The sequence below is a fragment of the Streptomyces orinoci genome, from assembly GCF_003121295.1.
Lineage (GTDB): Bacteria > Actinomycetota > Actinomycetes > Streptomycetales > Streptomycetaceae > Streptomyces > Streptomyces orinoci.
This window is the reverse complement of record NZ_PHNC01000013.1, coordinates 112,306-169,976: the sequence shown is the minus strand read 5'-3', so window position 1 is coordinate 169,976 and position 57,671 is coordinate 112,306. Positions and strand designations below refer to the sequence as shown.

At 72.7% G+C, this 57,671-nt stretch carries 45 protein-coding genes (2 of these 45 only partly in view); 11 read left to right on the top strand and 34 right to left on the bottom strand.

Annotation, left to right across the window (positions count from 1 at the left end):
- Both CV755_RS36675 and CV755_RS11225 read left to right on the top strand, forming a co-directional pair.
- Positions 1–1,145, top strand: the 3' portion of a protein-coding gene (locus CV755_RS36675; RefSeq protein ID WP_277751799.1) for a M48 family metalloprotease. The gene continues 571 nt to the left of window position 1, outside the view; only the last 1,145 of its 1,716 coding nucleotides appear in the window; its start codon lies beyond the left edge, outside the window; the stop codon is at positions 1,143–1,145.
- The gene (locus CV755_RS11225) at positions 1,142–2,203 is read left to right on the top strand and encodes a DUF4034 domain-containing protein (protein WP_109280043.1); all 1,062 of its coding nucleotides are present in this window, start codon (positions 1,142–1,144) and stop codon (positions 2,201–2,203) included. The genes CV755_RS36675 and CV755_RS11225 overlap by 4 nt, the downstream gene beginning before the upstream one ends.
- 68 nt (positions 2,204–2,271) lie before the next feature.
- Here the strand turns inward: CV755_RS11225 and CV755_RS11220 are convergent, their stop codons facing one another.
- From CV755_RS11220 to CV755_RS11195, 6 genes are all read right to left on the bottom strand, one after another.
- The gene (locus CV755_RS11220; RefSeq protein WP_109280042.1) at positions 2,272–2,739 is read right to left on the bottom strand and encodes a hypothetical protein; all 468 of its coding nucleotides are present in this window, start codon (positions 2,737–2,739) and stop codon (positions 2,272–2,274) included.
- Positions 2,740–2,860: 121 nt separating this feature from the next.
- Positions 2,861–3,988, bottom strand: coding sequence for a baeRF2 domain-containing protein (locus tag CV755_RS11215; protein WP_109280041.1), 1,128 nt, complete (start codon positions 3,986–3,988; stop codon positions 2,861–2,863).
- Between the two features lie 141 nt (positions 3,989–4,129).
- Entirely contained in the window at positions 4,130–5,107 is a 978-nt protein-coding gene (locus tag CV755_RS11210) for an iron-containing redox enzyme family protein (RefSeq protein ID WP_109280040.1), read from the bottom strand.
- 59 nt (positions 5,108–5,166) lie between these two features.
- Positions 5,167–5,370 carry a CDGSH iron-sulfur domain-containing protein gene (locus tag CV755_RS11205; RefSeq protein WP_109280039.1) on the bottom strand — a complete coding sequence of 68 codons (204 nt, stop codon included), beginning with the start codon at positions 5,368–5,370 and terminating at the stop codon, positions 5,167–5,169.
- Positions 5,351–5,992, bottom strand: a complete 642-nt coding sequence (locus tag CV755_RS11200; protein WP_422070535.1) for a HemK2/MTQ2 family protein methyltransferase — start codon at positions 5,990–5,992, stop codon at positions 5,351–5,353. Before CV755_RS11200 ends, CV755_RS11205 begins: the two co-directional genes overlap by 20 nt.
- Before the next feature lie 5 nt (positions 5,993–5,997).
- On the bottom strand, positions 5,998–6,963 hold the full coding sequence (locus CV755_RS11195) for an LLM class F420-dependent oxidoreductase (RefSeq protein ID WP_109280037.1): 966 nt from the start codon (positions 6,961–6,963) through the stop codon (positions 5,998–6,000).
- A 141-nt stretch (positions 6,964–7,104) separates the two neighbouring features.
- On the opposite strand from CV755_RS11195, the gene CV755_RS11190 reads away from it, so the two are divergent.
- Positions 7,105–7,296 carry a CsbD family protein gene (locus CV755_RS11190; protein WP_109280036.1) on the top strand — a complete coding sequence of 64 codons (192 nt, stop codon included), beginning with the start codon at positions 7,105–7,107 and terminating at the stop codon, positions 7,294–7,296.
- A gap of 120 nt (positions 7,297–7,416) precedes the next feature.
- Here the strand turns inward: CV755_RS11190 and CV755_RS11185 are convergent, their stop codons facing one another.
- The 3 genes from CV755_RS11185 to CV755_RS11175 form a co-directional block, all read right to left on the bottom strand.
- Positions 7,417–8,607, bottom strand: coding sequence for a zinc-dependent alcohol dehydrogenase (locus CV755_RS11185; RefSeq protein WP_109280035.1), 1,191 nt, complete (start codon positions 8,605–8,607; stop codon positions 7,417–7,419).
- A gap of 173 nt (positions 8,608–8,780) precedes the next feature.
- Positions 8,781–10,244: an aminotransferase class I/II-fold pyridoxal phosphate-dependent enzyme gene (locus tag CV755_RS11180; protein WP_109280034.1), complete on the bottom strand. Its 1,464-nt coding sequence runs from the start codon at positions 10,242–10,244 to the stop codon at positions 8,781–8,783.
- A gap of 176 nt (positions 10,245–10,420) precedes the next feature.
- Entirely contained in the window at positions 10,421–11,317 is an 897-nt protein-coding gene (locus tag CV755_RS11175; RefSeq protein ID WP_109280033.1) for a glycoside hydrolase family 19 protein, read from the bottom strand.
- A 365-nt stretch (positions 11,318–11,682) separates the two neighbouring features.
- On the opposite strand from CV755_RS11175, the gene CV755_RS11170 reads away from it, so the two are divergent.
- Entirely contained in the window at positions 11,683–12,105 is a 423-nt protein-coding gene (locus CV755_RS11170; protein ID WP_109280032.1) for a cysteine/serine endopeptidase inhibitor, read from the top strand.
- Positions 12,106–12,193: 88 nt separating this feature from the next.
- Here the strand turns inward: CV755_RS11170 and CV755_RS11165 are convergent, their stop codons facing one another.
- Positions 12,194–13,750 (bottom strand): FAD-dependent oxidoreductase, encoded by a 1,557-nt coding sequence (locus CV755_RS11165; protein WP_109280031.1) that lies wholly within the window; start codon positions 13,748–13,750, stop codon positions 12,194–12,196.
- A gap of 136 nt (positions 13,751–13,886) precedes the next feature.
- Here CV755_RS11165 and CV755_RS11160 point away from each other — a divergent pair, with 136 nt between their 5' ends.
- Both CV755_RS11160 and CV755_RS11155 read left to right on the top strand, forming a co-directional pair.
- On the top strand, positions 13,887–14,567 hold the full coding sequence (locus CV755_RS11160; protein ID WP_241561127.1) for an HAD family hydrolase: 681 nt from the start codon (positions 13,887–13,889) through the stop codon (positions 14,565–14,567).
- 50 nt (positions 14,568–14,617) lie between these two features.
- On the top strand, positions 14,618–16,378 hold the full coding sequence (locus tag CV755_RS11155) for a glycoside hydrolase family 15 protein (RefSeq protein WP_109280029.1): 1,761 nt from the start codon (positions 14,618–14,620) through the stop codon (positions 16,376–16,378).
- A 1-nt stretch (position 16,379) separates the two neighbouring features.
- Here the strand turns inward: CV755_RS11155 and CV755_RS11150 are convergent, their stop codons facing one another.
- From CV755_RS11150 to CV755_RS11120, 7 genes are all read right to left on the bottom strand, one after another.
- Entirely contained in the window at positions 16,380–18,851 is a 2,472-nt protein-coding gene (locus CV755_RS11150) for a glycoside hydrolase family 15 protein (RefSeq protein WP_109280028.1), read from the bottom strand.
- 111 nt (positions 18,852–18,962) lie between these two features.
- The gene (locus CV755_RS11145; RefSeq protein ID WP_109280027.1) at positions 18,963–21,095 is read right to left on the bottom strand and encodes a glycoside hydrolase; all 2,133 of its coding nucleotides are present in this window, start codon (positions 21,093–21,095) and stop codon (positions 18,963–18,965) included.
- 126 nt (positions 21,096–21,221) lie between these two features.
- Positions 21,222–21,764, bottom strand: a complete 543-nt coding sequence (locus CV755_RS11140; protein ID WP_109280026.1) for a flagellar hook-length control protein — start codon at positions 21,762–21,764, stop codon at positions 21,222–21,224.
- An 84-nt stretch (positions 21,765–21,848) separates the two neighbouring features.
- Positions 21,849–23,162, bottom strand: coding sequence for a HAMP domain-containing sensor histidine kinase (locus CV755_RS11135; RefSeq protein WP_193553393.1), 1,314 nt, complete (start codon positions 23,160–23,162; stop codon positions 21,849–21,851).
- Between the two features lie 71 nt (positions 23,163–23,233).
- On the bottom strand, positions 23,234–23,941 hold the full coding sequence (locus CV755_RS11130) for a response regulator transcription factor (RefSeq protein WP_109280025.1): 708 nt from the start codon (positions 23,939–23,941) through the stop codon (positions 23,234–23,236).
- Positions 23,942–24,038: 97 nt separating this feature from the next.
- Complete coding sequence (locus tag CV755_RS11125) at positions 24,039–24,380, bottom strand: hypothetical protein (protein ID WP_109280024.1); 342 nt, start codon at positions 24,378–24,380, stop codon at positions 24,039–24,041.
- 76 nt (positions 24,381–24,456) lie between these two features.
- Positions 24,457–25,491 carry a zinc-binding dehydrogenase gene (locus CV755_RS11120; protein WP_109280023.1) on the bottom strand — a complete coding sequence of 345 codons (1,035 nt, stop codon included), beginning with the start codon at positions 25,489–25,491 and terminating at the stop codon, positions 24,457–24,459.
- A gap of 242 nt (positions 25,492–25,733) precedes the next feature.
- Here CV755_RS11120 and CV755_RS11115 point away from each other — a divergent pair, with 242 nt between their 5' ends.
- Positions 25,734–26,813 carry a PP2C family protein-serine/threonine phosphatase gene (locus CV755_RS11115; RefSeq protein ID WP_109280022.1) on the top strand — a complete coding sequence of 360 codons (1,080 nt, stop codon included), beginning with the start codon at positions 25,734–25,736 and terminating at the stop codon, positions 26,811–26,813.
- A 23-nt stretch (positions 26,814–26,836) separates the two neighbouring features.
- On the opposite strand, the gene CV755_RS11110 is transcribed toward CV755_RS11115, so the two are convergent.
- Positions 26,837–27,787: a GDSL-type esterase/lipase family protein gene (locus tag CV755_RS11110; RefSeq protein ID WP_241561126.1), complete on the bottom strand. Its 951-nt coding sequence runs from the start codon at positions 27,785–27,787 to the stop codon at positions 26,837–26,839.
- A 65-nt stretch (positions 27,788–27,852) separates the two neighbouring features.
- Complete coding sequence (locus CV755_RS11105) at positions 27,853–29,415, bottom strand: MFS transporter (RefSeq protein WP_109280021.1); 1,563 nt, start codon at positions 29,413–29,415, stop codon at positions 27,853–27,855.
- A gap of 236 nt (positions 29,416–29,651) precedes the next feature.
- Here CV755_RS11105 and CV755_RS11100 point away from each other — a divergent pair, with 236 nt between their 5' ends.
- A complete protein-coding gene (locus CV755_RS11100) occupies positions 29,652–29,954 on the top strand; it encodes a hypothetical protein (protein WP_109280020.1) in 303 nt (100 codons plus the stop codon).
- A gap of 15 nt (positions 29,955–29,969) precedes the next feature.
- Here the strand turns inward: CV755_RS11100 and CV755_RS11095 are convergent, their stop codons facing one another.
- From CV755_RS11095 to CV755_RS11065, 7 genes are all read right to left on the bottom strand, one after another.
- Positions 29,970–31,214 (bottom strand): macrolide family glycosyltransferase, encoded by a 1,245-nt coding sequence (locus tag CV755_RS11095; protein ID WP_422070533.1) that lies wholly within the window; start codon positions 31,212–31,214, stop codon positions 29,970–29,972.
- A gap of 163 nt (positions 31,215–31,377) precedes the next feature.
- Entirely contained in the window at positions 31,378–33,873 is a 2,496-nt protein-coding gene (locus tag CV755_RS11090; protein WP_109280018.1) for an acyl-CoA reductase, read from the bottom strand.
- 4 nt (positions 33,874–33,877) lie between these two features.
- The gene (locus tag CV755_RS11085; RefSeq protein WP_109280017.1) at positions 33,878–35,017 is read right to left on the bottom strand and encodes a LuxE/PaaK family acyltransferase; all 1,140 of its coding nucleotides are present in this window, start codon (positions 35,015–35,017) and stop codon (positions 33,878–33,880) included.
- Positions 35,014–36,153, bottom strand: a complete 1,140-nt coding sequence (locus CV755_RS11080; RefSeq protein ID WP_109280016.1) for a GNAT family N-acetyltransferase — start codon at positions 36,151–36,153, stop codon at positions 35,014–35,016. The genes CV755_RS11085 and CV755_RS11080 overlap by 4 nt, the downstream gene beginning before the upstream one ends.
- Positions 36,150–37,424 carry an MFS transporter gene (locus CV755_RS11075; RefSeq protein WP_206608414.1) on the bottom strand — a complete coding sequence of 425 codons (1,275 nt, stop codon included), beginning with the start codon at positions 37,422–37,424 and terminating at the stop codon, positions 36,150–36,152. Before CV755_RS11075 ends, CV755_RS11080 begins: the two co-directional genes overlap by 4 nt.
- Complete coding sequence (locus tag CV755_RS11070; RefSeq protein ID WP_109280015.1) at positions 37,421–38,692, bottom strand: phenylacetate--CoA ligase family protein; 1,272 nt, start codon at positions 38,690–38,692, stop codon at positions 37,421–37,423. The genes CV755_RS11075 and CV755_RS11070 overlap by 4 nt, the downstream gene beginning before the upstream one ends.
- Before the next feature lie 224 nt (positions 38,693–38,916).
- On the bottom strand, positions 38,917–39,225 hold the full coding sequence (locus CV755_RS11065) for a glutaredoxin domain-containing protein (RefSeq protein WP_109280014.1): 309 nt from the start codon (positions 39,223–39,225) through the stop codon (positions 38,917–38,919).
- A gap of 131 nt (positions 39,226–39,356) precedes the next feature.
- On the opposite strand from CV755_RS11065, the gene CV755_RS11060 reads away from it, so the two are divergent.
- Positions 39,357–39,998: a GNAT family N-acetyltransferase gene (locus tag CV755_RS11060; RefSeq protein ID WP_109280069.1), complete on the top strand. Its 642-nt coding sequence runs from the start codon at positions 39,357–39,359 to the stop codon at positions 39,996–39,998.
- Between the two features lie 293 nt (positions 39,999–40,291).
- Here the strand turns inward: CV755_RS11060 and CV755_RS11055 are convergent, their stop codons facing one another.
- From CV755_RS11055 to CV755_RS11045, 3 genes are read right to left on the bottom strand one after another with little or no spacing between them, the layout of a single operon-like run.
- The gene (locus tag CV755_RS11055) at positions 40,292–41,578 is read right to left on the bottom strand and encodes an aspartate kinase (protein WP_109280013.1); all 1,287 of its coding nucleotides are present in this window, start codon (positions 41,576–41,578) and stop codon (positions 40,292–40,294) included.
- A 42-nt stretch (positions 41,579–41,620) separates the two neighbouring features.
- Positions 41,621–43,027 carry an aspartate aminotransferase family protein gene (locus CV755_RS11050; RefSeq protein ID WP_109280012.1) on the bottom strand — a complete coding sequence of 469 codons (1,407 nt, stop codon included), beginning with the start codon at positions 43,025–43,027 and terminating at the stop codon, positions 41,621–41,623.
- Positions 43,024–47,037: a Pls/PosA family non-ribosomal peptide synthetase gene (locus CV755_RS11045; protein ID WP_109280011.1), complete on the bottom strand. Its 4,014-nt coding sequence runs from the start codon at positions 47,035–47,037 to the stop codon at positions 43,024–43,026. The genes CV755_RS11050 and CV755_RS11045 overlap by 4 nt, the downstream gene beginning before the upstream one ends.
- 236 nt (positions 47,038–47,273) lie before the next feature.
- On the opposite strand from CV755_RS11045, the gene CV755_RS11040 reads away from it, so the two are divergent.
- On the top strand, positions 47,274–48,491 hold the full coding sequence (locus CV755_RS11040; RefSeq protein ID WP_109280010.1) for a GNAT family N-acetyltransferase: 1,218 nt from the start codon (positions 47,274–47,276) through the stop codon (positions 48,489–48,491).
- Positions 48,492–48,518: 27 nt separating this feature from the next.
- On the opposite strand, the gene CV755_RS11035 is transcribed toward CV755_RS11040, so the two are convergent.
- The 3 genes from CV755_RS11035 to CV755_RS11025 all read right to left on the bottom strand — a co-directional run bounded on the left by CV755_RS11035 (position 48,519) and on the right by CV755_RS11025 (position 52,061).
- Complete coding sequence (locus CV755_RS11035) at positions 48,519–50,747, bottom strand: terpene synthase family protein (protein WP_193553392.1); 2,229 nt, start codon at positions 50,745–50,747, stop codon at positions 48,519–48,521.
- Between the two features lie 157 nt (positions 50,748–50,904).
- Positions 50,905–51,447, bottom strand: coding sequence for an RNA 2'-phosphotransferase (locus CV755_RS11030; protein ID WP_109280009.1), 543 nt, complete (start codon positions 51,445–51,447; stop codon positions 50,905–50,907).
- A 95-nt stretch (positions 51,448–51,542) separates the two neighbouring features.
- On the bottom strand, positions 51,543–52,061 hold the full coding sequence (locus CV755_RS11025; RefSeq protein WP_109280008.1) for a GNAT family N-acetyltransferase: 519 nt from the start codon (positions 52,059–52,061) through the stop codon (positions 51,543–51,545).
- A 109-nt stretch (positions 52,062–52,170) separates the two neighbouring features.
- On the opposite strand from CV755_RS11025, the gene CV755_RS11020 reads away from it, so the two are divergent.
- Positions 52,171–53,145, top strand: a complete 975-nt coding sequence (locus CV755_RS11020) for an alpha/beta fold hydrolase (RefSeq protein WP_109280007.1) — start codon at positions 52,171–52,173, stop codon at positions 53,143–53,145.
- Between the two features lie 63 nt (positions 53,146–53,208).
- Here the strand turns inward: CV755_RS11020 and CV755_RS11015 are convergent, their stop codons facing one another.
- A complete protein-coding gene (locus CV755_RS11015) occupies positions 53,209–55,851 on the bottom strand; it encodes a condensation domain-containing protein (RefSeq protein ID WP_109280006.1) in 2,643 nt (880 codons plus the stop codon).
- Positions 55,848–57,671, bottom strand: the 3' end of a protein-coding gene (locus tag CV755_RS36005; RefSeq protein ID WP_241561125.1) for an amino acid adenylation domain-containing protein. The gene runs 2,157 nt beyond the window's last position; the window shows 1,824 of its 3,981 coding nt (coding positions 2,158–3,981); the start codon falls outside the window, past its right edge; it ends in the stop codon at positions 55,848–55,850. Before CV755_RS36005 ends, CV755_RS11015 begins: the two co-directional genes overlap by 4 nt.

Here is a 57,671-nt window from a genome sequence, read left to right as displayed (position 1 = left end):
GCGAGGAGCAGCGGATCGGCAAGGAGCGCTCCCGGCAGGAGCAGGCGGCCGCCAAGGCGCTGCGCAAGGGCCGCAGGCCCAGGCGCATCAGCACCAAGAACGCCGGCCTGGGTTACCGGCTGATGGCCAGGCCGTTCCAGGTCTACGCACGGTTCTATCTGCGGGCCACCAGCAGTGTGGGCCGGCAGCAGGAACTGGCCGCCGACCTGATCGCGGCCAAGGTCGCGGGCCGCGACGCCACCGCATCGGCGCTGCGGCGGACCGCTGTTCTCGACGCGGTCCAGGACTTCTACCTCAACAGCTACGCCACCATGGGCGTCTCGGCGGGCCTTCTCCCGCCGCGCGGCGAGGTCTTCGGCGGGCTGCGCCATCTGCTCGCCGATCCCCGGCGCCGTATGAACCTGGCGGAGCTGCACACCACCCTGCCGCCGGCCGAGGCGACCCCGTATGACTCGCACCCGCCGGTGGCCGAGCGGGTCCGGCTCATCGAGGCCCTGCCGGACGACGGCCGCACTGCGGACGGTGCCAGGCCGGCGCTGGCCCTGCTCCGGGACACCGAACGGGTGCTGGCGGAAGTCGAATCCGCCGTGCTCACCCCCGAGGCACTCGCCCTGGAGCGAGTGACCTGGCAGGAGTTGGTGCACCGGGCGATGTACGCACAGGCCCAGGAGGCGGCACAACCGCTGAGGTCCGCCCTGGCGGCGGCCGGGATGGCGGTGGACACCGCCCCGGCGGACAGTGCCCCGGCGGAGCTGGCGGCCCTGCTGGACGCCGCCGACGCGGGACAGCTCTGGCTCGTCGCGGACCGGCTCCCCAAGTCGCCGGAGGCGGCCCGGGCGACCGGCCGGGCGGCCCGGGAATTCCTCCGGCCGGCCCTGGAGGCGGGGGACGCGGCGGCTGGCCCAGCTGGCCCTGGTGGAGCACCACGGCGCCCGCTGGCAGCTGTCCTGGTCCGACCGGGCCCGCCTGACGCTGCCCGCGAGCAGCGCCTGGCCGGACCCGGACGCCCTGGAGGAAGCCCTGGCGGCAGCGGTACGGGCGGCCACCGCCGACACCCCGGACACCACCCCCCTGCGCACCCTTCTCGCGCACTGACCCGCCCGCCCCGGAACCGACCGGACCATCGGAGACCTCTTTACCCATGACCGCGGTCATCCCCTTCACCATCCTTGTGCTGATGCTGATCTTCTGGCTGCGCAACAAGCGGCGGGCGGCCAGAGCCGCCACCCTCGCCGTCCGGGCCGGCGCGGACCTGTTGCCGCCGGAGCGGCAGCGGACCGACCGGGCCTTCGCCGACCCCTCGACCGAGGCCGTGCTCACCGCGGCCGCCCAGGGCGACTGGCAGCCCGCCGCCCGGGCACTGGCCATGGCCGGCACCGACTGGGAACGCCGGAGCCATCTGGTCGATGCCCTGGCCGGGCAGGCAGCCAAGGAGGACTCCTGGCTGCGCGCCTGGCAGGCGGCCTGCCCGGAGGACCCGGCCGCGGCCGTGGTCCACGCGGCCGCGAAGGTGAGTCTCGCCTGGGAGATCCGCGGCTCGGCCAGGGCCGCCGGCACCACCCGCGAACAGTTCGCCGGCTTCCACCGGCTGCTGGGCGAGGCCCGCCAGGACTTCGCCCGCGCCCAGGCGCTGGCTCCGCCGGACGACCCCACCCCCTATATCGCGCAGATCCCGCTCCACAAGGGGCTCGGCGCCCCGCACGAGGCGATGCGGCAGCTGTGGGCCGAGGTCACCGCCCGCGCCCCCTACCACTACGCGGCCCACCGCAGCGCGCTCCAGTACTGGTGCGCCAAGTGGCGCGGCTCCGCCGAACTTGCCCAGGACTTCGCCGCCCGGGCCGCGGCCGTGGCACCGCCCGGCAGCCTGCTGACCATGCTGCCGATCATCAGCTGGTTCGAGCACAACTCCGACGCGCCCGACAAGGCCTATGGATGGCCCGAGATGAGAACACTGACCGAGACCGCACTGCGGGACCTCGCCGCGGCGGACCCTGGCCATCCGGGCCTCGCCGAGGCCCGCCACCTGCTCGCCTACTGCCTGACCAGACAGGGCAGCCATGCGGCGGCCCTGGAGCAGTTCCGCCAGGTGGACGGCTTTGTCGGCGCCCTGCCCTGGCACTACTACACCGACCCGGCCAAGGTCTTCTGCGCCTACCGGGAGCGGGCGCTCAGGGGCGCGCTCATCGCCCAGCACGCCAACTAGGGCGGTGGCGAGCCCCGTTGCGGCGCCGGCGGGGCCGAACCCTCGCGCCGCACCTCGGGCCGGGGGGCTCAGCGAACCAGCGGTCCCGCCCCGGTCACAAACCCCTCGATCGCCTCCCGCGCATCCGCGTCGCGGGCGTCCCGGTCCGCCTGGTCCACCGCGTTGGACACCTCCCAGACGCACCGGTAGGCCCGCTCCGCGGCCCGTACCACCTCCTGGTCGTCGGTGAGCAGCCGTACCCGGTAAAGCGCCTGCCGGGCCGCCGTGCGCAGCCGGTGGGCCTCGTCCCGGGCCGCTGTGAACGAAGGCCCCCGTGGATCCTCCTGCGCGCGGTACCAGCGCGCCGTCTGCCCATGGCGGTAGTCCTCCAGCGCCCCGGCGAACGCCCCATAGGCGGCTATGCGCTCCTGGCGGAGCGCCTCGGAGCGGGTGAACCGCTCGGTGCGGCGGGCGGCGAGGCGCTGGAAGGCGTGGGTGACCACGGCACCCAGCAGGGTGCCCAGCACGGCGACGGCGCTTGTCCAGATGGCTTCCATCGGGCCAGTCCAGCACAAGCGGCCCAACGCCGGGCCGGGGAGGGGGACTTGAGCGCGCCCGCCCGTTCACACACCGGGCCGGGGCGGACCGGATGGTCCGCCCCGGCCCGGGAGCCCGTCCTCAGGAGTAGGAGTAGCGGCACAGCCCGGCCGTGCCCTGTGCCGGGGTCGGGGACAGGTCCGGTTCCAGGACCCGGACGTCCGCGCCGGTCAGCAGGGCGGCCCGGACCGCCACATCCGCCAGCCGTCCCTCATGGGCCTCCGGACCGCCGCCCTCCGGCAGGTCCTCGCGGCGTTCCCGGACATCGGTGGGGGAGGGGCCGAACCAGGCGGTGCGCTGGTCCTGGGGGTCATCGGTGACGGCCAGGATCCGCAGCCGGCCCACCGACAGGGCCTCCAGGGTCTCATTCACGCCCATCACCGCATGGCCGCCGGGGGAGCGCTCCTGTTCCAGCAGGCGCAGCAGTCCCTCGGTCCGGGCGTGCCCGGCACGGGCGGCCTCCGCCTCCACCTGGGCGGTGCGTTCCTCCGCCGAGCCGTCCTCGCTTCGGCTGCCGCTGACCTGGCCGATGGTGACATCGCGCCGGACCCACTGCGGCAGGTGCTTGGTGAGGTACTGGCGGGCCCGGACATCCCCGGCCAGCAGCAGCAGCCGGGCCGAGGTCTCACTGAGCGCGGTGCCCAGCGCCTCGGCGACCCGGGTGGCGTTGTGCTCCCAGGAGTCCTCCGCACGGTGCTGGTAGCGCATCTGCGACATGCCGCCCGGCTGGCTGCGGACGATCTCGTCGTCCGGCCCCTGGACCAGGCGCCGCTCGGGCTCGGTGGAACCCTCCGGGTAGAGCAGCAGATCGGCCCCGGTACGGTCCACCACCGCCACCACCCGGGCGGGGTGGTCCTGGCGCCACTCCAGCAGCGGCAGCAGATGCGGCACCGGCGAGAACTCGGCGATATCCCCGCGTGCCGCGCCGGGCAGCTCCACGGTGTGCCGTATCTCGCCGTCGTTGGTGGCGAACAGGGCCAGCGTCCCGGTGCCGGGCAGCGCGTCCAGCACCCGCGTGGTAAGGGCGTCAAGGGTGCGCTGGTCCACGCCCTCGCGGGCCAGCCGGCCGGCCAGGTCGCGCCAGCGCGCCTCGGCCTCCTCGGTTCGCTGGGGACGTACTTCGAGGTCGAAGTAGACCGATACGAAGGGGCCCGGCGCATCCAGCAGATCGCGCAGGGTTCCGGTGTCGGTGCGGGTGGCTGTGGTCATATGGGCTCCTCCTTCAACGGGCCGAGCCGATCGCGCCGGGCGCACCGCACCGGGCGGATTACGGCCACCTCATTCCAGGTGACCAGATGTCGCCCATAGATGCCAGTGCGCGGCGTTTGGGCAGGTCAGCAGCCGGCGGTATCAATCGGTCAGGGGGATCAGCAGGGACGATCTCCGCGCCTGCCAGGCGGCGAGCAGGTCCGCCTCGAAGCGCTCGTCCAGCCGGCGGGTGGCGGCGATGCCGAATTCCACATCACCGGCCAGCCCCGGCTCCCGGCGCAGCAGGTCGCCGACCACATCATGGCGGACCAGCTGTTCATGGACGGCGTCCGCCTCCACATGCTCGGCGTAGAAGCGCACCGCCGCCGGGCCCGCGTCCAGCCGTTCCATGGCTCTCACCAGCCGCCGGGAGGCGGGCGGGGACAGGCTTTCCACGGTGGCGAAGTGCCCGGCCAGCGCGCCGCGCAGGGCCCGGTGCAGGCCGAACAGGGACATCAGGTTGACGGTGGCCAGGGTGCTCGCCGGCGCCGCGTCCAGATAGCGGCCATAGGTGTCGTCCAGGCCCAGGTCCCGCATCAGATCGGCGAACAGCCGGGCATGCACCCGCTCGGCGCGGCCCGCCCCGAACTCGTCGTACTCCACCGCCACCAGGGCCGCCTTGGCCCGCCCGGTCAGCCGGGGGATCATCCAGGCATGCGGGTCGGCCTCCTTGAGCTGGTAGAGGGAGCGATGGGCGGCGTACTCGCGCAGCTGCCACAACTCCCCGCTCCCGCACAGGAAATGGCTCACCCCCCGGCCGTCCCGGGGCTCCAGCACCAGCTCCTCCAGCGCGGCCGCCGCCCCGGCGCCGGTGGGCACATCCGCACGCAGCGCGGTCAGGAAGAGCTTCTCCAACTCGCCGCGCAGCCGCAGCAGTCGGGGGTCCCATTCCCAGTCGTCGGACACCCCCGCCACACCCCGGTAGTGCAGTTCATAGCAGAGATAGAGGGCCAGTTGGAGATCGTCTCCATAGGGGTCCGCCGCCCCGGCGGCGGGCAGCGGGCCCTCGCCGGGTGACGTTGTCGTCAGAGCGCCGATCAGCGCCGCGGAGATCTCCCCGCGTGGCTGCGGAGGTCGCATCGCCGTCTCCCAGGTCCCTTCGGTACCACGAGCGTCACAGGTACCCGGCCTTGGCGCGGTCATGCCCGGCGGCCCCGATGACTGGTGTCGCACCAGGGCGGAATGCCGCTGCGCCCGCACATACACAGTGCCACCACCGGACGGTCGGAGCGCACCAGACTGCCGTCCGGCAGCTCCACCTCCACCGGGCCTTCGATCAGCAGCGGCCCGCCGGGGTCCCGCCGGACCCTCGTGGCGGGGCGCTCAGCCGGGCCGCCGGGCACGGATCACCACCAGTTCCTCCTTGTCCTGGCCGTCCTGGAGCAGGCCGCGCCGGCGCAGCCAGTCGCTGCGGCCGCGCAGTACCGGCCCGAAGGGCACCAGCCGCCGGTCGGTGACCTCGGTCTCCAGACCGCCCGCCGTCAGGGCCCGCACCGTCGCGGACACCCCGCTGAGCGCCGACTGCACCAGCAGCAGCACCCCGCCGGGCAGCAGCGCGGGCGGCACCTGCACCGCCAGCCGGTCCAGCACGGCACGGCCGTCATAACCCGCGTCAACCGTGCGGCTGCCCCGCCGGCCGGGGGCCGGAACATACGGCGGGTTGGCCAGCACCAGATGGAAACGCCGCCCGGCCACCGGCGCCAGCAGATCGCCGCGGCGGACGGTCACCCGCACCCCGGCGAGCAGTGCGTTGACCCGGGTGCTGAGCACCGCGCCCAGCGAGGCGTCCACCGCCACCACCTGTGCCGCGCCGCCACGGGCCGCGCTGATGGCCAGCGTGCCGGTGCCACTGCCGATGTCCAGCACCCGGGCACCGGGCGGCAGCCGCTCCCTGAGCAGCGCCTGCCGCAGCAGAAAGGAGTCCGCCTGCGGCGGATAGACACCCGGCGCCCGCAGCAGCAGCACGCGATTCACAACTCCCGCAGCGCGGGCAGCAGTTCGCCGGCGGCCCACTTCAGGAAGGGCAGTTGATGGTCCCCGCCGACCTGGACCAGCGCCACCTCGGTGAAACCGGCGTCCGCATAGGGCCGTACGGCCTCCACAAAAGCCCCCACATCCGATCCGCAGGGAATCGCCTGGGCCACATCGTCCCGGGTGACGAACTGCGAGGCGGAGGCGAAGGCGAGGTCATGGGGCAGCTCGGAGTTGACCGGCCAGCCCAGCCCGAACCAGCGGAACTGGTCATGGGCCCGGGCGATGGCCGCGTCCCGGTCCGGGTCGTAGCACACCGGCAGCTGTCCGACCCGGGGCTTGCCCGCCCCGCCGTACCGGTCGAACGCCTCCACCAGCTCCCGGCCGGGCTCGGTGGCGATCACCAGATCGGCCAGCTCACCGGCCAGTCGGCAGGACAGCTCCCCGGACACCGCGATACCGATCGGCGGCACCGGCTCCGGCGGGTCCCACAGCTTGGCGTGCTCCACGTCGTAGTGCGGGCCGTGATGGGTGACCGTACGGCCCTCGAAGAGCGCCCGGATGATCCCGACCGCCTCCTGAAGCATCTCGTGCCGCACCGCCACCGAGGGCCAACCGCCGCCCACCACGTGCTCATTGAGGTTCTCCCCGGAACCCAGACCCAGCCGGAACCGGCCCTGGGAGAGCAGCTGCACCGTGGCGGCCTGCTGGGCCACCAGGGCGGGGTGGTAACGGACGGTCGGACAGGTCACATAGGTCATCAGCGGAATACGCGAGGTGGCCTGCGCCGCCGCGCCCAGCACCGCCCAGGCGTTGGGGGAGTGCCCCTGCGAGGCCAGCCAGGGAAAGTAGTGGTCGGAGATGACCGAGAAGTCGAAGCCCGCCTGCTCCGCGCCCACCACATGGGAGACCAGGTCCCGGGGACCGGCCTGTTCGCACATCATCGTGTAGCCGATTCGCACCATGCGGCCCGAGTTCCCCCTGTCACCGGAGGGAAACCGCCTGCCCGTTCGGACCCGCGGGAGGTGCGTACACCACGGGGGCGGGTGAGACTCGGCGCGGAGGGGACGTTCCCATCACCTCCGTTGGAAAGGGAGTGCCGTGGCATGAGCACCAAGAACAGGGCCAAGGCAAAGGCCGAGCAGACCAAGGGGCGGCTGAAGGAAGCGGCCGGCCACCTCACCGGCGACAAGCGGACGCAGACCGAGGGGCGTGTCCAGCGCATCAAGGGCGACATCCAAGACGCGGTGGAGAAGGTCCGGCACCCCAAGCACACCAAGAAGAAGCACGGACACTGAGCGGGGCTCCCAGGGGCCCCGCACCGTCCCACCGGTCCCACCGGTCCCACCGGTCCCGCCGAGGCCCGTCGGCCGCGGCGGGACCTCGCTCGTCACCGCGGGCCGTGGAAGCCGTCCGGCTCAGGGCCGCAGCAGCGTCTTGACCATGCCGTCCTGCTTCCGCTGGAAGGTCTCATACGCCTTCGGCCCGTCCTCCAGCGGCAGCACATGGGTGGCAAAGCCCTCCACGCCCAGCGGATCGGCATCGGTGAGCAGCGGAAGAATGTCGTCCACCCAGCGCCGGACATTGGCCTGGCCCATCCGCAGCTGAAGCTGTTTGTCGAACATCACCATCATCGGCAGCGGATCGGCCATCCCGCCATAGACGCCCACCACGGAGACCGTGCCGCCCCGGCGCACCGCCTTCACCGCGGTGTGCAGCGCCGCCAGCCGGTCCACCCCGGCGGTGGTCATCAGCTTCTCCGCCCAGGCATCCGGCAGCAGACCCACCAGCCGCTGGCCGGTCTGGGCCACCGCCGAACCATGCGCCTCCATCCCCACCGCGTCGATCACCGCATCCGGCCCCCGGCCGTCGGTCAGCTCCCGCAGGGCCTCCACCAGCACATCCGCGCCGTCATGCTGCCGCAGATCCAGGGTGGTCACCCCCCGCGCCTGGGCCCGGGACAGCCGCTCGGGCACCAGGTCCACCCCGATCACCCGCTGCGCCCCGCGGTGCAGCGCGATCCTGGCGGCCATGTCGCCGATCGGCCCCAGCCCCAGGACGGCCAGGCTGCCGCCCGGCGGAACGGCCGCGTACTCCACTGCCTGCCAGGCGGTGGGCAGTACATCGGAGAGATAGAGGAACCGCTCGTCGGGCGGCCCGTGCGGCACCTTCACCGGCAGGGTGTTGCCAAAGGGCACCCGGAGAAACTCCGCCTGGCCGCCCGGCACCGAGCCATAGAGCTTGCTGTAGCCGAACAGCGCGGCTCCCTTGCCCTGCGAGCGGACCTGGGTGGTCTCACACTGCGACTGCAGCCCCTGCCCGCACATGGCGCAGGTGCCGCAGGAGATATTGAAGGGCACCACCACCCGGTCACCCGGAGCGAGGGCGGTGACCTCGGGACCGGTCTCCTCCACGATGCCCATCGGCTCATGCCCCAGGATGTCCCCCGGCGTCATAAAGGGGCCGAGGATCTCATAGAGGTGCAGATCCGATCCGCAGATGCCGGTGGAGGTGATCCGCACGATCACATCCGTGGGCTCCTCCACCCGGGGATCGGCCACGGTGTCCACCCGGACGTCCCGCTTCCCATGCCATGTCAGCGCCCGCATGCGCCCCACCTCCCGTCCGGTGCTGCCCGTCTCACCCGGGTTCCCCCGAAGTCCGCGCGAAAACGGTGGGGGGCACCCCCTCAGGGGCGCGAGCCGTGTTCATATGCGGCTCCGCCGCGTGGGCGCGACCAGCCACAAAGCACCCGCACCCGAAAACGCGCCAATCGCACCCCCTACGATGTGCAAACCCGCACCGTCCGCAGCCCAGGATCCGCCGCATCCGGCACGTACATGCCCGCCTCGATCCCGGAGCGCAAATACTCCAGCACCGGCTCCGTGAGCCGCTCACCCGGCAGCGCCGTGGGGATGCCCGGCGGATAGGGAGTGAGCATCTCCGCCACGATCCGCCCGGCCGCCTCCTCGACCGGCACATCCTCCACCGCGCCGAAGAAGGCGTCCCTGGGCGGGCGTACCTGCTCCAGGCGCAGCCGGTCCGGGTCCGGTACGGTCACCATGGGCGTGGGGCCCAACTCCGCTGCCACGGCGACCAGTTCGCGCAGGGCGGTGAGCAGCGCCTTGGCGGTCTCCCGGTCGTCGGCATGGGTGAGCTGGGCGCTGATCCGCCGGTGGTCGGCCAGGTGCACATCCATACCGTGCCGCTCGCGCAGCCAGTCGGCGGCCCGGTAGCCCGTCAGGCCCAGCTCCGCCAGGTCGATGACCACCGGCAGCGGGTCGAGGTCGGCGGCCCGGCCGGGGCCGGTGAAGTCGGAGCGGCCGTGGACGCGCAGGCCGTCGATGCGCCCGATCTCCGACCGCACCTTGTCCGCCAACTCCAGTGCGTGCTCCAGCAGTTCACGGCCGTCCAGCATCATCTGCCGCCGCCAGGCGTCGATTCCGGCCAGGATGGGCACCGAGGGACTGGTGGTGCCCAGCAGATCGGCGCGTGACTTCAGGGAGGCGGCGTCCAGCAGATCGCCCTGGAGATGGAACACCGAGCCCTGTTCCAGGCCGCTGCCCATCTTATGGATGCTGGTGACACAGACATCCGCGCCGGCGTCCATGGCCCAGGCGGGCAGCGCCGGATGGAAGGGCAGATGCGCTCCCCAGGCCTCGTCCACCACCAGCGGCAGCGAACGCCGGTGGCACACCTCGGCGATGGCGGCCAGCTCGGCACAGGAGCCGTATGGCGTAGGGCTGGTGACCAGGGCGCCCCGGGCGTCGGGATGGGCCTGGAAGGCCCGCTCGAAGGACTCCGCGGACGGCGGATGGGCCAGATGCCGCTCGGCGTCCCACTGCGGCTCCACCCAGACCGGAATGATCCCGGCGAGGATCAGTCCCGACACCACCGACTTATGGGCGTCCCGCCCCACCAGCAGCTTCTGATGCGGGCTGGCCGCCGTGAGCATGGCCGCCTTGACCGACAGGGAACTGCCGCAGGTGGTGAAGAAGGTGTGTTCCGCGTGCACCGCGTCCGCCATCAGCCGCTCGGCGCGCAACAGCACCTGGCCCCGGGCGCGGCGGTCGTCCAGCCCGCCCGAGGCCAGCACATCGGAGAGGAACACCGCCTCGCCCAGCACCCGGCGGGCCTCCGGATCCGCGCCGCGCGCCTGTTTGTGCCCGGGCGGGGTGAACGGCAGCCGGCCTTTGCGGTGGTAGTCCGCGAGCGCTTCCAGCAGTGGCGCCTGCGTGTGATCCATGGGTGGTCCTCCCGGGAAACTCCTCCCGCCTGGTGCGGGCCCTTCGGGTACGAGTGACCCGGGGTGCGGCACCGAAACCCGGCCGGTGACCTCTCCCGCCCGGGGGAGCGGGAATGACCGCTGGATTCGGGAATTACCGCTTGATTCAACGGCTGAATTCAAGGGCGGCTCCCGGGTCAGCAGTAGAGGTTGCCGCCCGGTGCCACGCCGAGGATCCCGGTGAAGCGCTGGTAGTTGGCCACCCGGCTCTGGACCTGGCCGGGATTGCCGCCATTGCATTCCAGCGAGCCATTGATACTGCGGATGGTCTCGCCGAATCCGCGGCCGTTGACCATGGCCTCGTGCGGCGTCATGGTGCCGGGTCCGCGCTGGGTGTCCCAGTACCACAGGGCGGTCTTCCAGGAGACGGCCGCGTCGTTCTGCACCAGATAGGGATTGTGCAGCAGGTCGATGCCCAGGGCGTCGCCCGCCGCCTTGTAGTTGAAGTTCCAGCTGAGCTGGAGGGGGCCGCGGCCGTAGTAGGCGGACTGGCCGGCCGGGCAGCCATAGGGCTGGTTCCGGTCACAGTAGTGCGGGTAGTTGGCGGTGTTCTGCTCCACCACGTACACCAGCCCGCCGGTCTCATGGGCCACATTGGCCAGGAAGGCGGCGGCCTCCTGCTTCCTGGTCTCGGCGCTTCCGGTACCGGCGAAGCCCGGGTAGGCGCTCAGCGCGGCGAGCAGGCCCTGGTAGCTGTAGAAGGAGTTCCGGTTGGGGAACATCTGCTGGAACTGCGCCTCGCTGACCGGGAAGCCGCCCGGCTGCGGGTCGCCGCCGCCCTGGCAGGTGTAGGGGCTCCAGTACCAGGTGCTGATGACCGGGTCATAGCCGGGATTGTCGTGGGTGGCCACATAGAACCGCCCATCGGAGTACCGGACGACCGTGCCCGCCGGATACCACTTGCCCGCGGTCCAGTTGGACGCGCTGTCACAGACACCGGCACCGGTCGCCGCCGAGGCGGCGGGGGCGAGAGCGGACATGCCGGTGAAGGCCAGTAAGGCCAGCAGCAGGGCGGCGATGCGATTTCTTCTCACTACGGCTCCCGGGGATTGGTAGTCGAGTCACGCTGACGGCGCATCAGGACAGCCGCGGCTTTGCCGGGGTCCCGTCACCCTCGCGAAGTGAATAGCTCCGGCGGGTTTGCTGTCAACAGCGACCGCGGTATTCGGCCCAACTTACTTCATCCGTCAATGACTTCAGGACATCTGTCGCCGCAGGGGGTTGCGGAAGGCTCGTTGGGCATGCCATGCATATGCCGGAAGCCGATGCGAGCCAATGAACTGCCGCATTATTCCTGGCTTCTTGTGCCGGTGCGCCGTCCCGTATCCGTGCTGACGGCGTTCTTTGCCCCACCGGCAATGCGACCCTGCCCGGAACAATCCCTGAACAAGGAGAGAACATGCCCGCATTGCGGCCCGCACGATATGCGGCCACCGTCCTGGTGGCCGCCGCCACCGGCATCGCCCTCGGCGCGGGCCCGGCCGCCGCCGACATCCCGGTGGGCCGGCCGATGACCGGCAAGATGACCTACTACACCGACAAGGGGTACGGCGCCTGCGGCACCCCCATCGACGCCACCTCCCAGAACCTGGTCGCCGTGCCGGCGGCCTGGTGGACCTCCCCCAACCCCAACAACGACCCGCTGTGCCAGGGCTTATCGGTGGAGGTCAGCTACAACGGCAGGACCATCAGAGTGCCGGTCAAGGACAAGTGCCCCTCCTGTGACCCCACCCACTTGGATCTCAGCCGGCCAGCCTTCGCGAGCCTGGCGCCGCTGGACCGGGGGGTGGTCAACGGCATCACCTGGAAGTTCGTCCGCTGACCGGACTCCGGCAGGCGGCTGACCGGACTCCGGCAGGCGGGGGCGCCCGGCTGCGGGCCGTCCAGGGCGCGGCAGTCGGCGCCCCCGCTCACCCCTCGTCCAGCGTGCGCGGTTCCAGCGGCCGTACCGCAGGACCCTGGAGCACCGAGCCGTCCGGGGCGAACCTGGAGCCATGGCAGGGGCACTCCCAGGCCCGTTCCGCCGCATTGAAGGACACCAGACAGCCCATATGGGTACAGCGCGCCGAGACTGCGTGCGCCATGCCGTCCTCGTCGCGGTAGACGGCGCAGCGCCGGCCGCCCACCCGCAGCACCGCCCCCGAACCGGGGGCGAGCTCCGCCAGGGAGTCCACCGGGGCGGGCCGCAGCCGGTCGCCCACGAAGTGCCGTACCACCGAAGCCTGGTGCTCCAGGAACGCGGGCGCCTCCCGCAGCGTGCTCCACATCCGCCGGGGATCGTAGAGGTCCGCCCACGGCGGTCGGTGACCGGCGATCAGTTCGGCCAGCAGCCGGCCCGCCATCACCCCGCCACTGATGCCCCAGCCGCCGAAGCCGGTGGCCACATAGGTGTGCCGGGCACGTGGATGGAACGGTCCCACCAGCGGCACCGTGTCGGTGGAGTCGATGTCCTGGGTGGCCCAGCGGTAGCGGATCTCGATGCCGGGGAAGTGCTCCCGGGCCCAGCCCGCCAGCCGCCCGAACCGCTCCTCCACATCGGCCGTGCCCGGCAGAAAGTGCTCCCCGGTCACGATCAGCAGCCGCTTGCCCTCCGCCCAGGGCGCGGTGCGCACCGAGCGGGTGCCGCTCTCCTTGGTGATGAACATGCCCTGCGGATCCCGGGCGGCGTCGATCGGGGCGGCCACCACCAGCTCCCGGCGCGGGGAGAGCCGGGCGAACAGCAGCGCCCGGTCGAAGACCGGATAGTGGGTGGCCACCACCACGTCCCGGGCGGTGACCTGGGCCCCGTTCTCCGCCGTCACCTGGCACGGCTCGCCCTCGCTCAGCCCGGTGACCCGGGTGTGCTCGTACACCGCGCCGCCCCGTGCCACCACATCCCGGGCCAGCGCCAGCAGATATTTGCGCGGATGGAACTGCGCCTGGTCCTCCACCCGCACCGCCCCCTGCACCGCAAACGGCAGCCCGGTCTCCACCACATAGGAGGCCGGCAGCCCCGCCTGGGCGGCGGCATTGGCCTCCTCCCGCACCGCCGCCCGGCCCGCCGCCTCGGTCACATAGGTCAGGGCCGGCCGCCGCTCCAGCTCACAGTCCACCTGAAGCAGCTCCGCCACCTCGCGGACCCGCTCCACCGCCTCCTGCTGGGACCGGGCGTACAGCCGCGCGCCCTCCGGACCACGGGTACGCCGCAGATCCGCGTAGACCAGGGTGTGCAGGGCGGTCACCTTGGCGGTGGTGTGGCCGCTGACCCCGGCGGCGATCCGGTCCGCCTCCAGCAGCACCACCGAGCGGCCGGCGCGTGCCAGCTCCCAGGCCGTGCTCAGCCCGGCGACCCCGCCGCCGATCACCACCACATCCGCCTCGGGGCGCGCCTCGGCGGACAGCGGGGGATAGGCGGTGGCCTCGGAGGTGGACATCCAGTAGGACTCGGAAGCGCCCGCCGGGGCGGGAGTGCCGGAAGGGTTCACCATGCGGGGACGGGTTCCCCGGGGCGGCGGGAGAATTCCCGGGCCGGGCACCTGGTTCCTTCGTTCGGCCCCGGCCGCCGTTTGCCCGTCCCCAGGCGGGGAACCCGGCGGCAAAACCCCCGGCCCGGAGGCGCAAGGCGTGAACCCGAACGACACCCCCCGCGCGGCCGTCTTCGATGTGGACGGCACCCTGGTGGACACCAACTACCTGCACGCCGTCAGCTGGTGGGAGGCGCTGCACCAGGCGGGCCACCGGGTGGCCATGACCGATATCCACCACACCGTGGGCATGAGCTCCGACCGGCTGCTGGACCGCCTGCTCCCCGCGGACCGCGACCGCGAGCAGGACGCCGCCCTCAGCGCCGCCCACAAGACCCTCTACGCCACCTGGTTCGACCGGCTGCCCGTCCTCGACGGCGCCCCGGAGCTGCTGCGCACCCTCGCCGGCCGGGGCTGGCGGGTGGTGCTGGCCACCTCCGCCCAGGGCAGCGAACTGGCCGCCCTGCGCCGGGCCATCGACGCCGACCCAGCCATCCACGCCGCCACCAGCGCCGATGACGTCCGGTCCGGCAAGCCCGCCCCGGACGCGGTCCAGCAGGCCCTGGACCAGGCGGGGACCGGCCCGGAGCGGGCGGTGTTCGTCGGCGACACCGTCTGGGACGTCCAGGCCGCCGGACGGGCCGGAGTGGAGTGCGTGGCCCTGCTCTCCGGCGGCATCGGCCGGGCCGAGCTGCGGGAGGCCGGGGCGGTGGCCATCTACCGCGACCCCGCCGACCTGCTCGCCAACCTGGACGACAGCCCCTTCGGCCGCACCGGCTGAACACCCCGGAACCCACACCCCGACGACGCGAAGAACATAAGGACCAGGCGATGCCCGCACCGCTCTCCGGCGCGTTCCCGCCCCACCCGCTGCGCCAGTACGCGCTGCTCGCCGACGGCGAGCGCGGCGTCATCGTCGGCCCGGGCGGGGAACTGGCCTGGATGTGCGCCCCCCGCTGGGACTCGGACGCCCTCTTCGCCACCCTCGTCGGCGGCAGCGGCGTCTACGCGGTCACCCCGGCGGGCCGCTGGGTCTGGGGCGGCTACTACGAGGAGGGCTCGCTGATCTGGCGCAGCCGCTGGGTCACCGAAGAGGGCATCGTGGAGTGCCGGGACGCCCTGGCCTTCCCCGGCGACCCGCACCGGGCGGTGCTGCTGCGCCAGGTGACCGCCCGCCGTGCCCCGGCCCGGCTGACCGTGCTGCTGGATCCCCGGCCCGGCTTCGGCAGCCGCCGGCTGCGGCAGGCGCACCGGGAGCCGGACGGGGTGTGGACGGCCCGGGCGGGCGAGCTGTATCTGCGCTGGACCGGCGGGGCCAGGGCCCGCCCGGACGGCCACCGGCTGGTCCTGGACCTGACCGTGGAGCCCGGCGGCTGCCATGACCTGGTGCTGGAGATCAGTGACCGGCAGCTGCCCCCGGCCCCGCCGGACGCCGGGGACTGCTGGCGGCAGACCGCCGGCGCCTGGCGGCAGTCCTGTCCCGGACTGGCGGACACCATCGCCCCCCGGGACGCCCGCCAGGCGTACACGGTGCTGCGCGGACTGACCGGCACCGCGGGCGGCATGGTGGCGGCCGCCACCACCAGCCTGCCCGAGCGGGCCGAGGAGGGCCGCAACTACGACTACCGCTATGTGTGGATCAGGGACACCTGCTATGCGGGCCAGGCCGCCGCCCGGGCCGGGGACCATCTGCTGCTGGACGGCACGGTGCGCTTTGTCACCGCCCGGCTGCTGGACGACGGGCCCCGGCTGGCCCCCGCCTACACGGTGGACGGCCGCCGTATCCCGCCGCCGCGCCCGCTGGACCTGCCCGGTTACCCCGGCGGCTTCGACCTGGTGGGCAACCGGGTCAGCGAGCAGTTCCAGCTGGACGCCTTCGGCGAGGCCCTGCTGCTGCTGGCGGCCGCGGCCCGGGCGGACCGGCTGGACCCGGACGCGGCGAAGGCCGCCGATGTGGCGGTGGAGGCCATCGCCCGGCGGCGGCACCAGCCCGATGCCGGCATCTGGGAACTCACCCCGCGCCACTGGACCCACAGCCGGCTGATCTGTGCCGCCGGGCTGCGGGCCCTGGCCCGGGCGGGCGCCCCCGCCGACCGCAGTGTCCGCTGGACCGCCCTGGCCGACGCCCTGGTCGCCGACGCCTCCGCGCACAGCCTGCATCCCTCCGGCCGCTGGCAGCGCGCCCCGGACGACCCCGGCCTGGACGGCGCCCTGCTGCTGCCCCCGCTGCGCGGCGCGCTGCCCGCCGACGACCCCCGTACCGTGGCCACCCTGCGCGCCTACACCGCCGAACTCACCGAGGACTACTACGCCTACCGCTACCGCCATGACGACCGTCCGCTGCGGGAGGCCGAGGGGGCGTTTCTGCTGTGCGGCTTTGTGGTGGCGCTGGCCGAGCATCAGCAGGGCCGGGAGGTGGCGGCCTTCCGCTGGTTCGAGCGCAACCGCTCCGCATGCGGCCCGGCCGGGCTGTTCGCCGAGGAATACGACGTGGGCCTGCGGCAGTTGCGCGGCAATCTGCCGCAGGCCTTCGTCCATGCACTGCTGCTGGAGTGCGCGGTACGGCTCAACGGGCCCTGGACCGACCCCTGATTCAGCGCCAGGTGTCCGTCACCGTGAGCGGGCCCGAAACCCCCGTGTCCAGGCGCCGGTTGGGATCGCTCTCCCAGCTGACGGAGCCATCGGGGTTCTTCTTCAGATACTTGTACTCGACGGTGGCCGAGGCGGGCAGGGCCACCGTGGCACTCCACCGGGGATAGGCGGCCGGGGACAGCGGCACCGCCCGCGCCGGGTCCCAGGCACCCAGCTCGGGCACCGAGCCCACCACATAGACGTTCTGCCCCCACTGGGTGGCGGCCGTCTCATGGAAGGCCGCCTCCACCTTGCCGGGCGGGCTGTCACCGGCGTACCGCTGGGCGACCACCGCCGGGGTCTCCACGGTGCGGCCGGCGGAGATGTCGATGGCCAGCCGGACGTACTGGGCCATGGCCCACATCAGCGGGGTTGCCGAGTTGTCCGGACGGCCCTGGGTGAAGCCACGTTGTCCCGGGCCGGTCCAGATCTGCTCGGAGATCTGCCGGCCGTCATTGGCGGCGGCGGCCATGGCCAAGAGCATCCGCCGGGCGCCGTCGAGGTCTCCGCGCTGTACCGCGAACTCGCCGCGCTCACCGCCGAGTACGGGCCAGGGGCGCCCCAGGCCGCTGCCGGTGTAGTCGCCGCCGTCGGCGGTCTCGCCATAGCCGTCGTGGTTGTAGCGTCCCCAGTACTCGCCCTGGCCGGGCACGGTGGTGCGGATGGTGGCGTCCACCACCGCCAGGGAGGCGGCGATGCGCGGGGAGGACGCCGGTTTGACGCCCAGCCGGGTCAGCTCCAGGAACCCCTGGTCCACCAGGGCCCGCTGGTCCCAACTGCCGCCGCCATTGGCGACATTGACGGTGTCCGCGGCGTCCGGGTCGCCATGGGGTGAGATCCGCAGATAGTACGAGCCGCTGCCGAGCGGGCCGGTGGTGGTGTAGGCGGTGGCGTCCACCGCCACCCGCATGGCGTCCGCCCTGGCGAGGTAGCCGTCGGCCGCCGCGCTGGCCCCGTTGGCCCGGGCCAGGTCCGCCGCGCAGACCAGCCCGGCCACCTCGGCGGCCATGGTGGAGGGGGAGTAGCCGCCGTTCTCCTCCCAGCGCTCCTGGCCGGTGGCCGGGCCATGAGCGGTGATGTGCTCGGCCAGCGGCCGCAGCGCGGCCCAGGTGGCGGCGTCCTTGCGCCCCAGCTGCCAGGCCAGGATCAGCGGGAAGGCCACCTGGTCCTCCTGGGTGCCGCCCCACTCCTGGGTGCCGTCCAGCCAGGAGTTCTGTTTGACGGAACCCTCGGCGGTCACCTCATGGGCGAGGATGTAGTCCAGCGCGTCATTGGCGTCGGCGGTGTCACCGGCCGCCAGCAGGGCCGTGGCCATCTGGTATTCGTCCCTGGTCCACACCAGGTGGTAGCCATGGGCCCCACGGGCGTCGGCGCTCACCCCCGCGCCCCAGGGCGTCACCGGTGCGGCCACGAAGCCGCCGCGGTAGGTCTTGTCCTCGTCCGCCTTCAGTTCCATCAGCGACACCTGGTACTGCTCGCGCAGCCGGGCGTCCCCGCTCACCGAGGAGGGCGGCGCGTGCAGCCGGGACAGCCAGGAGTGCCAGCCGGCCCGGAAGGACGCCTCCGCGCCGGCGAATCCGGCGCGCAGCGAGGCCAGGGTGTCCGAAACTGCCGCCTGGCGGCTGGAGTTGAAGCCCAGCGCCAGGGTGAAGGTGGTGGAGCCGTGCTCGGCCACCGGGATACGGGCGGTCTGGGTGATATGCCCGGGCGTCTCGGCGCTCTGCCGGTCGGTGCTCAGGGCGTGGCCGGTGGCCAGCTGCCGCTCGCCGTCGCCTGGAGTGCCCGCATAGCCGGTGGAGGTGGCGCTGAAGCCGGTGGAGGCGGCCAGGGCGCTGGCCTCCGGGCCATTGGACGCGGCCAGCGCGCCCGAACCGTCGTCGGTGGCCCCGGTGTTGCCCATCCCCTGGTTGCCCAGGGCCGGGCTGTAGTGGGCGTAGAGCGACAGCGGGTTGCCGGAGAGATTGCTGAAGGTCGTCCTGACCAGCACCACCGAGCGGGCGGGGTCGGCCACATAGGTCTTGGTGAGGCGGTAGCGGCCGCTGTTCGCGGTGTTGGTCTGCCGCCACTCCAGGGCGCCCGGGTCGGCGAGCGCGATGGTGTGCCGGGTGGCGGTCACCTCGTCGTCGGTGAAACCGGTGCCATCGGTGACCAGGAACTTCAGCCCGAAGGTGGCCGGGCTGTCGGGTCTGGGGTGGAAGACGTTCGCCAACTGGCCGTCGCCCAGGGTGTACCAGACCTTGGAGCCGGGCGAGAGGGCGTCCGCGAAGCCGTCCACCCGGGGCTCGTTCCAGTGCGAGGCGGCCCCGGGTGCTCCCGGGGCCGGTGCCGCGACGGCCGTACGGGCCCCCGTCGCCGCGAGGCCGGCGACGGTCAGCGCGAGGGCGGCGAGCCAGGAGGTCGTCCGGTGCCAGGGGATGTGCTGTCTTCCTTTCATCCGGGGCAGCGTAATATCCGACGTGCACCTGTCAACACCGCCCGGCCCTGTGCCTGCCCGCCCATGGCAGAAGGGCCCCGCGGTCACCGCGAGGCCCCCATGGCGCCACCGTCAGGAGATCACCTGGCTGGGGCACATCCGCTGGGCCCTGGCCTGTCCCTTCAGCCTGGCGTCCACACAGCCGCCCGGCAGCCCATTGCGGGCCTGGGTGCCGAAGTTGGCGGTGACGGTCAGTGTGCCGTCGCCGAAGACGGTCTGCTGGACCGTGTGGTCGCCGGTCAGCCAGCGGAAGGAGGTCAGCCGCTGGGTGCCCGCCGCCTGGTGCAGCGGGGCGAAGTGCTTCTGGAGCGCGGCCAGTTCGCTCAGGTTCTTCTCATTGCGCGGGTCCTTGTCGCTGAGCACAAAGTTCAGCGGGGTGTTGTAGAGCATCGCCAGCAACGCCCGGTTCCGCTTCTGGTCCGGGAGCTTGTTGAAGGGCAGCTCCCAGCGCTCGGCGTTCACCAGCGAGCCGTGCAGGGCCGTTTCATACAGCGGCACCCGGTACGCCGGGTCGTACATGGCCTTGAGGGCGGCCGCCACCCGCGCCCGGTGCTCCGGCTTGAAGTCATCGACGCGCACCGGCTTGAAGAAGGTGGTCGGGGCCCCGGCGGGGGAGTAACCGCCCCAGGCGTCGTCGTCCTTGGGTTCGTCGGCCCTGGTGTCGAAGTGGCCGGTCTCCATGGCCCACAGCCGGCCGTCCACCGGAGTGCCCGAACCATGGTCGTAGGCCAGCACCTCATTGGCCCAGGAGACCGCGGCCTCCGAACCCAGCACCAGCGGGTTGCGCTGCTTCGCCGAGGGGTCGTAGGTGCCGTCCGCCAGGCGCTTCATCCGGGCCAGCCGGTTGGCGCGGTCCTGGGCCATGGTCATCGGGTGTTTGTCGTCGAAGTCCCGGAAGAGTTCGCCGGCCGCGTCCACATCCAGGAAGTAGCTGTTGGCGCCGTTGGCCACCAGCGAGCGGGAGCGGCCGGCCAGATAGCGTTTGGCCGGCTCGGCCTGCTCGAACGCCTGGGAGCTGAGGTAGCAGCCCTTCTTGTGGAAGCCGGGCTGCGGGGTGCCGTCGGCCCGCCGTACACAGAACTGCGGGTAGACACCGTCGGGCCAGCGGGAGTTGGGCGGGGTGTCGGCCGACTTCTCCTGCCCGTTGGCGTAGGAGTCATATGGACCCACCAGATATCCGGCGTCCTTGGCCGCCTTGACGTCCGCGCTCTTCATGGGCGTGTCATCGGCGTCATAGCCGAGCCAGAGCCGGGAAACCCCCAGCCGCTTCAGGCGCTTGACCTCATCGGCCTTGCGCGCCCCGCCCCAGGCGTAGGCGTGGAAGGCGCCCAGCAGCCGGGCGGTCTCCGGGTTCTTGCGGATCTTCTCGCTCAGACTGCCCAACTGCCCGTGCTCGGAGAGCCAGTTGCGGTAGTCAACGGCCGGGGCCACCGGGGAGCCGTCGGTGAGGGAGAAGGCCACGGTGTACTCCTGGGTGCCTTTTCCCCTGGCGAACTCATGAGCAGCCGTGGCCCGCAGCCGCCCGCCCTGGGAGGTGAAGGTCAGCGAGGAGCCGATATCGGTGGGGGTGATATAGCTGACACCCTGCTGCCCCGACTGCCGCGAGTATCCCCAGACCGGCATGGACAGCGCGGAGCTGAGGTCCTGCTCCTCGCCCACCAGAGCGCCGTCGGCGGAGTTCCAGAACTTGTCGGCGACCGGGATGGACAGCCCTTCGCCCCGGGGGAACTGGATCGCCCCGGCGTCCGGACCGGTGGCGGTCACCGGCCACCGCAATGAGGAGTTGCCGCCGGTGGCGGTGAAGGTGACCAGCAGCCGGCCGTGCTCGGCGCGGGCCCTGGCCGTCAGCCCGCCCGGGTACGACCAGGTGGCGCCGTCGGCGGTGCGGTCCGGCCGGGTGGGCTTGCCGGGGGACCGCTCCGCCGGGGCGGACAGCAGCAGGGTGCGGCCGTCGCCGGTGCGGGCCTCGGCCTTCAGGGTGGCGGGATCGATGGTGGCGGTGCCGCCGCGCACCGGGATGTCCACCCGGCCGTCATGGATCCTTACCTCCGTGACAGCGGCGGCGGAGCCGCCGGCGGAGGACGCCGCGCCGATGGCGGCCTCCACGGTGGTGGCCGCCAGGGCGGTGGCGATGGCGAGAACCAGGACGGTGCGCCGGCCGCGGGATGTTCCTGCGTGGGATGAGCTCCGGGTACTGGTGTGCATGGGTAAGTGATATGGGGCGGTTCTAAGAGGTGTTTAAGAATCCGCCCGCGGCTCGTGGCCCCTGGCCCAACTCCCGGGTCCGGCCGGGGGAGACGGGTCCCGGCCCGGCCGGATCGGCGGCAGCGGTCAGTCCCAGGGATTGGCGCGCTGGTCGTTGATATAGGTCCACATCCGGGTACCGGCGGGCAGATCACCGTAGGCCCAGAACGACCAGCCGCCGGTGGAGGCGAGGTCGGGCCCGAAGTGGCCGTCATGGAACTCGGCGATCCGCCAGCCCGCCCCGAACTGCGCCTGGCAGACACTGTTCGCCGCGGTGAGGCTGTTGAGCCGGGAGCCGCGTACGGGTCTGCTGGCGGCCACCGTGCCCTGGGCCCAGCCGGCGTAGAAGCCGGGGGTGATCCCGTCGGGGACGGGGCTGCCGTCCACATTCAGACAGAGCACCGGCAGCACGGCGGAGGCCGGGGTGTCGCCCTGGTAGGGGTTGCCGCTGTTTCCGGTCCCCACCTGGACCGTGCCGTCGGGGCCGTCGGCCATCTTGCCCCAGGTCAGCCCGGCATGAGTGCCCGGACCGGCGGGCTGGGCGGGGGCGGCGCCGGCCGGCGCGGCCAGGAGCGCGGTGGCGGCCAGGGCGGCCGCGCCGGCCAGCGAAGCGAGCTGGGAGAAGCGCATGGCGGATCCTCACTGGAGAGGGCTCGGGACGGGCATTGTGTGCGCCCTTCACGCTTTCTTCACAGCCGGGATCCGGACAATCCCTCAGCCCTCGTCCGGCAGTCGGAAACGCAGCCGGAAGCGCGCCCCGCCCGGCTCCGCCCGTTCCGCGGTCAGTTCCGCGCCGTGCGCCCGGGCGATCTGCCGCGCCATGGCCAGCCCCAGGCCGGATCCGGGCAGGGCACGGGCCTGGTGGGAGCGGTAGAAGCGGTCGAAGACATAGGGCAGGTCCTGCTCGGAGATCCCCGGGCCGTGGTCACGGACACTCAGTTCGGCGTAGCCCTCCTCCCGGACCAGACGGACCTCCACCGGCGCACCGGGCGGGCTGAACTTGGCCGCGTTGTCCAGCAGATTGGACAGCAGCCGGGCCAGCCGGGCCGGTACCCCGGGCACCGTGACCTCCGCCGCCACCGCACAGCTGAACACCGCCTCGGGCCAGTGCCCGCGGGCGTCCGTCACACAGCGCTCGGCCAGCGGGCCCAGCCGCACCGGTTCCACCAGCTGCCGCGGCTCCTCGTCCCTCGCCAGCTCGATCAGATCGTTGACCAGCCCCGTCACCTCGCGCAGCTGACGGCCCAGCGCCCCGGACGCCCGTTCGCGCTGCTCCGGCGACAACCGCTCGGCGCGGGCCAGCAGTTCCACATTGGTGCGCAGGGCGGTGAGCGGAGTGCGCAGCTCATGGGAGGCGTCCGCCACCAGCCGGCGCTGGGCGGCCACCGACTCCTCCAGCTCGCCCAGCATGGTGTTGAAGCTGGCCGCCAGGCTGGTGATCTCGTCCTGGCGGCGCGTCTCATGGGGCGGCAGCTCAATACGGTGCGCCGGGTCGCGGGTGGCGGCGATGCGCTCGGCGGTGGCGGTGAGCCGGGTCACCGGGCGCAGCGAGGCGCGGGAGGCGAAATAGCCCAGCCCGGCCGCCAGCAGCACCCCGCCGCCGCCGACCGCCCCCAGCAGCAGCCCGGCCTGCTCCACGCCCTGGTCCACGGTGTCCGAGCGGATCGCCACCTGCAGGGCACGGTGTTCCCGCAGCGGGGCGGTGTACATCCGCATGGCGTGGCCCCGCAGGTCGATATCGCTGTAGTACGGGCCCAGGGTGCCCGCCGCCACCTTCCGGGTGGCCCCGGTGACCGGCAGCACCAGCCCGCGCTGGCCCGGCGCGGCCGGATCGGCCGGGACGATCTGCGCACAGGCGGGGGAGACCAGCCAGTCGCACTCCCCGTAGAGCACCCCGGTCCTATGGCCCCAGCTCTGCTGGGCGGCCAATCCGGCCTGCTGTTTGAGCTGGAGGTCCAGCTGGCGGCCCAGCTCATAGCGGATGACCACATAGGCGGCGGCCAGCGCGCCCAGCGCCACCACGGCCATGGCCGCCGAGGTGATCAGGGCGAGCCGCCCGCGCAGCGGCAGCCGGGCCAGCGGCCCGTGGGCCCGGGGGCTCACCGCTCCGCCAGCCGGTAGCCGATGCCGTGCACGGTGTGCAGCAGCCGGCCTCCCCCGCCGCTCTCCAGCTTCCGGCGCAGATAACCCACGTACACGGCAAGGGAGTTGGACTCCGGGCCGAAGTCGGCGCCCCAGACCCGCTCCTGGATCATCTCCCGGGGCAGCACCTGCCCCGGGTGGCGCAGGAACAGTTCCAGCAGGGTGCACTCGGTGCGGGTGAACTCCAGCGCCACACCGCCCCGTTCACCGGTGCGGGTACGCGGATCCATGCGCAGATCGGCGAAGGACAGCAGCTCGCTCTCCGGTTCGGCGGGCGCCGCGCGCCGCAGCAGGGCCCGCACCCTGGCCAGCAGCTCGTCCAGGGCGAAGGGCTTGACCAGATAGTCGTCCGCGCCCGCGTCCAGGCCGGCGACCCGGTCGGACACCGCGTCACGGGCGGTGAGCACCAGAACCGGCGTACGGTTCCCGACCTCCCGCAGCCGCCGGCAGACGGCCAGGCCGTCCAGGACCGGCATGGCCAGATCGAGCACGATCGCCGCGGGCGGATCCGCGGCGACCGCGGACAGGGCCTGCAGGCCGTCGGCGGCGGCGCGCACGGTGTAGCCCTCGATGGACAGACCATCGACCACGGCCGCCCGTACCTCGGGGTCGTCGTCCACGACCAGTACGGACGATTCCGGCGCGGTGGAGGGGGTGCCTGGCACGGGTGGAGCCTCTCGCTGCGAATGGGTTTGCGGTCAGCCCTCTGGTTGGCGGTCAACCAGAGGGCTGGTGATCAACCTTCGCAGACTCGCCGCCGGATCAGTCCGCGGGCTCCTGCTCCCCGAGGTGCTTCAGGGCCATGCGGGCGGCGATGGTGGTCTCCCCGGACAGCGTGGCCCACCAGGAATGACAGGACACCTCGATGCTCAGCTCCAGGGCCCTGGCCCGCAGCTCGGCCACCTGCCGCCGCTCCTCCTCGGTCCATCCGGGACTGGCCGGCCGCTCGGTGGGATGCCATTTGTCGGCGGGATCCCGCCACCCGGGATGCGGCTCCACCGACCAGGGCAGGGCACGCAGCAGCGCGGCCAGCTCGGCGTTGACCCGGTGGAGCTCCTGCTGGGCAGCGCGCAGGTCGGCGGGGAAGTCATACGTTTCAGCCACGGCCGGAATGATACTCCCGTTCGAATTGCGTTTGAGTGGGGCGACACGGCGAGCCCCGCGCCTCTCATGGGGCGCCCTAAGGCGCAATCAGCACCTTGAGCGCCTCGCGGGCGGCCATCGCCCGGTAGCCGTCGGGGACTTCATCGAGTCCCACCGTGCGGTCGAAGACCCGGCCGGGCTCGATGACACCGTCCAGAACGTCCGGCAGCAGCTCCTCGATATAGCCGCGGGCCGGTGCCACGCCGCCGGTGAGGGTGAGATTGCGCCGGAACATCTCCGGTCCGATGGGCCCCTCCTCGTACTGCGGGACCCCGACCCGGCTGACCGTGCCGCCGTCCCGTACCGCACCGAAGGCCATCTCCGGGGCGGGCCTGGTGCCGACGCACTCCAGTACCGTGTGGGTGCCTTCACCGCCGGTCAACTCCCTTGCCCGGGCGACGCCTTCGGCACCGCGTTCCGGGACGACATCGGTGGCCCCGAACTCGCGGCCCAGCGCGGTGCGTTGCCGGTGGCGCCCCATCAGCACGATCCGTTCGGCGCCCAGCCGCCGGGCGGCCAGCACCGCGCACAGTCCGACGGCGCCGTCCCCGATGACCGTCACCGTGGTGCGCATATCCACTCCGGCGGTGACCGCGCAGTGATGGCCGGTGCAGAACACATCGGACAGGGTGAGCAGCGAGGGCAGCAGCTCCGAGTCCTCGCCGACCGGCAGCTTCACCAGGGTGCCGTCGGCCAGGGGCGCCCGTACCGCCTCGCCCTGGCCGCCGTCCACACCGTCGGCGCCCCAGAACCCGCCGCGCGGGCAGGAGGTGTGCAGGCCCTCGCGGCAGAACACACAGGTGTTGTCCGCATAGGCGAGGGGGGCGACCACCAGGTCACCGGGCCGCACCCGGGACACCTCCGGGCCGGTCTCCTCCACCACGCCCAGAAACTCATGGCCGATGCGGTCGCCCTGCTCGGTGGCCGGCCGGGACCCATAGGGCCATAGATCACTTCCGCAAATACAGGAACGCACCACCCGCACCACCGCGTCGGTGGGGTCCTGCACCCGCGGATAGGGGACGTCCTCCACCCGGATGTCCCCGGCACCGTAGATCAGCGTCGCTCGCATAGCACTTGCCCGTTCCGGAGTCGCTCGTCGGTCACTGGCCCGCCGCACTCGGTCCGCGGGCCGCCGCCCTCGCCGGGGCCTTCCCCCGGGGCTCTCCTCCTCGGTGGGCCGTCGGCCGCGCTCGCGGAGAATCCCCTTGCCACTGCAATTGTCCGGCGCCGAATGAGCCCTCGCGAGCCGGGCAGGACGGTGCATATGATCGCTTTCCGGGCGTAAGTCGGTCGATCGGGATCGGGGCGCGGATGGATGCTTCCTCCACGGAGTGGCCCCGGTACGCCTTGTCCGCACCCGCCCTGCTGGTCCTGGGCGGGACCCTGTGGAACGTCCTCTCCCCCCGGGAGTACTGGGGAGATCCCATGCTGGCGGCCGCCGTGGTGGTGGCCGGGGCGCTGTTCTCGCTGGGGTACACCCTCGCCACCGCGGCCGCCATTGTGCTGGCCGAGCTGGCACTGACCATCAACGACGGCTATTTCGGGCATCCGGCCGGCACCCTCAGCCTGGCCAACGCGGTGTTCACCGCCCTGGTCGGCCTGGGCGTCAACCGGGTGATCGCCGCCCATGGGCGGCGGCTGGAGGCGATGCGGTCCGTGGCGGAGGCCGCCCAGCGCGCGGTACTGCCCGCACCGCCCTCGGCCGTCGGCCCGCTGGCCGTAGCCGCCGTCTACAAGGCTGCCCAGATCGAGACCCTGATCGGCGGCGACGCCTATGCCGTACAGGAGACCCCCTACGGCACGCGGCTGCTGATCGCGGATGTCCGGGGCAAGGGGCTGGGCGCGGTAGGGGTGGTCTCGGTGCTGCTGGGGACCTTCCGCGAGGCGGCGGACACGGTGCCCGGCCTGGCCGGCCTGGCCGGGCACCTGGAACGGGCCCTGCTGAGGGAGGCCGCCCGGCGGGAGGAGGACGTCCGGCTGGAGGGCTTTGTCACGGCCGTACTCGGCGAGATCACCCCGGACGGGGACCGGGTGCGGCTGCTCAACTGCGGCCACCCCTTCCCCTACCTCCTGGAGGGCGGCCGGGTCACCCCGCTGGACCCCGGCGAGCCCGGCCTCCCGCTGGCCATGAGCGTCCTGGGAGTGCCCCAGGCGGAGCCCAAGGACTGGCCGTTCCCGGCCGGCGCCACGCTGCTGCTGGTCACCGACGGGGTGACCGAGGCCCGTAACCGCTCCGGAACCTTCTACGATCCGGCGGTCCGGATCGCCGGGCGGGGTCCGTTCCGGCGGCCGGAGGAGGTGGTGGCGGCGCTGGTGAGCGATGTGGGGCAGTGGACCGGCGGGCCACGGGACGACGATATGGCCATGCTGGCCATCACCCGCCTCCGGTAAGGGCGTGGCCCGCGGCGGCGTGCTCAGCGGCCGATGGCCTCCAGGTGGCCGTGCAGCAGCCGGTGTCCCTCGGCGTCGGGGTGCAGCCCGTCCACGAGCAGGTCGGCGCGGTCGCGCAGCGGCTCCCACAGGTCCAGGTAGTCGATGTGGTGCTCCGCGCACCAGGTGCGCATCGACTCGCGCAGGGCCAGCGCCCGGTCCCGGGTGAAGCACAGGCCCTCGTAGTCGCCGGTGCGGGTCTCGTCCAGCCAGGCCGGTCCGGCGACGACCAGGCGCGCATTGTGGCTCAGGGCCATGGCGGCCAGCGCGGCGAGGTTGTCCCCGAGACAGCTCAGCCCGTCCTGGGCGGGATCCGGAGCGGCGAGCGGCACGGCGGAGTCGTTGATTCCGGCGGCCAGCAGGATGGTGTCCGGGTGGCGGGGGCCGAGCAGCGCGGGCGTCTGTTCCCTGACATCGGTCAGGGTGCTGCCGGGGATGGCGAGGTTGAACACCCGGTGCTCGGCCTCATTGCGGGCGATATGCCCGGCCGCCAGCCGGGCCGCCCAGCCGCCCCGCGGATCGCAGCGGCCATAGGCGATGCTGTCGCCGGCTATCACCATGCGCGCCGCCGGGCGCAGCGGCCGGGCGTCCAGATAGGCCCAGGCGCTCTCCCCGGAGGAGAGCAGCACCCGCCGCCGGACATAGTCGTCCACCTCGTAGTCGTCGGCGGCCGCGAGTTCGCGGTCGGTGAGGTGCAGTACACCGCCCTCGACCGTGGAGCCGATCCGGCGCTCCAGGGTCAGATGCACCTCCTGGCCGCTGGTGGCGATCACGGACGGGTCGGTGATGGTCAGGGGCCGGGTGGCATGGCCGGCCAGGGACGCCGGCGAACTGGGCACGGGCCGGCCGAAAAGCGCGGTCTGGACCCGGGGGTCCAGCAGGGTGCCGAAGGAGAACAGGGTGTGCGGACGGGATTCGGTCACCGTGGGTGCCATGGCCTTTCTTGCGGAATGATCACCTCACCTTAATGGCCGTACCAGACCGCGGGGAGCCGGGCGGGTCATGGGGAGGCGATCGGCTCACCGGCGGCCGTCGCCCTGCCGGGCGCGGGCAGCCAGCGCCAGGTGACCGCCGCGGCGGCCAGCGTCACCAGCCCGGCCACCACGGCCGTGCGGGTCAGGCCGGTGACAAAGGCGTTCTCCGCGCTGTGCAGCAGCAACTGGCTTGCCGCCGGCGGGAGATGGCTGGCCGCGGTGTTGGCGGCCAGCACATTGTCGGCGGCCGGGGACAGGGCCGCCGGGGCATGGGCCCGGGCCAGGGCGTCGTTCATCCGCCCGGTGTACGCGGCGGCCAGCACCGAACCCTGGACCGCCACCCCCAGCGTGGACCCCACCTGCCGGGTGGCGTCATTGATGGCAGAGCCAAGACCGGGCCGGCTGAGCGGCACCGCGTCCAGCACCGCGGCGGTGGCGGTGGGCGCCATCAGCCCGGCGCCCAGCCCCGCGACCGCCTGGAAGGCGGCCAGCCGCCCGTACCCGGAGCCGGTCCGGGTGCCGGCCAGGATCACAAAACCGGCCACCACCACGCCCAGTCCCAGCAGCAGGGTGGTCTTCTCGCCCCGGCGGGGGGCCGGCCAGGTGGCCAGCAGGGCCCCCGCGCTCAGCGCTCCGGGCAAGGGCAGGGTACGGATCCCGGCCTGCCACGGCGAATAGCCGAGCACCCCCTGGAGATAGAGGGTGACCACAAACAGCGCCCCGAACAGGGCGAAGGACATCAGCGCCAGCGCACCGGCGGCCACGCTGACCCTGGGGTGCCCCAGCAGCTCCAGCGGGAGCATGGGGGCCCGGGCCCGGCGCTCGCGCTCGGCGAAGGCCGCCAGCAGCAGGGCTGCCAGCGAGAACACGGCGAGCACCAGCGGACTGGTCCAGCCCCGGCTGGGGCTTTCGATGATCCCCCAGACCAGTGCCAGCAGACCGGCGGCCGAGAGCGCTGCCCCGGGCAGGTCCAGCCGCCCGCCCCGGGCGCGCCGGGTGGCCGGCACCAGCCAGAGTGCCAGCACCACGGCCGTGAGGGCACAGGGGACATTGACCCAGAACGCCGCCCGCCAGGAGAAGTGGGTGACCAGCCAGCCGCCGGTCAACGGCCCGCAGGCACCGCCCAGACCGCCGACGGCGGCCCACAGCGCGATGGCCCGGGCCCGCGGGCCGGGCTCCGGGAACAGCCCGGTGATGATGGACAAGGTGGCGGGCATCAGCAGCGCGGCCCCCGCCCCCATCCCGGCCCGTGCCGCGATCACCTGCCCAGGGGCACCGGCCAGCGCGCCGAACACCGAGGCCACGCCGCAGCCGCAGAGACCGCCGACAAAGGCCCGCCGCCGTCCCAGCCGGTCGGTGACCGCGCCCACCGACAGCACGGTTCCGCCCAGCACCAGCGAATAGGCGTCCACGATCCATTCCGTCTGCCGCATCGAGGCGTTGAGATCGTCACGCAGCTCGGGCACGGCCACATTGAGCACGGTGAGGTCCAGCCCGAGCAGGAACAGCCCCAGGCAGGCGGTGACCGTGGCGGCCCACCGGCGGCGTACGGAGACCGTGGGCCGGGGGACGGGGAGGGGTTCGGGCATGGCGCTTGCCTACCCCGTGACGGAGGAACGGGCCGTCCAAGCCGGGTGAATCCCCACGAAAAAGCTAAACGCCACCCCCGCTTGGCGGTAAACCGCCCGGTTCGCCCGGTAGTTGACGCCCGTCAGGTTGTCAACACCGCACCCGACCGATGGTGGTCAATACCGGGCAACCACCGCCCCGCCCCCACCGCCTGCCCTAGCGTGCTGCCCACACAACCGGTGACAGGGAGAACGGCGTGGACGAGGAAGAGGACCGGCGGCTCAGGGCGATCGCACCGGAGATCTCCCGGGTCACGATCGGTCTGATGCGCACGGTGGTGGGCCTCGAACCCGCCGAGCGGGTGCCGGAGGAAGCCCTGTATGTGGCCGACGAGGTGCTGGCCAGGCACGGCCCGGACGGGCTGCGGGTGCTGGTGATGAGTCTCACCGGCTGGATGGCGGTGGGCATCGAGAATGTGGCCATGCTCACCGGCAAGACCCATGAAGCGGTCATCGACGACATCGAGTTGACCTGCCTGGAGGCCAACCCCGACGGCTGACGTCCCGGCCGCGGCTCAGCGGTGTCCGGGGAGGTACGCCTCCACCAGGTCGGCGGCCCGCGCCGTGCCGCCCAGTTGGCGCAGCTCCCGGCGGATGCCGGCCAGCCGCTCGGCGACCCGGGGATCGGCGGTGAGCTCCAGCAGCGCGGTGCGCAGCCGCTCCGCGGTGGCCTCCTCGGTGTCGATGCGCCGACCCACGCCGAGTTCGGCCAGTCTGTCGGCGTTGATGAACTGGTCGGCCGCCTGCGGTACGGCGATCATGGGAACCCCGCAGTAGAGCCCCTCGTTGACGCCACCCATGCCGCCATGGGTGACAAAGGCGTCCGCCTGCTCCAGCACGGCCAACTGCGGCACCCAGGAGTGCACTTCGATGTTGTCCGGAATCCGGCCGAGCGCGGCCCGGTCCACCAGCTTGCCGGTCTGGAGCACCACATGCCAGCCCGGCAGGCCGCCGAAGGCGAGCAGGCACTCCCGGTAGAAGTCCGGCCGGTCGGTGAAGACCGAGCCGAAGGAGACCAGCAGAAGCTTCTCCGCCTGGGCGGGCCGCTGCCAACTCCCCTGCGCGGAACGGTCACCGAGGCAGGGGCCGACATGGGTGACCAGCTCCTGGTCCACCCGGTCCGGGTGCGGCTGCATCACCGGCGCGGCCATGGACAGGACGCGCCCGGCCCGGGTGACGAACTCCCTGGGGTCGGGCGCGCCGCCGTCCTCGGCGGTGATGCCGCTGTCCTGGAGCCACTTGGCGAACCGCTCGTAGTATTCCTCGGCGCCGGGCATCGGCGGCAGGATGCCGAAGACGGGCACCCCGTCCTCCACGGCGCCCTTCCAGGGGACATAGCTGGCCGCCAGCTGAACAGCCGGTATGCCCAGCTGTTCGGCCAGCACCCGGGCGCCGAAGCTGCCATGGTCGTACAGCACCACATCGGGCCGGTCCTCCGCGAAGGCCGCGTGCAGCTGGGGGAGTTGCCGTATGGCATCCGTCAGGAACAGATTCATCGCGGCGACCCGGTCCGCGAGCATGGCCTTGGGGTCCAGTGACACCACCGTGTCGTAAGGGATGAAGTCCGCGCCGGTCGGCTCGATGACCGGCGCTATCCAGGGGGCGTTGACATAACTGACCCGGTGCCCACGGGCAACCAGCTCTTGGACCAGGGCGAGGGCGGGATAGACATGACCGAAGGCGGGGATGGAGACGATCGCGATATGCGCGGGACGGGGCACGGTGCTCCTCCGGGGTATGGGTGAGGTCCGAAGCGTCACCCTTGATCATGTCGCGCCCCGGCGGGAAGGGGATCCGGATTCGGCCAATGCCGGTGCCCCGTAAGGGGCGCGGGGCAGCTGCGTCATGCGGCTCCGCCGCGTGGGCGCGACCAGCCACAGCGCACCCGCACCCCGCAATGCCCCCTCCCCGCCGGGGCACCGCTCACACCCGCTCGTCCACCACCGTCCGCAACTTGCCGCTGGAAGCGGTCCGCAGGAACCCGTCCCGCCCCGACCGCTCCACCCGGAACTCCAGCAGCTGCTCCGTCACCGCCGAGCGCAGCTCCGGGTAGTGGGCGAGGAACGCGGCCCGCGCCGCCTCGGTGTCCGTGGGCTCCATCCGGACGGTCAGCAGCTCCCGGCTGCCGTCATGGCCCAGCAGCAGCTGCAACTCCCCGCTGTAGCGGCAGTGTTCCTCGGCGATGGCGGTGAAGCGGCGGTAGTTGAGGAAGTACGTCGCCACCCGCACCACATCGCCCACCCTGCCCAGCAGCTCGAAGCGCGGGGCCAGGTTGCCGCAGGGGCAGGGTCCGGGCAGGGCGCGGCCCAGGTCGCCGATGACATAGCGGTCCAGGCGCTGGCCGCGCCGGGCCCGGGTGGTGAACACCAGGCGGCCGGTCTCCCCGGGCCGGACCGGGCGGTCGGCATCCGGTTCCAGGATCTCCAGGGTGTGCAGATCGGCGTGCAGATGGTGCACGCTGCCGGTGGACTCGGCGCACTGGTAGCCCAGCGGGCCCAGGTCGGCGCTGCCATAGGTGATGGAGTGCACCACCTCGATGCCGAAGGTCTCGGTCAGGGTGCGGCGCTGCTCGGCGGTGAAGTGCTCCCCGCCGTAGTAGATCTTGCGCAGCCCGCCGTAGGAGAGCAGCAACTCCCGCTGGTCGTGGAGCAGTTGCCAGAGGTAGGAGGGCATGCCGAAGAGGGTGTCCACCTCATGGGCGGCCAGGGCCTCGGCCACGGCCCGGTGGTCCGGGCTCGCGGCCATCGGTATCTGGACACCGCCCAGCCGCTCCAGGATGGAGAAGAAGCTGAAGAAGCTGCCGTACATCCCGCCGCAGTAGAAGAGGTTGGCGGTGCGGTCGGCGGCCGGGTCGTAGCCCGCGGCCAGCAGGCCCCGGGCGGCCGCGTGCATCTGGGTGTCATAGTCCTCCCAGGTGTACAGCGACAGGGCGGGGGTGCCGGTGCTGCCGCCGCTGCGGACATACAGCTCGGCATCGGCCCGGTCCAGCTGCCGGTTGAGCTCCTGGACGGCCGCCTTGTCCAGCAACCCGCCCGTGGGCGGCGGGAATCGGGGGACGCTCACCAGGTCGTCCAGGCAGGCCGTGGTATTGAAACGGGCATCGGCGCGGACGGCCACCCGGCGGCTGTAGCGCTGCAGGGCATAGACGCCGTCATGCGGTTCACCCGGGTAACTGGCCAGCATCTCGCCGAGCGGGGTGACCCGGGTGACGCCGGCCGCCAGCACGGTGCGGGAGAGCTCGGCGATGTCCGCCCGGCTGCCGCCGATGGCGGCCGTCTGCAGATAGCGGCGCATGGGGCGCAGGGTGGCCAGGACGTGCTTGCGCGGCAGCGGCTTGACCCAGACGCTGCGGTGCAGGGGTGAGGCGGTGAGCGCGGAGCGGGTGTCGGCCATCACCCGCCAGGAGCCGTCCTCGGCGGCGAACACCCGGGTCAGGCCCAGGTGTTCCTCCAGCCGGGCCAGCAGCTCGGTGGTGCTGAGCTCGGCCTCCTCGGCCAGGTCCAGCTCCTGGCCGGCCGCGGGCGGAACCTGGGCCAGCGCCCGGGCCAGCCGCCCGGCGAAGGCGAAGAGCCGCTCCTCGTCCTCGGTGTCCAGATAGACCACCTGGGGGCTGGAGCAGGCCTGCTGTTCCAGCAGGCAGATATCGGCGGCCAGGGCGGTGAGGGTGGCCTCCTCCTCCCAGGCCTCCGCGGTGAGATAGGCGAAGGAGATCTTGTGTCCCCACTCCACCAGCCGGCAGCCCGGCGGCACATGGGCGGCGATGCCCTCCACCGCGGCCTCGCCGCCCCAGACCGCCACCGCGTCGGCGGGGGCGCACATCAGCCGCAGCCAGTCCTGGCGGGCGGAGGAGAAGCGCAGCACGATCACCCGCTCGGCGATGGCTCCCGAGGGGTCCGCCTCGGCGAGCGCGGCCAGCAGATGCTGGGCCAGCAGGCCGTCGGAGCTGCTGGTCTTGAGGATGTTGACATTTCCGGAGAGCAGTCCCTCGACCAGGCTGAGGGGCGCCACCGTGGCGGCGTTGCCGGGGGCGATATGGGCGACCAGGCCGACCGGGGCCCAGGCCTCGTAGACGGTCTCCCTGGCGTCCGGGCGGCTGAGCCGCTGGGGCGCGGTGGAGCCCAGCTCCCGGCGGAGCTTGCGGGTGAGTTCGGCCCGGCTGAGGAAGGCCCCCAGTTCGGCCAGCAGGGCGGTGGCATCCTCGCCCGCGGGCACCTGGGCGGCGAGCGCGGTGTGGGTGGGGTGCGCGGGGTCGCTCAGCGCGGTGGCCAGCCGGTCGCAGGCGGCCAGTACGGTCTCGGTCTCCAGCGGGGTGGCCAGGGCCTGTCCGACGAGCCCGGGCAGCTCGGCCAGGCGCCGCCCGGCCTCCTCGTCACCGATGAACGAGCCCTGCCAGTAGTGGGGTTGGGTGTTGGCGAACACGGCTTCAGGACATTCCCTTCATCAGTTCGGCGGCGGCCACCGCACAGCTGCGGTTGCGGCTCACCCCGGCCCGGCCATGGATGGTGAACCAGTCGGTCTCCAGACCGCAGCCGCACTCGGCGCCGGGCCGGCGCGAGGCCAGGTCGCCCATCAGCACGCTCTGCGCCGGAACGGAGGTGATGTACGGGGAGACCAGATGCAGATAGCCCCGTTCCCCGTAGGGGAGTTCCTCCAGGGTGCGGGTGGAGCGGATGAACACCCGCGACCACACCGGGACATGGAGGTGGTGCCGCTCGCACTCGGTGTAGGGCACACAGTGCTCGACCGAGCCGAAGGTGTCGCGGATCCGGTCGGAGGGAATGCCCAGTTGCTCCGTCACCCGGGCGTAGAGCTCGTCCTTGCCGATCTGCCGGTCGGTGTGGCCCTTCCAGCCGCCGCCCAGGACGACCAGCGAACCCTCCGGCAGCCGCAGCGGCTCCACACCCATGGCCCGCATCCGCTCCAGGGTGAACCAGAGAAAGGCCGGAAAGCCCAGGATGCGCACCGGGGCGTCGTCCTCGGCGAAGCGCCGCAGCGCTTCCACACAGCCGAAGGGGTCGAAGTCATGCCCGTTGCCGGTGTGCCGCAGGGCGTAGGCGACCTGGCGCACCGGGGCGAAGTCACAGAGATAGTTGTCGGTGAAGGAGGTGCCCAGCTTCAGCCCGGCCGCCGGTTCATAGCTGTAGAGCAGATAGTTGGCGTCCTGCCCGGGGGTGATCCAGCCATTGCGCTCGAAGATACGGGCCACCATGCGCTGTGCCGAGCGGATGGTCCACTCGTCGAAGAACATCTGGGACTTCTGGCCGGTGGTGCCGGAGGAGGTCAGATGCAGATGCACCGACTCGCGCGGGATGGACAGCACCTCATGGCGCTTGAAGAAGTTGGCATGCACCAGCGGCCGTTGGCCGGCCGGGGTGCGCTCGCGCAGGCTGCGGAAGAAGGGCGAGCGCTCGGCGTGCCAGGCGTCGATCTCGGCCATGGCGGCCTCGAACAGCTCGTCCACGGCCGGGCCGTGGGCATAGGGGTCGGCCAGATCGCACAGTTCCTGCACCCGGGGCAGCAGGCCCGGGTCGGGAACGGTGACGGGAGCCAGATGGGGGTTCATGAGACAACCTCAAGAGAAGGCAGGTACGTTGACGCCCAGGCCGACGCATAGGCGTCCAGATACGGCCGCAGCGGCTCCTCCACCACCAGGGCGCGGAAGTCGATCTGCTCGGCGGTGCGGGACATCACCACATAGTCCTGGAAGCCCTCGCCGTCCGGCCGCATCGCCGGGTAGAGGGCGCTGGGGATATAGCCCTGGGCGAGGAAGGCGGAGAGCAGGTCGTGCCGGGCCAGCGGCAGCAGCGCCTCCAGATAGCCCACACCGGCCCGGAAGAGGGTCCGGGTGACCGGTTCCAGCCAGCCGGCCGCCTCGGCCGGCTCCGGGTGGCCGGCCACCAGGGCGCCATAGCTTCCGGCGCGGCTGACGCAGGCATAGACCTCGATCCGGCCGTCCTCGGAGAGCAGCAGGGTGTTGGGGGTGTGCAGCGGATAGAACCACCGGGCGCTGTCGGGGAATCGATCGGTGAAGCGGCGGCGGACGAAGCCGGGGGCCTCGATCACCTCCAGGGCTGCGGACCCGGCGGGCGGGGCCGGGGCGGGCGCCGGAGCCGTGTACCGGGTGGTCCCGTAGTCCAGGCCCAGGGTGCGCTCCACGGTGCGCAGCAGCGGCCGGAGCGGGGCGGGCACCTCCGGTACCGGGATCCGCCGCTGGAGCACCCCCGCCGAGTAACGCGCGTAGAGCGCCAGGTTCTCCCGGCCGCCGCACTCCACCGTGTTGGGCATGATGCCCATGGGGCGGAAGCCATGGCGGGAGACCACCCGCTGGGGGCCGGTGCTCACCGTGCGGACGGTGGCATAGACCGAGTCCAGCCGGCCCTCGCCCAGGGTGCGCTCGCACAGCTCCTCGGTGAGGGTGCCCGCCAGGCCGGAGGCGCGGTGCTCGGGGTGCACCGCCAGGCCCTCCAGCCGGCCCAGCCGGCTGCCCGGTTCGCCCTGGATGGCCGCCGACCCCACCAGGGCGCCGGTGCGCCCGCAGCGGGCGGTCAGCCAGAGGGTGTCGGGACTGGCGGCGAAGGCGGCCATCTGGGCCGGGTCGGTGTAGCGGGCGACCGGGTAGTGCGGGCCGTAGACGGCGTAGTAGAGCTGGCGCAGCTCGGCGACATCGGCCGCGCCGGCCCGCTCGATGACGGCGTTCAACGCTCTGCTCCCACGGGTTGGGCGGCGGCCGGTCCGGCCGCGCACTCGGTGGCCTGGTCGTCCGGGGCGCGCAGCAGCGCCAGGACACAGGCGGCGGGCACCAGACCGGCCGCCTGGACCAGGCACAGGGTCCGGGCGGAGAAATGGTCGCCCAGCACCCCGAACAGCAGGGAGGCGACCGGGAAGGTGGCGCCCAGCACGGCCTGCATCACGGCGAAGAAGCCGGGCTTGTCGGCGGCGGGCACCAGGCGCTGGAAGAGGGCCACAAAGCGCACCCCGATGGCGCCCACGCACCAGCCGGCCACCAGCAGGCCGCCGGCGAACACCCAGCGTCCGGTGACCAGTCCGGGCGCGGCCAGGGCGGCCGCCATCGCCGCCAGGCAGCAGGCGCCGACGGCGGTGGGGCGGCGTTCGGCGGCCACCTTGGCGCCGGTGAACGAGCCGATCAGGGTGCCCGCGCCCAGCGAGCCCTCCAGCAGCGAGACGGTGCTTCCGCCGTCCCCCAGCACCGACTTGGTGTAGAGCGGGATGACCACAAAGACGGCGGTGGTGAAGAGGTTCGCGGCGGTGAAGCAGGCCAGGATCCGGGTGACAAACGGCAGCCCGGCCAGGATCGAGCGCAGGGTGCGCCGCTCCGGCTCCCCGCCGCCGTCCTCGCCGGACGCCGGTGCGCCATGGAACCGTACGGCGGTGATCAGGGCGGCGGCGCACAGATAGGCCGTCGCACAGCCGATGGCCAGTCCGGTGATCCCGGCCCGGTCCACGATCAGGGCGCCGAGGAAGGCGCCGCCCAGCCCGGCCAGGGACTGGGTGGACAGCTCGAAGCCGGTGGCGGCCTCGATGTCCCGGTCGTCCACCAGCTCGGGCACCGAGGTGGTCAGACAGGGGTCGAAGAAGGACTGGCAGGTGGACAGCGCCAGGGTGGCGGCATAGGCGGCGGCCACCGGCAGATCACCGGCGTACGACCAGGCGGCGAGCGCGGCCATCGCCGCACCGGCCGCGGCGGCCGCACCGCGCAGCAGCGAGCGGTGCGCGAAGCGGGCGATCGCCCGGGCCACCAGCGGGGCCAGGGCCACGGCGGGCAGCGTGCTGACGGCCATGAACAGCCCGGAGGCCAGGCCGCGTCCGCCGTCCACCGCATAGGCCACCAGCCACCAGGCCACGCCCACCTGGAACATCCGTACCGCTGCCTGGGTGAGCACCTGGCCCAGCCAGACGGCGCCGAAGGCCCGGTTGCGCAGCACCAGCGGGGTGCGAGGGGAGGGGGTCACGCGGTCGGCCTCTCGTCCAGGACGCGAATGAGCTTTCCGGTACGGGAGTTGACGGCCAGATCACCATGGCGCACCCACTCCACGGCCATCGGGTGGACAAAGCCGGAACGGACGCTGTCCGCGTACAGGGGCCGGGCCAGGTCGAGTTCGGTGAGAACAGCCTTCTCCAGCATCTCCAGGGACGCCGGATCGTCCTCGCCCGCGGTGGTGGCCAGCCGCAGCACCAGCTGGTCGCGGCCGTCCCGGCGGCGCACCACCAGCTGGGTACCGATGACCCGGCCCTCGGTGTCGGCGGCGGCGATGGCGGCCAGCGCGTCCTGGGTGTAGAGGGAGACCGGTCCGACCCGTACGCCCTCCTCGGCCCGGCCGAGGATGCGGAACAGGCCGTTGTCGTGGTCGGTCCACTCGGCGCGGTCGCCCGCGGGGTAGCGGATGACGGGCATCAGCCGGCGGAAGAGGCTGGTCACCACCACGCGTCCGGGCCGCCCCGGCTCGGTGATGGGGGCGCCGGTGGTCTCGTCCAGGATCTCCACCATGGTCTGCGGGGAGAACACCCGGTGCACCCGGGGATCGGGGCCCGGTACGGCGCGGCCCAGCAGCCCGGCGTCCACGCTGGCGTAACCGACCGAGCGCGCCTGGGCGTTGGGGAATGCGGTGGCCAGCAGCCGCCGTTGGTCGGCGAACAGGGCCTCCCCGGCGAAGAACAGCAGCTCCACGGCGGGCAACCGCTCGCCGGTGGCGATCAGATGCTCAGCCAGCCGGCACAGGGTGGTGGGGGTGCCCGCCACCACCTGGGCGGCGAACTCCCGCAGGGTGGGGACGGTGGACTCCAGTGGCGCGGCGCCGCCGATGGGCAGCCGTACATTGTCCACCGGGGCCTGGGCCAGCGAGTCCAGCAGGAAGAGGAAGCTGGCGTAGAGCTCGCCGGCATAGAAGAGGTCGGCGACCCGGTGGCCCGGCTTCAGCCCGGCCTCCACCAGCCCCTGGCCGAAAACAGCGGTGAACTCCCGCCATTCCTCGCGGGTATAGCAGGAGAACTTGGGGTAACCGGTGGTACCGCCTGTCTTGAAAACGACGGATTCGCTGAGCGGTCCGGTCAGAACGCGGTTGTCGTGCAGCGTGTTGGCCGCCCAGAATTCCTTCTGGTCGACTACCGGGAGATCGGTGAGGCGCTCCACCCGCGGTGGCAGGTCTGCGTAGAGCGCCTCATAGAAAGGAGAGTTGTGACGGGCATGACGTATGAGGTCCGATAGTTGATGGACGGACATTCGGCCTTTGCCTAGCTGAATTCGGCCAGCGGGGGATCGTCCCCGCTGCTGCCGGTGATTGCTGAAGGAATACGCAACGGGTGCGCGCGTACCGCGAGTTCGGTCGCGTCGGCGTCGGCACCTGACGTGTGTTCACATCATCCAGCATGCGGCAAGAGAAATCCAAATCGCCTGCTCCGTGCATTGGGTGCGTTTGTTGAACTCTTTATGAAGGCTCGGCCCGCTTACGGCTCGGCCCGCTTATGGACGGGCGTGCTGCGGGACTTGGGCAGCAGGTGCGGGGCGTACATGCCGACCGCGGTCAGCAGCTGCCGCTTGGAGGGGTTCACCATGGCCTTTCCGGCCACGGTCACGGTGGGCACGGTCTCATTGCCGCCCGCGATGGAGCGGACGAAGGCGGCGGCCTCATGGTCCCGCCAGATGTTCACCTTGGTGTAACGCAGCCGGGTCAGCCGTAGGGTCACCCGCAACTTGAGGCAGTAGGTACAGCCGGGCCGCCAGTAGACGACCACCCCGTCATGGTCTCCGGTCATCGGTCCACCCCCATCCCCAGGTGTAGCCCGAGCGTAGAGGAGCCGGGCGCGGCGCATCGAGAGCGATGCCGCCCGGGAGGGGGTGTGTAATACTCATTCGGCCAACGTGGCTGTTACGGACGGGGGTTGTGATGCATGCTGCCATGGTGCGTTCCTGGGTGGAGGGGTGGATCGTCTCCCGGGGTGCCGCGCCCCTCGTCGAGGAGGGGTGGGGCTACACGGTGGAGGTCGGGGTTCCGGGGCAGGTCAGGCGGCATGTGCTGCCCGAGGCCGACGAGCCGCTCATCCGCAAGCTGACCGGGAGTATCACGGCGCGGCATACCTGGCTGAAGACCTTTGTGGAGCCGGAGGTCATCCGGCCCTGGCTCAGCCCCGGTTGGGTCTTCGACAGCCCCGGCTTCCTGATGTCGGCGCCGCTGCGGCGGGGTGCGGTCGATGTTCCGGACGGGTACCGGCTGCGCCGGTGGACTCGGTGCGGGGTCACCCGTGTTGTCGTTGTCGCATCGGACGGTGCGTTTGCCGCGCGGGGGCAGATTGCGGTGCGGCGGGGATGTGTTGAGGCGGTGGTCGATCAGGTGGAGACCGCTCCGGAGCATCGGCGCCGGGGGCTGGGTGGGGTCGTGATACGGACGCTGGCCTCCGCGGCGGCGGAAAGCGGGGCGGTGGTGGGGGTGTTGGGCGCCACGGTGGAGGGGCGCGCGCTTTATGAGTCGCTGGGGTGGAGCTGTCATGCGCCGCTGACGGGGGTTATCTTTGACCCTGGGGCCGCGTAGGGGTGCATCTTCCGGTGCGGGCCGTCCGTGGCCGTTCGCGCAGTTCCCCGCGCCCCTGGGGGCGCCGCGTTGTGGGCAGGCGTTCCGCAGGGCGATGGGGGCGCCCCCGGCCGGAGGCTGGGGGAGGGTGGGCACAACGCGACCACCGGGCCGCACCCGGCGACGAAACGGCGTCTGCCGACGCCCCTGGCTGTTCGGCCGCGGGCCGTGGGTGGTTGCTCGCGCAGTTCCCCGCGCCCCTGGTGGGGCGAACCGTCGTCGGTCGGCTGCGGGCCGTGGGTGGTGAGGCGCCGTTATGGGGCGGCCTTGCCGCAAGGGATGGGGACTTGGTGGGCCGGAAGCGGCGCTTGGGAGTCGGCGCCGAGGGCGTACGCGCGGTGCAGGGCGCGCAACGCCCGCGGCAGGTCGCCCGAGCCGCAGAGTGCGCGGATCCGGGTCGGGGTGGCCGACAGGGTGCGGAAGTCCACCCCGGTACGGGCCAGCGTCTCGCAGAAGACGGCCAGCACCGCCGCGTCCATCCCGCAGCCCACCAGCGACACCGTGCCCACCGCGTCGCCGTACTCCAGATCCTGGTAGCCGACCTCCGCCCGGTGCGCCCGCAGCGCGGCCAGCGCGGCCGTGGCGTCGGCCTCCGGCAGGACCAAAGTGAGGTCGCCGCACTGGCCGTTGGGCGACGGCAGCGCCGCGTGCGCCGCGACGTCGATCTCCGCCCCGGCCTCCGCCAGCACCCGGAACAGCCGGGCCGTGATCCCCGGCCGGCTGGGCAGCCCGGTCACGGTCAGCCTGACATGGGACGGGTCATGGGCCAGCCCGACCAGCTCCCGGCGGCCCACCGGCCCGCCCGCCACCGCGGCCGAGACCGCCGTGCCGCCCTCACTGGCGAAGGACGAGCGGACATGTACCGGCACCCGGTACCGGCGGGCATAGGCCACGCTGCGTGGCGCCAGCACCCGGGCTCCGCCGTCGGACAGCTCCTGCATGGTCTCGTAGGTCAGCGACGGCAACGGCCGTGCCGCGGGCACCAGATGGGGATCGGCGGTGTGCACCCCGTCCACATCGGTACAGATCTCACAGACCTCCGCCCGCAGCGCCGCCGCCAGGGCGACGGCCGTGGTGTCGGATCCGCCCCGGCCCAGCGTGGTGAGCTCCTGGGTCTCCCGGTTGAGCCCCTGGAAGCCCGTCACCAGAACGATCTCCCCGCGCTCGAGCCCCTCGCGGACCCGCCGCGGCTCCACACCGGTGATCCGGGCCCGCCCGTGCGCCGCGGTGGTCAGCACCCCCGCCTGCGGCCCGCTGAGCGAACGGGCCGGTGCGCCCAGGGAGTTCAGGGCCATCGCGGTCAGGGTGCTGGAGACGCACTCGCCGGTGGCCAGCAGCAGATCCAGTTCCCGCCGGGCGGGAACCGGCGCCACCTCCCGGGCCAGGCCCAGCAGCTGGTCGGTGGTGTCGCCCATCGCGGAGACCACCACCACCAGGTCGTGCCCGGCCCGGCGGGTGGCCGCGAGCTGCTCGGCGACCTGCTTGATCCGCTCGGTACTGCGTACCGAGGAACCGCCGTATTTCTGGACGATGAGAGCCATCGGTCGGGCCTTCTCCCGGGGCCGCCGCAGGGGCGGCCGGTCTCATGTCCCCGGCCGGTGAGGGCCGGAGGCGGATGGTTCACGGCTGTCCGGGCCGCACTCGGCGACGGCCCGCAGCAGAATGGCACAGGCGTCCTCGACGACATCCGCGCCGACGTTCAGCGGCGGCAGCAGGCGCACCACCCGGTCGTCCCGGCCGCCCCGCTCCAGGATCAGGCCCCGGCGCAGCGCCGAGGACTGCACCGCGGCTGCGATCCCGCCCGCCGGGCGGCCGCCGGCGTCCGTCATCTCCACGCCCCACATCAGGCCCTGGCCGCGCACCTCGCGCACCCAGGGCAGGCCGGCCAGCCGCGCCAGCCGGTCCGCGATCTGCTCCCCGCGCCGCCGGACGTTCTCCAGCACCCCGTCCCGCCGGACGATCCGTACCGTCTCGGTGCCCGCCGCGAAGGCGAGCTGGTTGCCGCGGAAGGTGCCGATATGGGCGCCCGGCGCCCAGGTGTCCAGCCGGGCGTCGTAGAGGATCAGGGCCACCGGCAGGCCCAGGCCGCTGAGCGCCTTGGAGGCCACGATGACATCCGGCTCGATGCCGTACCGCTCGAAGGCGAACCAGCTGCCGGTCCGGCCGCCGCCGGTCTGCACCTCGTCCACGATCAGCGGGATGTCCAGGGCCCGGGTCACCGCCCGCAGCCGCCGGACGAACGCCGGGCGGGCCGGGACCACTCCGCCCTCGCCCTGCACCAGCTCCAGCAGGACCGCGGCGGGGGGCGCGATCCCGCCCAGGGGGTCGGTCAGCGCCCGCTCCAGCTGCCCGGCGCAGTCGCGGGTGCAGGTGCCGGGTACCGGCCCGTCGGGGCAGCGGCTGGGCGAGCAGTAGGGGAAGAAGTGCACCCCCGGCATGGTGCCGCGCACCGGCTCCTTGGCGGCCACCAGCCCGCTGAGCGCCATGGCGGCGTGGGTGCTGCCATGGAAGCCGCCCTGGAAGGAGATCACCTCGCCCCGCCCGGTGGCGGTCTTGCACAGCTTGACGGCCGCCTCCACCGCGTTCGCCCCGGTCGGCCCGCAGAAGTGGACCTTCATCCGCCGGCCCAGATCACCCGGCAGCATGGACAGCTGGGCGGCGGTGAACTCGTCCTTGGCCGGGGTGGGGAAGTCCAGGCCATGGGTGAGCAGGCCCAGTTGCCGCTGGGCGGCCGCCACCAGCTCCGGATGGTTGTGGCCCAGCGCCAGCACCCCGGCACCCATCAGGAAGTCGATGAACACATTGCCGTCCACATCCCTGACAAAGCTGCCCCGGCCCTCGGCCAGTGCGATGGGCAGATGCCTGGGGTAGGTACGGGCAGCGGACTCCCGCCGCTCCTGCCGGGCCAGCAGCTCGGCCGAGTGCGGGCCGGGCAGCTCGCCCGCGACATGCGGGCCGGTCCACGGCCGGGCCTGGGCGATGGTGGTCATGGCTTGCCTCCCTGGGGTCGGGCCGGAATCCCCTCCCACCGGGTACCCTCCGGCAGCGCCTCACCCTTCATCACCAGCGAAAGCGCCTCCAGCCGGGCCCCGGCGCCCACCGTGGCGTCATAGAGGACCACACAGCGGCTGCCGGCCGAGGCGCCCGGCGCCACCCGCACCCGGGACATCTTCATCACCCGGTCCTCGAACAAGTGCGTCTGCAGCGAGGTGACCTCCCCGACCGCCGCGTCATCGCCCACCTCCACCAGGTCGAACTCGGTGAGGAAGGTGGTGGCCAGCCACACCCGCCGCCCGATGCGGGCGCCGAACAGGCGCAGCGGCCAGGCGATCCACGGCGTTCCGGTGAGCAGGTTCAGCAGCACCGGCACCACCAGGTTCTCGTAGAGGCCGGTGATCAGCTCGGTGCGCCGTACCCAGACGCTCCACAGCGGTTCGGTACGCGGCCGGTAGCGGCCGATCACCAGCCACTTGAGCACCACCGTGAACAGGGTGCAGGCCGCACCGGTGGCCAGCAGCAGGGCCGGGCCGAGCAGGAACAGCGCCAACGGCGTGAAGACATCGGCCAGTTGGACACAGCCGTAGAGGGTGCCCAGGCTGCACAGCGCCGCGACGGTAAAGGGCAGAGTGATCCGGAAGTACTCGATGGCCAGCCGGGCGGCGATCAGCCCGGGGGCGGGGTCATAGGTCAGCCTGGCCGGGAACTTCCGGCTCTCCTCCCGGTGCGGCAGGAAGATCGCCGGGGAGCCCAGCCAGGTGGTCTCCGGGGCCAGCGGCTCGGCCGGGGCCACCGAGTGCACCCCCAGCAGGCTGCCCGGCCCCAGCCGCCCGGAGCCCGGGACCAGGGCCCCGTTGCCCACAAAGCTGCGCCGCCCGGTCTCGGCCGGGGCCAGCGCGATCCGGCCCCGGTGGTAGACGGCCGGGCCCAGCACGCTGATGTCGGCCAGGAAGCTCTGCTCGCCCACCACCAGCATGTCCGGGTCCACAAAGCTGACCGTGGCCACCTCCGACCAGCGGCCGGTACGGGCGCCCAGGGCACGCAGGAAGGGCACCAGGTAGAGGGTGGAGTACAGGGCGTGGGTGAGGGTCAGGCTCTGGGCCAGCAGGCCGTCACTCAGCCACTTGCGCACCCCGAAGCCGCCGCGCTCCCGGTGGATGCCGGGCCGGGCGGCGGGCAGTACGGCGCGTTTGACGGCCAGCACCAGCGCACAGACCGCGGCCACCGCCAGCGGCCCGGCCATCGCCGCCGCCAGGCAGCCCCAGGCGAAGTCATGGCGCCAGGCCGTCCAGGCCACCAGCGCCACGGTGCCCGCGGTCACCGCCAGGGGGAGCAGCAGCAACAGCAGCGCCCCGGCCGCGTAACCCAGCAGCACCGGCAGCGGCCAGCGCCCCTCGTCCGGCTCGGCCGCCAGATGCTCCAGCAGCGGTGGACGGCCGTCCTGGCGCACCGCCGGGGAACCGGCCCAGTGCTCACCGGCCGGCACCACCCGGTCCTGGGGGACCAGCGACTGCTCGCCCACCGAGGCGCCGTCCTCCAGCACGGCGCCGGGCAGCAGCACACTGTTGGTGCCCACAAAGCAGCCGGAGCCGATGCGCACCGTGCCCAGCCGCAGCCGTCCGCCCGCCACCGCATACGGCTGGACCCGGGCCCCATAGCCCACACTGGTCCCGGCGCCGATCCGGACCAGCGAGGCCGGATAGAGCGGGGCGGACAGATGACAGCCCGGGCCGATCCGGGCGCCCAGCAGCCGCAGACAGGGCGGCAGCAGCGGCGAACCGCCCAGCAGCGCCAGCGGGGAGAGCAGCAGCACCTTGCCGTGCAGCCAGAACCGCAGATAGGTCGCGCCCCACAGCGGGTAGCTGCCCGGCCGTACCCCCGCCATCAGCAGCCGCCCGCCCAGCAGCGGCAGCACCAGCAGGGTCAGCAGCAGCCAGGCCGCCTCCACCCCGGCCAGCGCGGGCCAGGGCAGCCGGACCACCCACTCCAGGGCACTGCCCGCGGCCGGCGGCCGCACCGGAAGGTGCCAGGAGGCGAACAGCCGGTACAGCAGCACCACGCCCGCCAGACCCACCGGAAGCAACCAGGCGTACAGCGCGGCCAGTTGGGCCACCCCGCAGGCCATCACCCGGGCGGTGGAGTGGAGTTGCGGCTCCGGTGCCCGCGGTGCGGCGCTCCGGCCCGCCGCCTCCACAAAGGCGGCCAGCTCACGGACGGTGGGATGGGCGTAGAGGTCGCCCATGGCCACCTCCCGCAGCCCGGGCTCGGTACGCAGCCGGGAGATCAGCCGGGCGGCGGTCATGGAGTGCCCGCCCAGGTCACAGAAGAAGTCGTCCTCCACCGACAGTTCCGCCCCGCCCAGCACCTCCTGCCACAGCCCGGCCAGCCGGCGCTCCAGCGGGGTGCCGGGGGCGGCGCGCGGCCGGGTGCCCCGGCCCAGCGGCGGCGAGGAGGGGGCGGGCAGCGCCGCCCGGTCCACCTTGTCGGCCGCCAGCAGCGGGAAGGCGGGGAGCACTTCCAGATAGGAGGGGATCATGTACGCCGGGAGCCGCCCGCGCAGCCGGGCATGCAGCCGTCGCCGCAGCTCCTCCTGGTCCGCCGCGCGGTCGGTCAGGGTGAGGTAACCGGCCAGGGCCCGCGGCACCCCGTCCTCGGTCAGCGGGGTGACCACCGCGTTCTCCACCGCCTCGTCCTCCCGCAACACCGCCTCGATCTCGGCGAGTTCAATGCGGTAGCCGCGCAGCTTGACCTGGGTATCCACCCGGCCCAGATATTCCAGCTCCCCGGTGACGCTGTACCGGCCCCGGTCACCGGTGCGGTAGACACGCGGGGCGTCCGCCCGGTCCCGGACCACCGGATTGGGGATAAAGCGCTCGGCGGTCAGCGAGGGCCGGTTGACATAGCCCAGCGCCACCCCGGGGCCGCCGATGCAGATCTCACCGCTGGTGCCCCGGCCGACCGTACGCAGCCCGTCGTCCAGGATGTACACCCGGTAGGTGGGCAGCGGGGTGCCAATGGTCACCGGCCGGTGCGGCGCCAGTTCGGCACAGGTGGCGGTGACCGTGGCCTCGGTGGGACCGTAGGCGTTGAGGATCCGCCGCCCCGGCCGCGACCAGCGGCGCACCAGACCGGCGGGACAGGGCTCGCCGCTGACCAACAGGGTGCGCAGGGCGGGCAGTTCGGCGTCCAGGGTGGCCAGCAGGGTGGGCACACAGCACAGCACGGTCACGCCCTGGGCGGCCAGGAACTCCGCCAGCCCCGAGCCGGCCCGGCGGCCCTCCTCGGTGCCCGCCACCAGGGTGGCGCCCGCCATCCAGGCGGGCCAGATCTCCTCCACCGCGAAGTCGAAGGCGAGCGACAGCCCCTGGTAGACCCGGTCCTGGGGGCCCACCCGGTAGACCGGCGCCACCACCCGCAGAAAGTTGACGATATTGGCCTGGGAGACGGCAACTCCCTTGGGACGGCCGGTGGTTCCGGAGGTGTAGACGATGTAGCACAGCGAGGCGGGGTCCACCCGCACTCCCGGCCGGTGCTCCGGCTGCCGGGCCAGCCGGCCCTCCTCCCGGTCGAGTTCCAGCACTGGACAGGGCAGTCCGGCCGTCCGCTCACCCAGCCCCGAGACGGTCACCAGGCAGCGCAGCCGCGCGTCCCGCGCAATGAACGCCAGCCGCTCACCGGGGAAGGAGACATCGAGCGGCACATAGGCCGCGCCCGCCTTGCCCACCCCCAGCAGGGCGGCATAGGCGTCCGGCGAACGCTCCAGCAGAATCCCCACCCGGTCGCCCTCGGCCACGCCGAGTCCGCGCAGCAGATGAGCCACCCGGTTGGCGCGCCGGTCCAGTTCCCGGTACCCGGTCCGTTGCCCCCCGCAGACCACCGCGACGGCCTCCGGATGACGGTCACAGGACTGTTCGAAGAACTCCACCAGCGCCCGCACCGGCGGCCCGGTGGGCGCGCCCGCGTACGGCCCGGAGGATCCCGCGGTCGCCGTTGCCTCTGCCATGACCTCTCCCTGTGGCAGATATGCGCCTGTGTCCTCGCTTCCCGGTACGTCGGCCTCCCCGCTACTGCTCAGTAGCACGGGGGGCCCGTACACCCACCGCGGCCGCGGACCCGGTCTCCCTCACCCCTCCACCGTAGAAAACCTCCCGCCGAAGCGAAAACGGAGCGGCCAACCGCAGCCGCGACGCACCGGTAAACGGGTACCGGACGCCCGGCGGAGCGCTTAGCATCCGGGCGATGAGCACTGTGCGATTCCGTGAGGTTCCCAAATCCCGGATCGACCGCGTCCTGGACCACGCCTACCTGGTCTTCCACGAGGAGGACGAGCGTCCCGGCGAGCGCGAGTTCCTCCGCCGGTGCGAGCGCACCGGCGCCTATGAGGACGACCACCTGGTGGGATTCCTCGGCGCGCTCCCCCTGGATCTGTCCATCCCCGGCGGCCAACTGCCCTGCGCCGGACTGACCTATGTCTCGGTCGCCCCCACCCACCGCCGCCGCGGAGTGCTCTCCGGGATGCTCCAGGAACAGTGGCGGCGCTGCGCCGCCGCCGGACAGCCGCTGGCCGCCCTCTGGGCCTCCGAGACCGCCATCTACGGCCGCTTCGGCTTCGGCGCCGCCACCCACCTGTCCAGTGTGGAGATCGACTCCCGGCGCCCGCTCGCCCTGCGCATCAGCCCCGACGACCGCCCGCTGCGGCTGCTGGACCCCAAGGAGGCCCCCGCCGTCCTCGGCCCCCGCTACGAGGCCGGACGCGCCCTGCGGGCCGGACGCCACGCCCGGGACGGCTACTGGTGGCGCGAACAGATCCTGTCCGAGGAGGACGAGGACGACGACGAGCTGGGCCCGCCCCGGATCGTCACCCTGGGCGGAAACCCGCCCGCCGGCTACGCCGTCTACCGCACCCGCGCCGGTGACGACGAGGCCGGCACCCCCGGCCTGGTCCACCTCCATGAACTGGAGGCCGACACCGCCCCGGTCGCCGCCGCCCTGTGGAGCTACCTGGCCGGCATCGATCTGACCGGAAAGGTACGCGCCTGGTCCCGCCCCGCCGACGACCCGCTGCTGCTGATGGCCACCGACAACGACCAGGTCCAGGTCACCGGCACCTACCCCGCCCTCTGGCTGCGCCTGGTGGACGTCCCCGCCGCCCTGGCCGCCCGCCGCTACGCCCGGCCGGTGGACCTGGCCCTGGACGTCCAGGACGCCACCCTCCCCGCCAACCAGCGCACCTTCCGCCTCACCTCCGGCCCCTCCGGTACCGCCTGCACCCCCACCGAGGACCGCCCCGACCTCACCCTGGACGTCCGCGACCTGGCCGCCTGCTATCTGGGCGGCGTACGCCCCGTCCACCTGCTGCGGGCCGGCCTGCTCACCGAGCACACCGCGGACTCGGTACGGGCCCTGGACGAGGCGCTGCGCACCGAGTATCTGCCCTTCACCAGCGACGAGTTCTGACCGCCGGGAGGCCCCGCCGGTGTGCCGTCAGCCGCGGGACGCCCCCGCGTACCACGCCGGGGCCCCCGGCCCCGAGGGGCCGCCCGGGCGCCGGGGCACGCCCACCGGGCGGCGCAGCTCCTCCTCACGGTAACGGCGGCATTCACGGTGCCAGTTGAGAATGCCGGACAGCCAGTTGCGCAGGTCCGCCACATAGCCGTCCATGACGGCCCGGCCCTCCTCCGGCAGGCCCAAGTCCTCGTAGAGCCGGGGGAGTTCCCGGGCCGCCACATGCTGGAACTGGTGCATCCGGGAGGTCATCAGATCATGGACGATGCCCAGGGCAGTGGGGTAGTCGCAGCCGAAGAAGTTCCGCACCACCAGCACGCCATTGTGGAACTCGCCGTCGAACTCGATCTCCTTCTGGTAGGAGAAGACGTCATTGACCAGACAGGCGTAGTCGGCGGCCGCGTTCTCCAGGGACCGCAGCGGGCCGCTGCGGTGGATCTCCGGCGGCACCCGGTGGCCATGGCCCAGGCGGCACAGGCTCATGGTGAGCCCGGTGCCGAAGGTCCTGCGGCGCATCTCGATATAGTCCACCGGGTCCGGAACGCGGTGCTGGACCTGGTTGGCCAGCTCCCAGCACCAGCTCTCCAGCATCTCCACCACCGAGGTGCGGAAGGCCAGCCGGGCCTCGCCGCCCATCGGCGGCGCGGTCCGGGCCCAGAGATCGGCCAGGCCGCGCTCCAGGGCATTGGCCGGCAGCACCGGCGGCGGGCCGGCCCCCAGCGGCATCAGCGCCGCCAGCCGCTCGGTGCACACCCGGGCCCCGGCCAGATCACGGCGCCGGCCGAAGACCGCGGGGAAGTAGTCATCCCCATAGGTCCCCCAGGCCATCCACTGGGAGTCGAGGTCCAGCTGCTCCGCGGTGGCGTCCGGGTGCATCCCCGCCGCGCACAGCGGGACGTCGAAGGCGGCCAGCTTCTCCCCGTCCCAGAGGCGCGGTTCACCGGGCACCGGCCGGAGCATCCCCATACGGTCGGCCCACTGGGCGGTGTGGCGCCGGGCGCTCGCCAGATGCGGACTGAGCGTCAGGGCAAAGGGCATGGGGAAGTCCGGCAGCCGGGAGGGGCCCACCCGTTGGTGGGGGACATGGGTGACGTTACGCACCCGTGCCGCACCGGTGTTGCCGGCGGTCGGCCGGACATCGGCGGCCGACAGGCCGGGGCCGCCGGGCAGGAAGGAGGACAGCACGGAGGACAGCACGGACGAAGTCGTGGGCGTGGCCCGGGAGTTCATATAACGGCTGGAGCGCAGATGCCACTCATGGCCGCCGGACTGCCAGTCCTGAAGGCCCTTCACATAGGCCAGAAGATCCGCGCCGGACCTGGGATCCAGGCCGGACTCCGCGCACAGCGGCGGCAGTTCGGTCACCGCCGTGTTCTCGAACTGCTGGAGCCGGGAGGTCAGCAGGTCATTGACGGCGTCGGCGGCCTCCTGGGTGGTGCAGCCCAGGAAGGTCTCCAGGACCAGGACGCCATTGGCCAGTTCGCCCTCCTCCTCGGTCTCCCGCTGGTAGGAGAACAGGTCGTTGCGCAGATGCACCCCGTCGGCGAAGGTGTCCCGGAGCACCCGTAGCGGCCGGGTGCCGCTGACCGCCGGCGGCACCTCGGCGCCCGCCGCGTACTCCACCAGCCCCGCCGACCAGGGCGCCCCGCCCACCTTGCGGCGCATCTCGATGTACTCGACGGGGTTGGGAATCCGGTGGGCATTGATATTGGAGAGCTCCCAGAGCGACTCATTGAGCAGATTGCGGGTGCTCTCCGCGAAACGCGCCCGCCAGCAAAGGGACATGGCGGGAACCGTGCGGGCCCATAGGTCCGCCAGCCCCGCCTCCACCGGATTGGCCGGTTCCGGAAAGCCCGCGGCCAGATCCATCGGCATAAAGACCGCCAGCCGGTCCAGATACTCCTTGGCCCCCTCGCGGTCCTGGGAGCGCTTGAACACCTCAAGGAAGTGGTCGTCGAAGAAGAACACCCAGACATACCAGTCGGTGACCAGCGACAACTTGGGCCCGGGGGCGTCGGGATGGGTATAGGAGCACAGCAACGCATAGTCATGGGCGTCCAGATCGCGCTGCTCCCAGATCCCGGAGCCTTCCAGCATGCCCATGGAGCGGGCCCAGGCCCTGGAGTGCGTTCTGGCCTCCTCCAGGCAGGGGTTGAGACGAGCGGGATACGGCATATAGAAGTCGGGCAGCTCAAAGGGCTGTGTCACGCGCCGTCGGCCTTTCCGTCAGAAGAGTCCGAGACCGCCGCCTGAGGGCTCGCCCTCTCCTACCCCCGCGCGGAAGGGAGTTACCCGGCGACCCATGGGGCGCACGACGCCCGCCGACGGCGCGCCAACGCGGCACGGGCGCCGCGCGGGGACACGCTCAGCCGGGGAAACACAGGAAGCGCGGCGGGACTTCGTCCACCAGCCACACCCCGTTGGCGCTGAGCAGGAACACATACCCGGCGGCATGCATCGCCCCCGCGTTCACCGAGAGCACCACCGGCTTGCCGCGCCGCGCGCCGACCCGTACCGCGGTCTCCCGCTCGGCGGAGAGATGGACATGATGGCGGTCCATCGGCCGCAGCCCCTCGGCGCGGATGGCGGCGACCCGGCCGACCGCCGTGCCGTGATAGAGGAAGGCGGGCGGCACGGCGGCCGGCAGGTCCAGATCGACGGGCACCGCGTGCCCCTGGCTGGCCCGGATCCTGCCCCCTTCGATGGCGAACCGCCGCTTGTCGTTGGTGGCCACCACCTGCTCCAGCTCCTGGCGTTCCATGGGAAAGCCATGCGCGGCGGCGGCCGCCAGCAGGGTGTCCACCCCGACCCAGCCCTGGGGGTCCAGCCGGATGCCTATGCGGTCGGGCCGGTGCCGCAGATGCCGGCTGAGGTACTTCGACACCCGGACGATTCGTGCCTGGTCCATGCCCCCAGGGTGCCTCAGGGGCCACAGGAGACGCACGCCCTTTACAGCGCCGCCGGGGTCAGGGTTTACGGCGCCGCCGGGATCGGGCCCGCCCGCTACCCCAGCCGCTTCTCCAGCCAGGCCACATCCCAGAAGGTGCCAAACTTCCGTCCCACCTGCCCCAGCAGGCCCGCCGGCCGGAAGCCAAAGCGCTGATGCAGCCGCATGGACGCCTCATTGGGCTGGGTGATCCCGGCGTAGGCCCGGTGGACGTCCTCGGCGGCCAGGGCCTCGAAGAGCGCCGAGTACAGCAGACCGCCCAGCCCCCGCCCGGTGTGACCGGGCAGCAGATAGACGCTGGTCTCCACCGAAGTCTCATACGCCTGCCGCTCCTTGAACGGGCCGCTGGAGGCATAGCCGACCAGCGTGCCCGCCTCCTCGGCGACCAGGATCCGGTGCCGCCCGGTGCCGGGATGAGCCGCCAGCCAGGCCCGGCGCTGATCGATTCCTACCGGTTCAATATCGAAGGTGACCGGAGTGTGGATCACATAGTGGTTGTAGAGACTGGTGAGTTGCTCGATATCGCCGACGTCCGCGGGACGGACCATGGCGGTACCGGTGGTGCTCTGCTGCATCGGTGCTCCCTTCCGGCGCGACGGTAGCCGGGCGCTGTTACCCCGGTGTTTCGGCGGCCCTAGGGTGTGAGGGGTACGACTCGGAGCCCAACAGCGCCAGGAGGTACTCATGACCAGTGCGGTCAGCCACCGCCATATCGAGGTGAACGGCGTCGGACTGCATATCGCCGAACAGGGTGAGGGCCCGCTGGTCCTGCTGCTGCACGGCTTTCCCGAGTGCTGGTACTCCTGGCGGCACCAGTTCGGGCCGCTGGCAGAGGCCGGATACCGGGTGGTCGCACCCGACCAGCGCGGCTACGCCCGCAGCGAGCAGCCCGACCGGATCGACGCCTACACCATGCTGCACCTCACCGGCGATGTGGTCGGCCTGATCCACGCACTGGGCGCCCGGCAGGCGGTGGTGGTCGGCCATGACTGGGGCGCGCCGGTTGCCTGGAGCACCGCCCTGCTGCGCCCGGACCTGGTGCGCGGGGTGGCCGGGCTGAGCGTTCCGCCGTCCCCGCGCGGCACCCTGCCCCCGCTGACCGAGATGCGCCGGAAGCTGGGCGACGGCTTCTACCAGATCCACTTCCAGCAACCCGGCGTCGCCGACGCCGAGTTCGCCGCCGACCCCGCCGCCAGCTTCCGCCGTCTGCTGACCGCCGCCTCCGGCGACAACCCCAGCCCGGTGGGCGTGGTGTCCGAAGGCGGAGCCACCCTGGCCACCCTGCCGGAACCCGAGCGGCTGCCTAGCTGGCTGACCGAGGCGGACATCGCGGTCTTCACCGAGGAGTACGCCCGCCATGGGGACAAGGCGTTCACCGGCGGCCTCAACTGGTACCGCAATATCGACCGCAACTGGGAGCTGATGGCGCCCTTCGACGGCCGCGTCATCGACCTTCCCGCCCTCTATGTGGTCGGTGACCGTGACCTGGTGATGGCCTTCCCCGGCATGGACGAGCTGCTGCCCGCACTGCCCGGTGTGCTGCCGGGCCTGCACCGCAGCCTGGTGCTGCCCGGCTGCGGCCACTGGACCCAGCAGGAACGGCCCGAGGAGGTCAACTCCGCGCTGCTGGACTTCCTGGCCAGCCTGCCCAAGGAGTGACCGCAACAACGGGCGTACCCCGGACTGGGCTCAAGTCCCCTCCGGTGTACGCCCGTTGCCGGTTCAGCCGCGCAGCATCGCGGCGATGGCGGACCGCCAGTCCTCGCCCGGGCGCGGCACCAGCAGCTCGGCCAGGGCCTCGGCCCGGTAGCGGTGTCGGTGCAGCAGCCCCGGGGCCGCCTCGGGCGAGGGCCGGATCTCGCTGGGGCTGTCCAGCAGGCGGATGAGCTCGGCGGCGAACTCCGCCCAGCCCACATGCCCGCCAATGGCGTTGACCACCCCGCCTGCCGGCCGCTGCAGGCAGTGCACCAGGACCCTCGCCAGTGCGGCGGCGTGCACCCAGGGGGCGCCGGACCAGTCCTCGCCGGACGGCGGCAGGGCGCCCGCCGGTGGCAGCACCACCGGATCCCCGGCCAGCGCGGCCTGGTAGAGCGCCCCGGTGGCGCCCCAGCGCAGCTGGTCACGCAGCCGGTCGTGCGGGCCCCAGACAATGGGGGCCCGCACCACGCTCGCCCCGTCCCCGGCGCCCATCGCCTCCAGCAGCATCCGCTCGCACTCCAGCTTGGCCCGGCCGTAGGAGGACAACGGCTCCTCGGACGGCGCCCCTTCGCCCACCTCGGCCACCGACGGCCGGCCATAGGCGTCCACACTGCTGACGAAGACAAAGGAGCCGCGCCGCCGGCCCTCCAGCAGGGTCCGCATCGCCGCCGTATCCACCTCCGGAGAGGTGAAGGTGCAGGCGGCGTGGATGACAAAGTCCACGCCCCGGACGGCCGCGCGCAGGCTGTCCGGATCGGCCAGGTCCCCCTCGGCCACCTCCACCCCGTCCCCGGCCACCAGATGCGCCGACTCCGGCCGGGCCAGCGCCCGCACCGGACGGCCGAGGGCGGCCAGCTCCCGCAGCACAAAGGCGCCCACCCCGCCGGTGCCCCCGGTGACCAGGACAGTGCCCGCCCGGGCGGCCGGGGCGGGGCGGGCGGCGCGGGCCGCGGAGCGGCGGCGTACCCGCTCCTCCAGCAGGGCCGCCAGGGCGCGCGGGGTGCGGTGTTCCAGTACGTCCAGGCCGGTCAGCGGTGCCCCGAAACGCTCCCGCAGCCGGTCCGCCACCCGCACCGCCAGCAGCGAGTGCCCGCCCAGCAGAAAGAAGTCCCCCTCGGGACCGGGGCGTTGGCCCAGCAGCCCGGCGAAAACCTCGATCACAGCGGCCGTCGCACCGGCCGAGGCGCCTTCCTGCCCCGGGGTGTTCTGCTCTCGGGCGTCCTGCCCGGCGGCGGCCGGGGCGGTACCGGCCAGGGCCTCGCCGGTGAGAGCGGTGCCGGCCAGAGCGTTGCCGGCCGGCGAACCGGCCATGGCGGGCAGCGCCCGCGCCGGATCCCCGGCCGCCGAGACAAGCACCGCGGCGAAGGCGGAGAGCAGTTCGCGGGCCGCCGCCTCATCCAGCCGCGCCGGGTCGTACTGCACCAGACAGCGGGGCTCCGGCACCGTCTCCACAAACAGACCCAGCCCGAACTTGGCGGTGCCCAGCGAGACTTCCACCGGTTCACACGCCATGCCCGGCAGCCGCAGACACACCGGTTCGGGCAGCACATCGGCGGTGACGCCCACCAGCGGGTTGCCCGCCGCGTCCCGGGCGGCCGCGCCCAGCCGCTCCACGATCAGGTCGAAGGGGACCTGCCGGTGGCGCTGGGCGGTCAGCAGCTCGTCCCGTACCCGGTCCAGCACGGTGGCGAAGTCCCGGGCCCCGGACAGATCCGGCCGCAGCGGCAGGGTGTTGACGCACAGGCCGACCAGCTCGCGCCAGGCGGCCCGATCGCGGTGGCTGCTGGCGCAGCCGATGACCAGATCCTCCTCGCCGGTGACGGACCGCAGCGCGGCGAAGGCGGCGGCCAGGGCCACGGTGAACAGGGTGGCCCGGTGGGCCCGTCCGGCCGCCCGCAGGCCCTCCACCGTGCCCGGCGGCAGCGCCGCGCCGATCACCCGCCCCTCGCCCCGTTTGCCGCCCGGACGGCCGGGCAGCGCCAACGGGCGTGCACCGGCCAGGTGCCGGCACCAGTACGCCAGCCCGGCCTCCAGGCCGGCCGAGCCAGCGCGCTCCGCGCGGGCGAAGTCGGCGTAGCGCGGGGCCGGTTGCTCCGGCTCCGGCTCACCGCCGGCCGGCGCCGCCGCATACCGGTCCGCCAGTTCGGCGGCCACCAGGTCCAGCGATCCGCCGTCGATGGCGATGTGATGGAAGGTCAGCAGAACGGTGTGCTCCTCGGCCGAGTGCCGCAGGTGCAGGGCGCGCGGCAGGGGCCCGGCGGCCAGGTCGAAGGGGCGTTGCGCCTCCTCGCGCAGCAGCCGGGGAGCGTCCTCGGGCGCCGCCCGGACGGTCCGCACCGGGATCCGCACCGGCGGGAGGACATCCTGGTACGGCTCGCCGTCGCGCACCGGATAGCGGGTGCGCAGGGCCGTATGACGGCCCACCAGCCCGGTCAACGCCTCGGCCAGTGCCTCGGGTTGGAAGGCGCCGCGCAGACGGGTGGCGAAGGGCACATTGTAGAGCGCGCCATCCTGGCCCAGCCGGTCCATCAGCCACATCCGGTGCTGGGCATGGGAGAGCGGTGCCGGGCCATCGGCGGCGGGCGCGGCGGCCGGGGCGCAGTTGCGGCGGCCGCGCGCCCGGGCCAGCAGGGCCTCCTGACGGGCGGTGTCCGGGGCCGTGCTCATCGCTCCTCCTCCGCGCCCAGCAGCTCCCGCTCGATCAGCGTGGCCTGTCCGGCCACGGTGGGTGCCGAGAAGAATGCGGCCAGGGTGAGCTCCACGCCCAGGTCCTCGCGGAGGTCGTCCACCACCCCGAGCGCCAGCAGCGAATGCCCGCCCAGGGCCAGGAAATCGGCCTCCGGGTCATCGACCTCGCACTGAAGGGCCCGGCCCCAGGCTTCGGCCACCACCTGCTGGATCGGGGTGAGTCCGGCCGCCGGGGCGCTCGACGGGGCGCTCGACGTCGCTTCGTCCAGCGGGAGTCCGGCCAGGGCCGCGCGGTCCACCTTGCCATTGGCGGTCAGCGGCAGGCGCTCGGTGAACGACCAGGCGCCGGGCAGCAGATGGGCGGGCAGCCGCCCGGCCAGGTGCTCGCGCAGCCCGGCGGCGATGGGCCGGGTGCCCTCGGCCGGGACCACAAAGGCGGTCAGCCGGGCATCCGGCGGCAGCACCGTGACCGCGGCGTCCGCCACACCGGGATGGGTGCGCAGGGCGTGCTCGATCTCACCGGGTTCGATACGGAAGCCCCGCACCTTGATCTGGTCGTCCAGCCGGCCGTGGAAGTCCAGCACTCCGTCCGGACGGGCCGAGGCCAGGTCGCCGGTGCGGTAGAGGCGGCCCAGGGTGGGGTGTTCGAAGAACCGCTCGGCGGTCAGCTCCGGCTGGTTGAGGTAACCCGTGGCCAACCTGCCGCCGCCCAGGCAGAGTTCGCCCCGGGTGCCCGGCGGCAGCTGCTCCCCGTGCTCGTCCAGCACATGGGCACTGGCCCCGGCGACCGGGCGGCCGATGGGCGGCGGGGCGTCACAGTCGGCATCGGTGACCCGGTGACAGGTGGCGAAGGTGGTGGCCTCGGCCGGGCCATAGCCGTTGATCAGCTCCAGCCAGGGGTGCTCCCGCAGCACCGCGCGGGCATGCCGGGCGGACAGCGCCTCGCCGCCCACGATCACCGTACGCAGCACGGCGAACACGGCGGAGGAGCGGGCCGCCAGGGTGTGGAAGAGGGCGGTGGTGAACACGGCCGTGGTGGCGCCCAGCCGTTCGATGTCCCGCGCCAGGCTGTCCAGCGACCGCCGGTCGGCGGTGGAGATCACCACGGCGGCCCCATTGGCCAGCGCGGCCCAGCACTCGAAGGGGGCGGCGTCGAAGGTGAGCGGGGAGTGGAAGAGCACCCGGTCGCGCGGGCCGAGCGTCAGATAGTCCGGGTCGATGGTGAGACCGGCCACGCCCTGATGAGTGATGCCAACGGCCTTCGGCCGTCCCGTGGAACCGGAGGTGAACATCACATAGGCCAGGGCCCGCGGATCATAGGCGGGGATCGCCGGGAGCGCCTCGGCGAGGTACGGACCGTCCTGCGCCACTCCCGCGGCGGAGACGGCCAGAGCCCGGGCCGGGGGTATGCCCAGTGCCTCCAGGGCGTCCTTCTCGCCCACGGTCAGGGTGACGCCCGCGTCGGCCAGCATGGCCTCGGTACGGGGCCGCGGATAGGCGGCGTCCAGCGGAACGTAGTGGCCCCCGGCCCACCAGACGGCCAGCTGAGCCACGATTAGGGCGGGCGAGTGCGGGAGCAGCAGTCCGACGGCGGTGCCGGGTGCTACGCCTCGGACCCGCAGCGCCACCGCCAACTGTCCGGCCGCTTCGGTCAGTTCGCGGTAGGTGAGGGCCTGCTCGCCATCGAACACGGCCAGCGCGGCGGGGGTGACGGCGGCATGCCGCAGCACTTGTGCCAGGACCCCGGGGGCGGGTTGGTTCTCGGGTTCCGGCTGGTTGCCGGGCTTGGGCCGGGCGTC

Excerpts from the sequence above, each read along its gene's own strand:
- CV755_RS11085 (WP_109280017.1), bottom strand. The coding sequence starts at position 35,017 with ATGAACCCCCATCTGGCTCCCGTCACCGTTCCCGACCCGGGCCTGCTG.
- CV755_RS11155 (WP_109280029.1), top strand. The coding sequence starts at position 14,618 with ATGCCCGCACCGCTCTCCGGCGCGTTCCCGCCCCACCCGCTGCGCCAG.
- CV755_RS11040 (WP_109280010.1), top strand. The coding sequence starts at position 47,274 with ATGAGCACTGTGCGATTCCGTGAGGTTCCCAAATCCCGGATCGACCGC.
- CV755_RS11110 (WP_241561126.1), bottom strand. The coding sequence starts at position 27,787 with ATGGCACCCACGGTGACCGAATCCCGTCCGCACACCCTGTTCTCCTTC.
- CV755_RS11025 (WP_109280008.1), bottom strand. The coding sequence starts at position 52,061 with ATGCAGCAGAGCACCACCGGTACCGCCATGGTCCGTCCCGCGGACGTC.
- CV755_RS11170 (WP_109280032.1), top strand. The coding sequence starts at position 11,683 with ATGCCCGCATTGCGGCCCGCACGATATGCGGCCACCGTCCTGGTGGCC.
- CV755_RS11045 (WP_109280011.1), bottom strand. The coding sequence starts at position 47,037 with ATGGCAGAGGCAACGGCGACCGCGGGATCCTCCGGGCCGTACGCGGGC.
- CV755_RS11135 (WP_193553393.1), bottom strand. The coding sequence starts at position 23,162 with ATGGCCGTGGTGGCGCTGGGCGCGCTGGCCGCCGCCTATGTGGTCATC.
- CV755_RS11190 (WP_109280036.1), top strand. The coding sequence starts at position 7,105 with ATGAGCACCAAGAACAGGGCCAAGGCAAAGGCCGAGCAGACCAAGGGG.
- CV755_RS11115 (WP_109280022.1), top strand. The coding sequence starts at position 25,734 with ATGGATGCTTCCTCCACGGAGTGGCCCCGGTACGCCTTGTCCGCACCC.
- CV755_RS11225 (WP_109280043.1), top strand. The coding sequence starts at position 1,142 with ATGACCGCGGTCATCCCCTTCACCATCCTTGTGCTGATGCTGATCTTC.
- CV755_RS11220 (WP_109280042.1), bottom strand. The coding sequence starts at position 2,739 with ATGGAAGCCATCTGGACAAGCGCCGTCGCCGTGCTGGGCACCCTGCTG.
- CV755_RS11015 (WP_109280006.1), bottom strand. The coding sequence starts at position 55,851 with ATGAGCACGGCCCCGGACACCGCCCGTCAGGAGGCCCTGCTGGCCCGG.
- CV755_RS11055 (WP_109280013.1), bottom strand. The coding sequence starts at position 41,578 with ATGGCTCTCATCGTCCAGAAATACGGCGGTTCCTCGGTACGCAGTACC.
- CV755_RS11060 (WP_109280069.1), top strand. The coding sequence starts at position 39,357 with ATGCATGCTGCCATGGTGCGTTCCTGGGTGGAGGGGTGGATCGTCTCC.
- CV755_RS11030 (WP_109280009.1), bottom strand. The coding sequence starts at position 51,447 with ATGGACCAGGCACGAATCGTCCGGGTGTCGAAGTACCTCAGCCGGCAT.
- CV755_RS11215 (WP_109280041.1), bottom strand. The coding sequence starts at position 3,988 with ATGACCACAGCCACCCGCACCGACACCGGAACCCTGCGCGATCTGCTG.
- CV755_RS11210 (WP_109280040.1), bottom strand. The coding sequence starts at position 5,107 with ATGCGACCTCCGCAGCCACGCGGGGAGATCTCCGCGGCGCTGATCGGC.
- CV755_RS11145 (WP_109280027.1), bottom strand. The coding sequence starts at position 21,095 with ATGCACACCAGTACCCGGAGCTCATCCCACGCAGGAACATCCCGCGGC.
- CV755_RS11120 (WP_109280023.1), bottom strand. The coding sequence starts at position 25,491 with ATGCGAGCGACGCTGATCTACGGTGCCGGGGACATCCGGGTGGAGGAC.
- CV755_RS11180 (WP_109280034.1), bottom strand. The coding sequence starts at position 10,244 with ATGGATCACACGCAGGCGCCACTGCTGGAAGCGCTCGCGGACTACCAC.
- CV755_RS11150 (WP_109280028.1), bottom strand. The coding sequence starts at position 18,851 with ATGAAAGGAAGACAGCACATCCCCTGGCACCGGACGACCTCCTGGCTC.
- CV755_RS11050 (WP_109280012.1), bottom strand. The coding sequence starts at position 43,027 with ATGACCACCATCGCCCAGGCCCGGCCGTGGACCGGCCCGCATGTCGCG.
- CV755_RS11105 (WP_109280021.1), bottom strand. The coding sequence starts at position 29,415 with ATGCCCGAACCCCTCCCCGTCCCCCGGCCCACGGTCTCCGTACGCCGC.
- CV755_RS11140 (WP_109280026.1), bottom strand. The coding sequence starts at position 21,764 with ATGCGCTTCTCCCAGCTCGCTTCGCTGGCCGGCGCGGCCGCCCTGGCC.
- CV755_RS11065 (WP_109280014.1), bottom strand. The coding sequence starts at position 39,225 with ATGACCGGAGACCATGACGGGGTGGTCGTCTACTGGCGGCCCGGCTGT.
- CV755_RS11185 (WP_109280035.1), bottom strand. The coding sequence starts at position 8,607 with ATGCGGGCGCTGACATGGCATGGGAAGCGGGACGTCCGGGTGGACACC.
- CV755_RS11165 (WP_109280031.1), bottom strand. The coding sequence starts at position 13,750 with ATGGTGAACCCTTCCGGCACTCCCGCCCCGGCGGGCGCTTCCGAGTCC.
- CV755_RS11070 (WP_109280015.1), bottom strand. The coding sequence starts at position 38,692 with ATGTCCGTCCATCAACTATCGGACCTCATACGTCATGCCCGTCACAAC.
- CV755_RS11020 (WP_109280007.1), top strand. The coding sequence starts at position 52,171 with ATGACCAGTGCGGTCAGCCACCGCCATATCGAGGTGAACGGCGTCGGA.
- CV755_RS11195 (WP_109280037.1), bottom strand. The coding sequence starts at position 6,963 with ATGGTGCGAATCGGCTACACGATGATGTGCGAACAGGCCGGTCCCCGG.